This window comes from Dechloromonas sp. CZR5 (assembly GCF_008711155.1).
GTDB lineage: Bacteria > Pseudomonadota > Gammaproteobacteria > Burkholderiales > Rhodocyclaceae > Azonexus.
Genome location: NZ_VUYQ01000002.1, coordinates 1 through 57671 on the forward strand (window position 1 = coordinate 1; position 57671 = coordinate 57671).

At 62.8% G+C, this 57671-nt stretch carries 43 protein-coding genes (1 of these 43 running past the window's edge); 22 read left to right on the forward strand and 21 right to left on the reverse strand.

The genetic code is table 11. From position 1 onward, the window contains the following. The first annotated feature begins 281 nt into the window (after positions 1 to 281). The 3 genes from F1002_RS05020 to F1002_RS05030 are packed head-to-tail and all read left to right on the forward strand — an operon-like array spanning position 282 to position 7695. Positions 282 to 2339, forward strand: coding sequence for a site-specific recombinase (locus F1002_RS05020; RefSeq protein ID WP_150427964.1), 2058 nt, complete (start codon positions 282 to 284; stop codon positions 2337 to 2339). A 9-nt stretch (positions 2340 to 2348) separates the two neighbouring features. Beyond that, positions 2349 to 4037, forward strand: coding sequence for an autotransporter assembly complex family protein (locus F1002_RS05025; protein ID WP_191090315.1), 1689 nt, complete (start codon positions 2349 to 2351; stop codon positions 4035 to 4037). A gap of 1 nt (position 4038) precedes the next feature. Beyond that, a complete protein-coding gene (locus tag F1002_RS05030; protein ID WP_150427965.1) occupies positions 4039 to 7695 on the forward strand; it encodes a translocation/assembly module TamB domain-containing protein in 3657 nt (1218 codons plus the stop codon). Positions 7696 to 7719: 24 nt separating this feature from the next. Here the strand turns inward: F1002_RS05030 and F1002_RS05035 are convergent, their stop codons facing one another. The 7 genes from F1002_RS05035 to F1002_RS05065 all read right to left on the reverse strand — a co-directional run bounded on the left by F1002_RS05035 (position 7720) and on the right by F1002_RS05065 (position 20363). Beyond that, on the reverse strand, positions 7720 to 10230 hold the full coding sequence (locus F1002_RS05035) for an ATP-binding protein (RefSeq protein ID WP_150427966.1): 2511 nt from the start codon (positions 10228 to 10230) through the stop codon (positions 7720 to 7722). Positions 10231 to 10444: 214 nt separating this feature from the next. Next, positions 10445 to 13519 carry an efflux RND transporter permease subunit gene (locus F1002_RS05040; RefSeq protein ID WP_150427967.1) on the reverse strand — a complete coding sequence of 1025 codons (3075 nt, stop codon included), beginning with the start codon at positions 13517 to 13519 and terminating at the stop codon, positions 10445 to 10447. Next, positions 13516 to 14649, reverse strand: coding sequence for an efflux RND transporter periplasmic adaptor subunit (locus F1002_RS05045; RefSeq protein WP_150427968.1), 1134 nt, complete (start codon positions 14647 to 14649; stop codon positions 13516 to 13518). The genes F1002_RS05040 and F1002_RS05045 overlap by 4 nt, the downstream gene beginning before the upstream one ends. Positions 14650 to 14763: 114 nt before the next feature. Continuing rightward, positions 14764 to 16767 (reverse strand): acyl CoA:acetate/3-ketoacid CoA transferase, encoded by a 2004-nt coding sequence (locus tag F1002_RS05050; RefSeq protein ID WP_150427969.1) that lies wholly within the window; start codon positions 16765 to 16767, stop codon positions 14764 to 14766. A 27-nt stretch (positions 16768 to 16794) separates the two neighbouring features. Further along, positions 16795 to 18192 carry a GntP family permease gene (locus tag F1002_RS05055; RefSeq protein WP_150427970.1) on the reverse strand — a complete coding sequence of 466 codons (1398 nt, stop codon included), beginning with the start codon at positions 18190 to 18192 and terminating at the stop codon, positions 16795 to 16797. Positions 18193 to 18353: 161 nt separating this feature from the next. Next, positions 18354 to 19763 (reverse strand): sigma-54-dependent Fis family transcriptional regulator, encoded by a 1410-nt coding sequence (locus F1002_RS05060; RefSeq protein ID WP_150427971.1) that lies wholly within the window; start codon positions 19761 to 19763, stop codon positions 18354 to 18356. A 15-nt stretch (positions 19764 to 19778) separates the two neighbouring features. Continuing rightward, entirely contained in the window at positions 19779 to 20363 is a 585-nt protein-coding gene (locus F1002_RS05065; protein ID WP_150427972.1) for a CBS domain-containing protein, read from the reverse strand. 450 nt (positions 20364 to 20813) lie between these two features. Here F1002_RS05065 and F1002_RS05070 point away from each other — a divergent pair, with 450 nt between their 5' ends. The 9 genes from F1002_RS05070 to F1002_RS05110 all read left to right on the forward strand — a co-directional run bounded on the left by F1002_RS05070 (position 20814) and on the right by F1002_RS05110 (position 28114). Continuing rightward, the gene (locus F1002_RS05070) at positions 20814 to 21176 is read left to right on the forward strand and encodes an AlpA family transcriptional regulator (RefSeq protein WP_150427973.1); all 363 of its coding nucleotides are present in this window, start codon (positions 20814 to 20816) and stop codon (positions 21174 to 21176) included. Beyond that, entirely contained in the window at positions 21160 to 21708 is a 549-nt protein-coding gene (locus F1002_RS20930) for a helix-turn-helix domain-containing protein (RefSeq protein WP_191090316.1), read from the forward strand. The genes F1002_RS05070 and F1002_RS20930 overlap by 17 nt, the downstream gene beginning before the upstream one ends. A gap of 73 nt (positions 21709 to 21781) precedes the next feature. Next, positions 21782 to 22411, forward strand: a complete 630-nt coding sequence (locus F1002_RS05080) for an AbiEi antitoxin N-terminal domain-containing protein (RefSeq protein WP_223879473.1) — start codon at positions 21782 to 21784, stop codon at positions 22409 to 22411. An 89-nt stretch (positions 22412 to 22500) separates the two neighbouring features. Beyond that, the gene (locus F1002_RS05085; protein ID WP_150427974.1) at positions 22501 to 23580 is read left to right on the forward strand and encodes an XRE family transcriptional regulator; all 1080 of its coding nucleotides are present in this window, start codon (positions 22501 to 22503) and stop codon (positions 23578 to 23580) included. Continuing rightward, entirely contained in the window at positions 23561 to 24070 is a 510-nt protein-coding gene (locus tag F1002_RS05090; protein WP_150427975.1) for a PIN domain-containing protein, read from the forward strand. The genes F1002_RS05085 and F1002_RS05090 overlap by 20 nt, the downstream gene beginning before the upstream one ends. Positions 24071 to 24149: 79 nt before the next feature. Next, complete coding sequence (locus tag F1002_RS05095) at positions 24150 to 24617, forward strand: hypothetical protein (RefSeq protein WP_150427976.1); 468 nt, start codon at positions 24150 to 24152, stop codon at positions 24615 to 24617. A 148-nt stretch (positions 24618 to 24765) separates the two neighbouring features. Next, positions 24766 to 26331 (forward strand): recombinase family protein, encoded by a 1566-nt coding sequence (locus tag F1002_RS05100; protein WP_150427977.1) that lies wholly within the window; start codon positions 24766 to 24768, stop codon positions 26329 to 26331. Further along, complete coding sequence (locus F1002_RS05105; RefSeq protein ID WP_150427978.1) at positions 26328 to 27239, forward strand: ParB/RepB/Spo0J family partition protein; 912 nt, start codon at positions 26328 to 26330, stop codon at positions 27237 to 27239. Before F1002_RS05100 ends, F1002_RS05105 begins: the two co-directional genes overlap by 4 nt. Beyond that, positions 27236 to 28114 (forward strand): plasmid partitioning protein RepB C-terminal domain-containing protein, encoded by an 879-nt coding sequence (locus F1002_RS05110; protein ID WP_073656074.1) that lies wholly within the window; start codon positions 27236 to 27238, stop codon positions 28112 to 28114. Before F1002_RS05105 ends, F1002_RS05110 begins: the two co-directional genes overlap by 4 nt. 345 nt (positions 28115 to 28459) lie before the next feature. Here F1002_RS05110 and F1002_RS05115 read toward each other — a convergent pair whose 3' ends face one another. Next, entirely contained in the window at positions 28460 to 30373 is a 1914-nt protein-coding gene (locus tag F1002_RS05115) for an ADP-ribosylglycohydrolase family protein (RefSeq protein ID WP_223879474.1), read from the reverse strand. 123 nt (positions 30374 to 30496) lie between these two features. Here F1002_RS05115 and F1002_RS05120 point away from each other — a divergent pair, with 123 nt between their 5' ends. The 10 genes from F1002_RS05120 (at position 30497) to F1002_RS05165 (ending at position 46539) form a co-directional block, all read left to right on the forward strand. After that, positions 30497 to 31402: a YafY family protein gene (locus tag F1002_RS05120; RefSeq protein WP_150427979.1), complete on the forward strand. Its 906-nt coding sequence runs from the start codon at positions 30497 to 30499 to the stop codon at positions 31400 to 31402. 1 nt (position 31403) lies between these two features. Beyond that, complete coding sequence (locus F1002_RS05125; protein ID WP_150427980.1) at positions 31404 to 33482, forward strand: RecQ family ATP-dependent DNA helicase; 2079 nt, start codon at positions 31404 to 31406, stop codon at positions 33480 to 33482. Then, positions 33479 to 34888, forward strand: coding sequence for a DNA-processing protein DprA (locus F1002_RS05130; protein WP_150427981.1), 1410 nt, complete (start codon positions 33479 to 33481; stop codon positions 34886 to 34888). Before F1002_RS05125 ends, F1002_RS05130 begins: the two co-directional genes overlap by 4 nt. A gap of 65 nt (positions 34889 to 34953) precedes the next feature. Beyond that, entirely contained in the window at positions 34954 to 36450 is a 1497-nt protein-coding gene (locus F1002_RS05135) for a class I SAM-dependent DNA methyltransferase (protein WP_150427982.1), read from the forward strand. After that, positions 36447 to 37973, forward strand: a complete 1527-nt coding sequence (locus F1002_RS05140) for a class I SAM-dependent DNA methyltransferase (protein WP_150427983.1) — start codon at positions 36447 to 36449, stop codon at positions 37971 to 37973. Before F1002_RS05135 ends, F1002_RS05140 begins: the two co-directional genes overlap by 4 nt. Further along, entirely contained in the window at positions 37966 to 39159 is a 1194-nt protein-coding gene (locus F1002_RS05145; RefSeq protein WP_150427984.1) for a restriction endonuclease subunit S, read from the forward strand. The genes F1002_RS05140 and F1002_RS05145 overlap by 8 nt, the downstream gene beginning before the upstream one ends. Then, the gene (locus F1002_RS05150) at positions 39156 to 42149 is read left to right on the forward strand and encodes a type I restriction endonuclease subunit R (protein WP_150427985.1); all 2994 of its coding nucleotides are present in this window, start codon (positions 39156 to 39158) and stop codon (positions 42147 to 42149) included. Before F1002_RS05145 ends, F1002_RS05150 begins: the two co-directional genes overlap by 4 nt. Before the next feature lie 12 nt (positions 42150 to 42161). Further along, entirely contained in the window at positions 42162 to 44384 is a 2223-nt protein-coding gene (locus F1002_RS05155) for an McrB family protein (RefSeq protein ID WP_150427986.1), read from the forward strand. Beyond that, positions 44384 to 45520, forward strand: coding sequence for a 5-methylcytosine-specific restriction endonuclease system specificity protein McrC (gene mcrC / locus F1002_RS05160; protein ID WP_150427987.1), 1137 nt, complete (start codon positions 44384 to 44386; stop codon positions 45518 to 45520). The genes F1002_RS05155 and mcrC overlap by 1 nt, the downstream gene beginning before the upstream one ends. Before the next feature lie 5 nt (positions 45521 to 45525). Continuing rightward, positions 45526 to 46539, forward strand: coding sequence for a DUF4917 family protein (locus F1002_RS05165; protein WP_150427988.1), 1014 nt, complete (start codon positions 45526 to 45528; stop codon positions 46537 to 46539). A 14-nt stretch (positions 46540 to 46553) separates the two neighbouring features. Here F1002_RS05165 and F1002_RS05170 read toward each other — a convergent pair whose 3' ends face one another. From F1002_RS05170 to F1002_RS05230, 13 genes are all read right to left on the reverse strand, one after another. After that, positions 46554 to 47054, reverse strand: a complete 501-nt coding sequence (locus tag F1002_RS05170) for a hypothetical protein (RefSeq protein ID WP_150427989.1) — start codon at positions 47052 to 47054, stop codon at positions 46554 to 46556. Next, positions 47051 to 47527: a lysozyme gene (locus F1002_RS05175; RefSeq protein ID WP_223879475.1), complete on the reverse strand. Its 477-nt coding sequence runs from the start codon at positions 47525 to 47527 to the stop codon at positions 47051 to 47053. Before F1002_RS05175 ends, F1002_RS05170 begins: the two co-directional genes overlap by 4 nt. 23 nt (positions 47528 to 47550) lie before the next feature. Continuing rightward, positions 47551 to 47778 (reverse strand): hypothetical protein, encoded by a 228-nt coding sequence (locus F1002_RS05180; protein ID WP_150427991.1) that lies wholly within the window; start codon positions 47776 to 47778, stop codon positions 47551 to 47553. Then, positions 47775 to 48080 (reverse strand): DUF6127 family protein, encoded by a 306-nt coding sequence (locus tag F1002_RS05185; protein ID WP_150427992.1) that lies wholly within the window; start codon positions 48078 to 48080, stop codon positions 47775 to 47777. Before F1002_RS05185 ends, F1002_RS05180 begins: the two co-directional genes overlap by 4 nt. Before the next feature lie 65 nt (positions 48081 to 48145). Next, positions 48146 to 48496 carry a DUF2793 domain-containing protein gene (locus tag F1002_RS05190; RefSeq protein ID WP_150427993.1) on the reverse strand — a complete coding sequence of 117 codons (351 nt, stop codon included), beginning with the start codon at positions 48494 to 48496 and terminating at the stop codon, positions 48146 to 48148. A gap of 3 nt (positions 48497 to 48499) precedes the next feature. Beyond that, a complete protein-coding gene (locus F1002_RS05195; RefSeq protein ID WP_150427994.1) occupies positions 48500 to 49096 on the reverse strand; it encodes a glycosyltransferase family 2 protein in 597 nt (198 codons plus the stop codon). After that, on the reverse strand, positions 49096 to 51366 hold the full coding sequence (locus F1002_RS05200) for a phage tail protein (RefSeq protein WP_150427995.1): 2271 nt from the start codon (positions 51364 to 51366) through the stop codon (positions 49096 to 49098). The genes F1002_RS05195 and F1002_RS05200 overlap by 1 nt, the downstream gene beginning before the upstream one ends. After that, complete coding sequence (locus F1002_RS05205; protein WP_191090317.1) at positions 51366 to 51581, reverse strand: hypothetical protein; 216 nt, start codon at positions 51579 to 51581, stop codon at positions 51366 to 51368. Before F1002_RS05205 ends, F1002_RS05200 begins: the two co-directional genes overlap by 1 nt. Next, on the reverse strand, positions 51578 to 51805 hold the full coding sequence (locus F1002_RS05210) for a hypothetical protein (RefSeq protein ID WP_009521704.1): 228 nt from the start codon (positions 51803 to 51805) through the stop codon (positions 51578 to 51580). Before F1002_RS05210 ends, F1002_RS05205 begins: the two co-directional genes overlap by 4 nt. Before the next feature lie 18 nt (positions 51806 to 51823). Beyond that, a complete protein-coding gene (locus tag F1002_RS05215) occupies positions 51824 to 52612 on the reverse strand; it encodes a DUF2163 domain-containing protein (RefSeq protein WP_150427996.1) in 789 nt (262 codons plus the stop codon). A gap of 5 nt (positions 52613 to 52617) precedes the next feature. Continuing rightward, the gene (locus tag F1002_RS05220) at positions 52618 to 54189 is read right to left on the reverse strand and encodes a hypothetical protein (RefSeq protein ID WP_150427997.1); all 1572 of its coding nucleotides are present in this window, start codon (positions 54187 to 54189) and stop codon (positions 52618 to 52620) included. Then, the gene (locus F1002_RS05225; protein ID WP_150427998.1) at positions 54186 to 55244 is read right to left on the reverse strand and encodes a hypothetical protein; all 1059 of its coding nucleotides are present in this window, start codon (positions 55242 to 55244) and stop codon (positions 54186 to 54188) included. The genes F1002_RS05220 and F1002_RS05225 overlap by 4 nt, the downstream gene beginning before the upstream one ends. 18 nt (positions 55245 to 55262) lie before the next feature. Continuing rightward, positions 55263 to 57671, reverse strand: the 3' portion of a protein-coding gene (locus F1002_RS05230) for a phage tail protein (RefSeq protein WP_150427999.1). Its footprint extends 297 nt past the window's final position; the window shows 2409 of its 2706 coding nt (coding positions 298-2706); its start codon lies off the right edge, out of view — the gene reads right to left on this strand; its stop codon occupies positions 55263 to 55265.

A 57671-nucleotide genomic window follows, 5' to 3' on the forward strand; every position in this document is an offset into this window, starting at 1 on the left:
TCACGCTGGTCGATCAGGTAAACGCGCTCTTGCGCAACAGCGGAGAAACCGATACCGGCCAGCAGGGCCAGAACCAGCGATTTCTTGACAATGTTCATAGTCGACAGTCCCAGGAAAAGTTTTGCGTAGGTACTTGTAATTTGCAGCTGTCCAATTCTATTACGAATCGTCACCTTTCAACCACTTGTCACACACAATCCGGATGATTTCCGCCGCACCGTATCCGGTAACATAGACCGGTCGGGCCATACGCGCACCATCTTGGGGATTATGAAAAAACGATGACAACCATCCGGGCCCTGTTCCGCTGGCTGCTGGGAAAGCCGGCCTCCATATCCGATCCGCTGGGCAAAGCACTCGAACGCTTCCGTAACCCGGAAGCCGATACGCTGGAGCTGATCCGCCGCCTCGTCGCCGTGCTGCGTCCGGCCAACCGGCGCGACGACGCCTACGTCGAGCGCTACCGCACCATGCTCGACCGTATCGAGGCCGACGCGTCGCTGCGCGAAGCATTTTGCGGCCATGTCGTGCATTTTCTGGCTACCCGCCGCCTGGTCACCTTTTTCACCGACAGCGGCATCCTGCCCGGCACCGGCTTCTTCTCCGAATGGGGACGCATCATCGGCAACCGGCTGCTGCCGGAAGTTCCCGACGAACGTCGCCTGAAGGATTGCCTGCATGTCGTTTTCCCGCATGCCGGCGACTGGCGCTGGCTGCAGGAAATTCCACCGGAGCTATCGCAACGCTTCTGGGAAATGATGACCCCGGACATGGCACTGCGCAACATCGACTGGCGCGGCATCCAGGAGCAGATGCTCGATGCCGTGCTGCTGCTCGCCCACCGGGTCAGCGGCCTCGGCGTGGAAAGCGAGCTGATGCGCGCCTCGACCAACTTCGACGACGACACGCCGCGCTTCGTGGCCTTGTCGGCGGAGGCCCTCGACTTCGTCACCACCTTCCGCCGCGCCCTGAACGACAGCACGCAGCAGGCCGACGACGGCCGGCAACTGCTGGTCATCGCCGACCAATGCACCGAAACGCTGCAAAGAATACGCAAGCGTGCGCTGACGGTCGGCACCAGTCTTCATCTGTCCTATGTGCTGACGCGCAGCGAACAGAGCATCGAACGCCTGCGCGAACTGGTCGCCATCCTCGGTGCCGGCGAGCGGGCCGAGACGCATGCCGGGGCGATTCATGCCTGGGGCGAATTCGCCCACGCCGCCTTCATTGCCGAAAACCGCCGCAACAGCCTGCGTTTCTATCTCAGCCAGCTATCCAGCCTGCTTGCCGTGCGCGTCACCGAAAACGCGGCCCGCTCAGGCGAGCACTACATCTGCGATTCAGCGAGCGACTATCGCAACATGTGGCGCTCGGCCGCCGGGGCCGGCGTCCTGATCGGCATCATGGCCCTGCTCAAGATCAAGGCGGCCGCCCTGCACGCCCCCCTGTTCGGCGAAGCCTTCCTGTACAGCATGATCTATGGCCTGGGCTTCGTGGCGATCTACCTGCTCGGCATGACGGTCGCCACCAAGCAGCCGGCGATGACCGCCCAGACGCTGGCCGGCCTGCTCGGCGACCTGCGCCTGAACCGCAGCGCCGACCTCGAGCACCTGGTCGACGTCATTGCCGCGGTATGCCGCAGCCAGCTGGCGGCCATCGGCGGCAACGTGATGGTGGCCCTGCCCGTGGCCATTGCCGTCGGTGCGGGCCTGGGCTACCTGAACGGCGCCCCGGTCATCAGCCCGGAGAAAAGCGCCCACCTGTTCGACAGCCTCGACCTGCTGTCCTGGGCCCTGCCGCATGCCGCGATCGCCGGCTGCTACCTGTTTCTCTCGGGACTGATCACCGGCTATTTCGACAATCGCGCGGCCTATGCCGGAATCGGCCCGCGCATCGGCCGCCTGGGCTGGCTCAGGGCCATTTTCGGCCCGGCGCGCGCCGGACGCATCGGCGGCTACATCCAGGACCGCCTGGGCGGGATCATGGGCAATTTCCTGTTCGGTTGCATGCTCGGTTCGACCGGCGTCATCGGCACCATCCTCGGCCTGCCGCTGGACATTCGCCATATCGCTTTCTCGTCGGCCAACCTGGGCTACGCCCTGGTCGGTTTCCAGTTCGACCTGCCGCTCAGCGCCGTCGTCTGGGCCGCGCTGGGCGTTGCCGCCATCGGCTTCACCAACCTGGCGGTTAGCTTCCTGCTGGCGCTGCGCACGGCCCTGCGCGCCCGGGGTGTGCAGTTCATCCACCACGGCCCGCTGCTCAAGGCGTTGTGGCGGCGCCTGCGCCAACAACCCGCCACCTTCTTCATGCCCGCCCGCCCGCCCGCCGGCAACGCGTAAAATGACAGCGTGTTCGCCCGCCCAACCGCCACCTTCCTGTCCGCCCTGCTGCTCGCTGCCGCCACACCGTTGGCGGCCGTCGAGCTGAGCCTGCAGGCGCCGGACGACATCGATGAACTGCTGGCGCCCTACCTGCCGGAGGAAGCCGGCAATACGCAGCGCCTGCAGGGCACGCTCAGCGAAATCCTGGCCACCGAAGGCTATTTCGCGCCGACCTTCGAATTCACCAATACCGACGACGGGCTGCGCCTGAACCTCGACCCCGGGCCGCGCACCCTGATCAAGGCCGTCACCCTGAGCCTGGACGGACCGGTCGCCACCACGACACGGGAAGAACTCCAGCGCGACTGGCGCCTGCCGGTCGGCCAGCCTTTCCGGCAGGCGGACTGGAACGAAGCCAAGCAGCAGGTGCTCGCCCGCCTGCTCGCCTTCGAGCACGCTGACGCCCGCCTGGTCGACAGCGAGGCGACAATCGAGGTCGAGACGCACAGCGCCCGCCTGAACGCCCATTACGATGCCGGGCCGCGCTACCGCTTCGGCGCCTTGCGCGTCGAGGGCCTGCAGCGTTACGAACCGGCGCTGGTCGAGCGCTACAACCGGGTGGTGGAAGCCGGACAACCCTACCGCGAGGAAAGCCTGAACGTCTTGCAGAGCACCTTGCAGGCGACGCCCTATTTTGCTTCCGTGCAGGCGGCGCTCGATCGCGAAGCCGCCGAGATCGACGCCGACGGCATGGCAACCGCCCCCGTCGTGGTCCGCGTCCGCGAACGGGCGCCGCACCGGGTATCCTTCGGGGCCGGCGCCAGTTCGAACACGGGCGCCCGTGTCGAATTCAACACCCACTCATCCGATCTGCTGGGCCAAGCCTGGGAGCTGGACAGCGGCCTGCGCCTGGAGCAAAAGCGCCAGACGGTCTACGCCGATGTCTTCCTGCCGCCGGACGGACGCTTCCGCCGCAACAGCGTGGGCGCGATGATGCAGACCACCGACATCGCCGGACTGAAAACCGAACGCTACGCCCTGGGGGCGCAGACCGTGCAGCAACGCGGCAGCGTCGAGCAACGCCTGTCGCTGAACTGGCAGACCGAATTGCGCGAACCCGACGGCGCCCAGTCGGAGACCAGCCGGGCCCTGGTGCCCAACGCAATGTGGACCTGGCGGCGCGTCGATAATCTGCTCGATCCGCGCCGGGGAACGGTTCTCCAGACCCAGATCGGCGGCGGCACCCGGGCCGTGCTGTCCGACCAGAACTTTGTCCGCATGCATGGCCGCATCCAGCACTACATCCCACTCGGGCGCAACAATACGCTGACCCTGCGGGGCGAAATCGGCTATACCCTCGCCGACTCCCGCCGCCACATCCCGCAGGACTACCTGTTCCGGACCGGCGGCGCCAGTTCGGTGCGCGGCTATGCCTACCAGAGCCTGGGCATCAAGGAAGGTGCGGCAACGGTCGGCGGCCGCTACCTGGCCATCGCCAGCGCCGAAGTGACGCATTGGCTGGACGAGGACTGGGGCATCGCCGCCTTCGTCGACGCCGGCGATGCCTTCGATGCGCGACAGGATGCCCGCCTCGCCGTCGGCTACGGGCTGGGCGCCCGCTGGCGCAGCCCGGCCGGTCCGATCGGCGTCGACCTGGCCTACGGCGAACGCACGCGCGGCTTCCAGCTTCATTTCTCGCTGGCCATTCCGTTCTGACATGCTGCGCCGCATCGCCCTCCTCTCCCTCCTCGTCATCGCCTTCCTGCTCGGCGCCGCCGCTTGGCTGACGAACAGCGAAAGCGGCCTGCAAACGATCCTGCGCCTCGCCGCGCAAGCCAGCGCCGGACGCTTGCAAGCCGACGACGCGCGGGGCCGCCTGACCGGCCCGCTCGACATCGCCAGATTGAGCTGGCAGGACGGCGACCGGCAAATCGTCCTCACCGGCATTCATCTCGACTGGTCGGCTCCGGCCCTGCTCAACGGCCAGCTGCGGATCACCGAATTCGAGGCGGCGACACTCGACATCCGGCAGCCCCCCAGCAACGAACCGCTGCTGGCACCGGACCAGCTGACACTCCCGCTGGCCGTCGATATCGAGCGCCTGGCGCTCGGCAAGCTGAACTTCAACGGCGATACGCTCGGCGAAGGCATCGGCGCGCACCTGGCGAGCGATGGACGCGAACACCGCATCGAGCAGCTGTCCCTGCGCCTGGGCGATGTGGCCATCGAAGCGCAGGCCCGCCTCGATGGCCAGGCCCCCTTCCCGCTGTCAGGAGCACTCAAGCTCAGCGGCCAGCTCGAACAGCGCCCGCTCGCCATGGAAGCAACCGCCAGTGGCGAGTTGGCGTGGATCGAACTGGCCATGGTCGCCACCCAAGGGATCGACGGCCATGCCGACGTGTCGCTGACCCCCTTTGCCGCGGCACCGTTTGCCCGCGCCCGCCTGCAACTCGAACACATCGACCCGGCCAGCTGGGTAGCCGATGCCCCCAAGGCCGACCTCAGCGTAGTCGCCGACATAACGCCGCAAGACCGGGGTTTTCTCGGCAGCTTCGGCTTGACCAACCGGCTCCCGGGCCCCGTCGACCGCCAGCGCCTGCCGCTGGTGACCCTGGCCGGCACCCTGAACTGGCAGGAAACCCGCTTGCGCCTCGGCGACCTGCACGCAGCCCTGCCCGGCGGCGGCGTGCTCGACGGCCGGGGCGAATGGCGCGACAACGCCCTGTCGCTCGACCTGCAAGCCCGCCGCCTCGACGTCCGGGAACTCGTGTCGTCCCTGCGCCCGACCCGCCTGGCCGGTCCGCTGTCGGCAACGCTGGCCGCCGAACGACAGCAGCTGCGCATCGATCTGCGCGACAGCGCCTTCAGCCTGTTCGCCGAAGCCACCCTGGCGAAGCAGCACCTGCAATTGCCCCGGATCCTGCTGACTGCCGGCGAGGCGCGGCTGGAGGCACAAGGCGAACTGGACCTGGCCTCGCCGCGCACCTTCTCGATCAAGGGCGAACTACGGCACTTCGACCCCAGCCGCTTTGCCAGCCTGCCGGCGGCGAATATCAATGCCCACCTGCAGGCCAGCGGGCGCCTTGCCCCCCAACCCGTCGTCGACGCCGGCTTCAACCTGCAGGATAGCCGGATAGCCGGCCAGGCCATCGGCGGCCACGGGCAACTGAGCGTTGCCTGGCCGCGCATTCCGCAAGCCGACATCGAGCTGACGGCCGGCAGCAACCGACTGACAGCCCGCGGCGCATACGGGCAGGCCGGCGACCTGCTCAAGCTCGACATCGACGCCCGGCAACTCGCACCCTTCGGTCTGGAAGGCGGCATCCAGGGCCACTGGGAACTGGCCGGAACGCCGCAGGCGCCCGTCCTCAACGGATCCCTCCAGGCCGACAGGCTCGGCTGGCCCGGCCACGGCAGGGTCAGCGGACTCAAGCTGAGCGCCACGCTGGGCAGCGAGGCCTCCTCCCCCCTGGCGCTCGACCTGAGCGTCGCGACGCTGGACAGCACCGACCAGCCCACCCTGTTGCGCGGCCTGCGTCTGCAGGGTGAGGGCAGCAACCAGACGCATCGCCTGACGGCGCAAGCCGACATCGCCGGCCAGCATCGGTTCAGCATCACCGCCGCGGGTGGCTGGAACAGCGCCCGCTCGACCTGGAGCGGCCAGCTCGACACTACCCGCCTCGACAGCAGCGACAGCGCGCGCAACGTCAGGCTGCTCGCCCCGGCGCCCTTGCTGCTATCGGCGTCGACGTGGCAGATCGGGCCGCTGCGCCTGGGCGGCGCCCCGCTCGACTGGCAGGCGACACTGCAGGCCAGGGCAGACGACAAGACACTGGCTGCCTCGCTCAGCGCGCGGGGGAGCCGGATCGGGCAGATTGACGGCCGTCTCGATGCCGCCATGCAAGGCGCCTGGTCGCTGGCCCGCGACAGTCGCTGGCAGGGATCGCTGCAAGCCGACGTGGCCAGCCTCGGCTGGCTGGGCGAACTGATCGGCGAAGGCTGGCAAAGCGAAGGGCGGCTCAACGGCGAACTGCGGCTGTCCGGCACCCCCGGCCGACCGCTGGTCAGCGGCCGGCTGCGCGGCGAGCAATTGGCACTGCGCCTGGCGACCCAGGGGCTGAACCTCGCCCGGGGCGAACTCGACATCGACCTGCGCGACAATCTGCTGCACATCCGGCGTCTGGGTTTCGACAGCCTGCTGCAGCCCCTGCCGCGCGCCCTCCGGCTCGAAGCCGGCAACGCACTGGCCGGGCTCGACAAGAGCCCCGGGCGGCTCGAGGTGAGCGGCGAGATGCGCCTCGACCGGCACCTCGGCAGCAGCAACGACGGCGGCGAAAGCGCCTTTCTGGATGTGCGCCTGGACCGGCTCGGCGCCTTTCAGCTGCCCGATCAATGGGTAACCGTCTCGGGCAACGGCCGACTGAGCTGGCAGCACGGCACCCTGGGTGCGCAGGGCCGGCTGGCGGTCGACGCCGGCTACTGGCAGTTGGCCAAGGGCGGCACGCCGCGCCTGTCGGATGACGTGGTGGTCAAGCGCCCGGGCAGCGAAAAACCCGCTGCCGCACTACGCCCGAAACTTGACCTCGACATCGTCGCCGACCTGGGCAACACCTTCCTGTTCAACGGCGCCGGCCTCTCCAGCCGTCTCGTCGGCGAGGTGCGCATTACCGCCAGGGGCCGCGACCTGCCGCGGGCCAGCGGCACCATCCGGACCCGCAAGGGCCGCTTCGAGGCCTACGGGCAGAAGCTCGATATCGAACGGGGCGTGCTCAGCTTCAACGGCTTACTCGACAATCCCGGGCTCGATGTCCGCGCCATCCGCAAGGGCCTGGCAGTCGAGGCGGGGGTTCAGATCAGCGGAACGGCCCAGAAGCCGGTCGTCAAGCTGGTGTCCGATCCGGAGCGACCGGAGGCAGAAAAACTGGCCTGGCTGGTTCTCGGCCACGGCCCGGAGCAGACGGGGGCAAGCGATGCGACCACTTTGCTGACGGCGGCCAGCGGCCTGCTCGGCAACGACGCTGGCAATGTCGTCCAGCAGATCAAGAAAACCTTCGGGTTCGACGAACTCGGCGTCCGCCAGGGCAACCTCGGCGACAGCGGCGGACGGCAGCAAAGCAGCCGGGTCGCCGGCGGTAGCGTTGACACGACCGGGAGCACCGGCCAGCAGATTTTTTCGGTCGGCAAGCGCCTGTCGTCGAACGCCATGCTCTCCTACGAGCAGACGTTGGGCAGGGCAGAAGGCATCGTCAAGCTCACCGTCAACCTCAGCCGCCGGATCGCCGTCATCGGCCGGGCCGGCAGCGACAACGCTCTGGACGTGTTCTACACGCTGGCTTTCGGACGCGACGAGGTGAAGGAAGCTACCAAACCTTAGGCGATGCCGGCAGGGTGAAACAGCCTAAAGCGGCGGAAAATCCGGCGGCTGCGCCGCTTCCTTCCCGGCCAGACGTCTGATGACGATGGCCATCAAGGCTTCCTGCCTGACCGGCTTGGACAGGAAGTCATCCATACCGGCGGCACGGGTCTGCTCGGCATCTTCGGCGAACGCCCCGGCGCTCAGGGCGACAACCGGCAAATGCCCAGCCTCCTGTGCTGCTTCCCATTCGCGAATGCGGCGGGTCGCCTCAAGGCCATCCATGACCGGCATCTGCACATCCATCAGAACCAGATCCGGACGCGGAACGGTCGTCGCGGCGGCCACGGCCTCGCTGCCGTCGGCTGCCAGATCGATGCTCAGGCCCTGCCGGGAAAGCATGCGCTGGGTGACCTGGCGATTGATCGGATTGTCATCGACGATCAGCACGCGACCGGACATCGTTGCGAGATCACCCGCCGCCTGGCGCACGGCCTGCCGGCTATCCGCATGCATCGCGAGGGCCTCGACGCGGACCCGGAACCAGAAGCGCGACCCGCTGCCGGATTCGCTTTCGACCCCCGCCTCGCCGCCCATCAATTCAGCCAGACGACGGACGATGGACAGGCCGAGGCCGGTCCCGCCATATTCACGGGTCGTCGAGCTGTCGACTTGCGAAAACGGCTGGAAGAGCTGTGCCAGCTTGTCCGGCGCAATCCCGATGCCGCTGTCGGTGACCGAGAATTCCATCAGGAGTGCCCCTTGTGCGTCGGCGACCTCGCCGGCTTCGATACGCACAAAGCCGCGCTCGGTGAACTTGACCGCGTTGCTGACCAGATTGGTCAGCATCTGGCGAATGCGGATCGGATCGGCCATGTAACGCGTGCCCGGCTGCCCCAGCCAGGCCAACTGCATGTCGATTCCCTTTTCCTGCACGCTGCCGGCAAACAACGTGGCGGCTTCATGAAGAATCTGCGCGGGATCGAAGGGAGCGCTGTTGATATCCAGCTTGCCGGCCTCGATTTTCGACAGGTCGAGCACATCGTTCAGCAATGTCAGCAGGGTTTGACCGGAGTTCAGGATGGTCCGCGCGAAATCCTGCCGCTCCTCCTCGCTCAGGTTGGGCATCAGCAGCAGCTGGGCCATGCCCAGGACGGCGTTCATCGGGGTGCGGATTTCGTGCGACATCACGGCGAGGAAGTCGCTCTTGGCACGATTTGCCGCTTCGGCCGCCTCCTTCGCTTCGTACAGCTCGGTAATATCGATGCGAAAGCCGACAGTGAAGCCTTCCGGCGTCTTGCGTTCGCGGATTCTCAGCCACCGGCCATCGTCAAGCCGCTGGATGAGGTCGCTCTGGCCGCTGCGATGCGCCGCCATCCGTTCGGCCACCCAGGCCTCGACTCGCCCCTTGGCCTGCGCGTACTGCCCACGCTCCGCCCCGGTCCGGATGATGTCCTCGAAGCGACGGCCCGGCACCAGCAAATCGGCCGATGCCCGGTAATACTCACGGTAGCGCTCGTTGCAATAGGCCAGCCGGTCCTTCTGGTCATAGATGACGAAGGCCTCTCCAATCGTTTCGATCGATGACTGCAGCATGGCCTGGCTTTCCTGCAGGCGGCTCTCCATGGCCAGATGATGAGCAAAAGTCCGGTACAGCGTGAAGAGAAGCGTCATGATCAGCGCCGAGAGCACTATCGCCACGAGCAGCACCCGGTTCCGGTAATCCCGATAGCCGGCCAGGACTTCGTCCTTTGGATGCCCGACGACAAAGCTCAAGCCATATTCCGGCAAACGTTCGAAACCGTAAACGCGATCGACGCCATCGACCGGATCGACCTGCGCAAAGCTGCCTGACCGGAGCGCCCCCGTCGCCAGATAGGGCGCACCCTGCACCTTCATCCCCATGACCCGCTCCCCATCCGGGTAACGGGCCATAATGTCACCACCATCGGAAACGGCGAACACCACCGTACTCGCCTCCAGCTTGCCCCGAAAGGCGGTCAAGGTATCCGGGCTGACCGAAATCACCATCACCCCCTTGAAGCCTTCTTCGGACAACAAGGGGCGTGTGATCTGGACGGACCATTTGCCGGATCGCTTGCCTTTGACCGGATTGCTGATGAACAAGCGGTCGCCGCCGTCCACATGGACCCGAAAATGCTCGCGCTCACCAAGGTACATGCGCTCCGCCGGCAAGCCCAGGCTGGAATAGACCAGCCATCCTTGCGCGTCGATCACCGCGATCTGGAAGGTCACGTCTTCCATGTGTTTCCGGCGACGACTGACCTGCATGTCGAAATGCGCCGGCCCTTCCGCCCAATGTATCCGCAGATCGATCAGTGCCGCATTCAGGCGCTTGATGAGCGAAGCGGCACTTTCAGCCGAGGCTTGCGCCTGAAACTCGGTCACCCGCGCGATTTCGTGCAGGTCGCTACTTTGACTGCGCTCGAGTTCATGGAACGCTCCCCCCCAGATCATCGCCAGACAAACCACAACAGCCAGCCAGAGAGCCAGACGGCGAGACTGCTTGCCGCCCTGAGAGAAAGAGGAACCCATGATCGCGATATTGTCCGTGAATGCTTGCGGACTGCCTGCCGCCCCCCGATCGAAAATTATCTGGCGCCGGAAACAGTGTGTCGCGCCGATTATGACCAAAGGACGCCCGCCTGCCCAGCCTCGTCAGCAGTTCAGGCAGACGCCGCCAGCGTATTCACCCCGAGGCCGGAAATGGCGATTCGGGTCGGCCACGCCGAAAAGGCAGGCAACGCGCTCAGCCGGCCCGGGTATCGCCCTTCCCAGCCCACAGGCTGCGGACGCGCAGGATCAGGTCATCGACATAGGTAAACACCACCGGAATGACCAGCAGGCTGAGGAAGGTCGAGGTGATCAGGCCGCCGATCACGACAATGGCCATCGGCGCCCGGAAGCTCGGGTCGACGCCGATCCCGAGCGCGATCGGCATCATGCCGGCGCCCATGGCGACCGTCGTCATCACGATCGGCCGCGCCCGCTTGCGGCAGGCGTCGAGCAAGGCATTCCAGCGGTCCAGTCCGTGCTCGCGGCGGGCCAGAACCACGTAGTCGATGAGCAGGATGGAGTTTTTGGTGGCGATGCCCATCAGCATGATCAGGCCGATCATCGACGGCATGGACAGCGCTTTCTGCGCCACGAACAAGGCCAGGAAGGCACCGGGAACGGAGAGCACCAAGGCCGCGAGGATGGTCACCGGCTGCACGAAATCCTTGAACAGCAGGACCAGCACGATATAGATGCACAGCACGCCAGTGGCCATGGCCAGGCCGAAACTTTCGAACAGTTCGCCCATCGCCTCGGCATCGCCGACGGTGGTCTGGATGATCCCCGGCGGCAGGTTGGCGATGCTGGGCAGGGCCAGCGCCTTGGCCTCGACCTCGCCGAGCGGCACACCGTTCAGCTCGATCTCGAAATTGATGTTGCGCAGCCGGTCGTAGCGGTCGATCTCGGCCGGACCGCCGGCAATGCCGATCGATGCCACGTTGGCCAGCGTCACCGGCCCGCGCGCACCGGGCACGGTCAGGCGTTCGAGCAATGCCAGGTCGGTGCGCGCCTCGGGCGGCAGCTTGACGACGATGGGCACCTGGCGCTGCGACAGGTTGAGCTTGGCCAACCCCTGGTCGTAGTCGCCGGCAGTGGCGATGCGCAGCGTGTCGGCGATGGCCTGCGAAGTGACACCGAGGTCGGCCATGCGCGCAAAATCGGGACGGATCACCAGCTCGGGACGAACCAGACTGGCGGTTGTCGTCACGTTGCCGATACCCGGAATGCTGCGCAGCTCCCGCTCGACAAGGCGGGCGTGCTCGGACAACAAGGGTCCGTTTTCGCTGGCCAGAACGAGGATGTATTTCTCGTTGGCGGAACCCAGGCCGACCTTGATCTGGGCGCCAGGAATCGCAGCCAAGGCATCGCGCAACTGCCCTTCGATATCCTGCTTGGTCGTTCCCGGCCGCTCATTACGTGGCGTCAGGTTCAGCGTCAGCGTCGCCTTGCGCACCTCGGCTGCTCCCTGCGGGGCAAACGGATCGCTGCCCGCCTTGCCGCCACCGACAGCGGTATAGACCAGCCGGACGTGCGGATTGGCCTGGGCGATCATTCTTGCCTGCTCGGCGGCGGCAAAGCTGTCCTTGAATGTGACACCGGGCGGCAGGGTCAGGTAGATCTGCGTCTGCGACAGGTCGTCCGGCGGCAGGAAGCCTTTGGGGAGCAGCGGCACCAGCATGAAGGAGCCGAAGAAGAAAACTGCGGCCGCCAGCATCGTCAGCAGGCGATGCTTCAGGCACCAGACCGCCCAGCCTTCGTAATAGGTCAGCCAGCGCGGCGGCGCGTGCTCGTCGGCGACCGGCTTGAGCAGGTAGGCGGCCATCATCGGCGTCAGCATGCGGGCGACCACCAGCGAAAAGAAAACGGCGATGGCCGCCGTCCACCCGAATTGCACGAAAAATTTGCCGGCGACACCGCTCATGAAGGCGGTGGGCAGGAAAACGGCAATCAGCGTGAAGGTGGTGGCGATGACCGCCAGGCCGATTTCGTCGGCCGCTTCCATGGCCGCCTGGTAGGGTGTCTTGCCCATGCGCAGGTGGCGCATGATGTTCTCGATCTCGACGATGGCATCATCCACCAGGATGCCCACCACCAGCGACATCGAGAGCAGGGTCACGACATTGAGCGTAAAGCCCATCTGCCACATGACGAAGAAGGTGGGAATGGCGGACAGCGGCAGCGCTGCAGCCGATACGAAGGTTGCCCGGCCGTCGCGCAGGAAGAGCCAGACGACCAGCACGGCAAGCAGCGCGCCCTCGATGAGCAGTTTCATCGAGCCTTCGTAATTCTCGATCACCGGATCGACGAAGTTGAATGCTTCGGTGATCTCGATGTCGGGATAGTCGGTCTTCAATTTGTCCAGCGCCGCCAGCACGTTGGTGGCGACATCGACTTCGCCCGCGCCCTTGCTGCGCGTGACCTCGAAGCCGACCACCGGCTTGCCGTTGAGCAGCGCCGCCGTGCGCCGCTCGCCCACCGTGTCGCTGATCCTGGCGACCTGGTCGAGGCGGATGTGCCGCCCGTCGGACAGTACGATGTCCATGCCGCCCAATTCGTCGGCGCTCCGCACAGTAGCCAGGGTACGCACCGACTGCTCGATACCGCCGATATCCGACTTGCCGCCTGAAGCCTCCTGCTGGATGCGCTTCAACTGGCGCGAAATATCGGCCGCCGTGGCGTTCAGCGCCAGCATACGGGCCGGATCGAGTTCGATGCGTACTTCGCGGGTCACGCCGCCAACCCGCGAGACCGCGCCGACGCCGCGCGCCGACAGCAGCGCCTTGCTCACCGTGTTGTCGACGAACCAGGACAGGGCCTCGTCGTCCATGCGCGGCGACGCGACGGTATAGGTCAGGATCGGCGCCCCGGACAGGTTGACCTTGCTGACCACCGGATCCTTCAGATCGCCCGGCAGATCGGCGCGGATACGGGACACCGCGTCGCGCACGTCGTCCACCGCCTCCTGCGTCGGCTTTTCAAGCCGGAACTCGACGGTCACGATGGCCGTGCCGTCCTGCACCTTGGTATAGATATGCTTGATGCCCTGCAGCGTTGCCACCGAATTCTCGATCTTGCGCGCCACTTCGGTTTCCATCTGGGCCGGCGCCGCGCCGGGCAGGCTGGCAGTGACCGTCACGGTCGGCAGTTCGATATCCATGAACTGCTGGATCTTCATCGCCTTGAAGCCCATGACCCCGGCCAGGGTAAGAAGCAGGAAGAACAGGATGGCCGGCGTCGGATTCCGGATCGACCACGACGAAACGTTCATGGCTTGGCGTCCGGCGCGATCTTGACGGCATCGCCGTCGGCCAGGAAGCCTGCTCCCGACTCGACGACGCGCATGCCGGCCTGCAGGCCGGAAACGACCTCGACCCGGTCGCCCTTGCGGCGGCCCAGCGTCACCTTGGCTTGCGCCACACGGTCCTCGCCCTCCAGGCGGAACAGGGTGGCGAAGCCTTCGCGCAGGACGATGGCGGTCTGCGGGAGCGTCAAGGCCGGTGCGCGGCCCAGTTCGAACTCGCCCCGGGCGAACATGCCGGCGCGTATCGCCGGCGACGCCGGCAGATCGACATAGACCAGCCCGTTACGCGTCTGCGGGTCGATGCTGGGCGCCACGGCGCGCACCACACCCGTCACGGTCTCGCCGCCCGGTGCGGTCAGCACGGCCGCGGCGCCGGGCTTGACCCGTGCCAGATCGGCCGACGGAACTTCGGCCCGCCATTCCAGGCGGCCACCGCGGATCAGGCGGAACAACTCCTGGCCCGACTGGGTCAGCGAACCGACAGCCGCCGTACGTGCCGAGATCACGCCGTCATCCGGCGCCAGCACCCCCGTCTTGTCCAGTTTCAGCTGCGCCGACTGCAAGCGCGCCTGCCCGGCGGCCAGGCGTGCCTGTGCCGTATGCAAGGCGGTCTGGTACTGGGTATTCAGTTGCGAGCTGTAGAAACCTTTCTCGCGCAGTTCCCGGGCACGCTCAGCGTTGGCCTTCGCCTCGCCGGCGCTGGCCTCCAGTTCGGCAACCGCCGCCCGGACCTCGGCCAGTTCGCTGGCCACCGTGTCATTGGCAATCCGGGCCAGCACCTGGCCCTTCTTCACGACATCGCCGACCTGCACGCGGATCTCGGTGATCCGGTAGTTGGCGATTTCCGGGCCGATCACCGCCTCCTGCCAGGCGACGATATTGCCGTTGGCGGCCAGAACTTGCGGCCAGTCCAGCGTTTGTGGCGAGGTCAGGCCGACGGTCAGCGCCGGGCGGGCGGCGGCCGGCTTGGCCGACTCCTCGGGCTTCGTCGTCTCCGGGCGCAACGCAACGAACATCACACCCGCCACCACCAGTGCAGCCAGCGCCCAAAGGCGGGACTTGCGCCCGCCGAGCAGACCCGATGTCTTGTCACTCATGCCTTAACCTGTATCGACCGCTTGCAAAATGAAGCTCCCCCACGCGGGGGGAGCGAAACAGGCAATGATACCTTGTCCGGCGCTTATGTCAGCGCCGTAATGACCACGCGGTCATCAAGGTTTTGTCAGCTGTGCCTTGGCCTCCGCCTCCGTCCCGCTGATGTTCGGCGCGATCTGGCGCTTGGCCAGCGCCTCGCCGAGCTTCATGCGCAGGAAGGTGCTGGCGGTGTAGCGGGTGACGTCGTGATAGTGGCGCTCGACGACGCCTTTCACCATCCCGATATAGTCATCGACCAGTTCCGGCAGGATGCTGAAGCGATCGTAATTGACGATGGCGTTGACCTTGTGGCCAACCGGGTCGAGTGCCGCGTCGACCGCCGCTTCGATACGCCGGATGTCGTCGGCGCTGCGCACGTTCAGCCCGGAAAAATCGAGGAAGAACAGGTTTTGCGCCGCATCGTAGGACAAGCGTTCGGGCAGCGGCACATCGAGCATTTCCGGGCGGATGCCCATCGGCCCTTCGGCGAAGATGCGCGCATCCATGAGCGCCGGCTCGCCGTCGATGATCGGCGGGAAGGCCATCTTGTCGAGGATGTCCTTCTGCAGGTCGACGCCGGGCGCGATTTCGGTCAATTGCAGGCCCCGCGCCGTCAGCCGGAAAACACAGCGCTCGGTGACATAGACCACCTCCTTGCCGCGCCGCGCCGCTTCCGGGCCACTGAAGGTGCGGTGCTCGACCTCGTCAACGAACTTGACCGACTTGCCGTCTTCCCGAATGTGCAGCTTGCCGGCCTCGATCGCCACTTCCAGGTTGCCGGCCGTAAACGTGCCGACGAAGACGACCTTCTTGGCATTCTGCGAAATGTCGATGAACCCGCCCGAACCGGCCAGGCGCGGGCCGAACTTCGAGACGTTCAGGTTGCCCTGCTTGTCGGCCTGCGCCAGCCCGAGAAAGGCGATGTCCAGCCCGCCGCCTTGATAGAAATCGAACTGGCTGGGCTGGTCGATGATCGCCTGGGTATTGGTTGCCGCGCCGAAATTCAGGCCGCCGGCCGGCACGCCGCCGATGACGCCAGGTTCGGCCGTCAGGGTCAGCAGGTCGATGATGTGCTCCTCGGCCGCCACATTGGCGACGCCTTCCGGCATGCCGATGCCGAGGTTCACCACGGCGTTGGCCTTCAGTTCCATGGCTGCCCGGCGGGCGATGATCTTGCGTTCGCTCATTTCCATCGCCGCGATGGCCGACATCGGCACCTTGATCTCGCCGGCGAAGGCCGGGCTGTACTGCTCGATGAAGGTCTGCATGTGGTACTCGGGCTTCTCGGCAACCACCACGCAATCGACCAGGATGCCCGGAATCTTGACCTGGCGCGGATTCAGCGTGCCGCGCTCGGCCACCCGCTCGACCTGGGCAATGACGATGCCACCCGAGTTCTTGGTGGCCATCGCGATGGCCTGCGCTTCCAGCGTCAGCGCCTCCTTCTCCATCGTGATATTGCCGTCCGGATCGGCCGTCGTGCCGCGGATGATGCCGACGTGGATCGGGAAGGCCTTGTAGAACAGGTATTCCTCGCCGTCGATTTCCATCAGGCGGACGATGTCCCGGGTCGTCATGGCGTTCAGCTTGCCGCCGCCGAAACGCGGATCGACGAAGGTGCCGAGGCCGACCCGGGTAATCGTCCCCGGCTTGGCGGCGGCGATATCGCGGAACAGGTGGGTGATCACCCCTTGCGGCAGGTTGTAGGCCTCGATGCGATTGGCGACGGCCAGGGCCTGCACCTTGGGCACCAGCCCCCAGTGCCCGCCGATGACACGGGCGATGAGGCCGTCGTGGCCGAAGTGGTTGAGGCCGCGCTCCTTGCCGTCGCCCTGGCCGGCCGCATAGACCAGCGTCAGGTTGCGCGGGCTGCCCTGGCCGTGTGCATCGGCCGCCTGACTCTCGAGAAAGCGCTGCTCGATGGCCACGGCGATGTTTTCGGCAAAACCGATGCCGACGAAGCCGCCGGTGGCGACCGTGTCGCCATCGCGAATCAGGCGTACCGCATCGCGGGCCGACACCACCTTGCCGGTGTCGGAAGCGCGCAGCGAATTCGCCATGGGGTGACGGGTAACTGGCATGGTCATCTCCTCGCTATTGTTGTTGGGCTAGACAATACCCGTGGCATAGAAAACTGCAATGACCACGAACACCGCCAGCGTCTTGATGCAGGTGATGGCGAAGATGTCCTTGTACGACTGGCGATGGGTCAGGCCGGTCACCGCCAGCAGCGTGATCACCGCGCCGTTGTGCGGCAGGGTATCCATGCCGCCGGAGGCCATCGAGGCGACGCGGTGGAACACTTCAAGCGGAATGCCCGCAGCCTGGGCGTTGGCGATGAAGGTATCGGCCATCGCGGCCAGCGCGATGCCCATGCCGCCCGACGCCGAACCGGTGATGCCTGCCAGCGCGGTGACGGTGATCGCTTCGTTGATCAGCGGATTGGGAATCGCCGACAGCGCATTGGCCACGACCAGGAAACCCGGCAAGGCAGCGATGACGGCGCCGAAACCGTATTCGGAAGCCGTGTTCATGGTCGCCAGCAGGGCGCCGCCGATGGCCCCCTTGCTGCCTTCCGCGAACTTGCTGAAAACCATTTTCCAGGCGAACAGGAAAACCGTCGCGATACCGATCAGCAGCGCGCCCTCGACTGCCCAGATGGCCGCTACCGCCTTGGTCTGCTGGACCACCGGCACCGCCTTGCCGATCACCGCCGGGATGAACGACACCTTCTCGCCGTAGAGGGCCGGAATGGCCGAGGTGAACACCTTGTTCATCACGCCGACCATGACCAGCGGCAGGATGGCGATCAGCGGATGAGCCAGGTTGGTGCTGTCGATCGCTTCCGGTTCGTTGCTGTGGCCTTCGCCATAGCCTTCACCCGCGGCGGCGGCACGACGGCGGCACCATTCGAGGTAGCTCAGGCCGCAGACGAGGATGAACAGGCCGCCGATGATGCCCAACCAGGGCGCGGCGTAGATATCCGTCTTGAAGAAGGTGGTCGGGATGATGTTCTGAATCTGCGGCGTACCCGGCAGCGAATCCATCGTGAAGGTGAAAGCGCCGAGTGCGATGGTGCCTGGGATCAGGCGCTTCGGGATGCCGCCCTGACGGAACATTTCCGCCGCGAACGGATAGACCGCGAAGACGACGACGAACAGCGACACGCCGCCATAGGTCAGCAGAGCGCAGACGACGACGATGGCAAGCATGGCACGCTCGCGGCCGATCAGTTTGATGACGGCCGCCACAATCGACTTCGAGAAGCCCGACAGTTCGATGACCTTGCCGAACACCGCACCAAGCAGGAAGACCGGGAAAAAGTTCTTAACGAAGCCGACCATCTTGTCCATGAACAGGCCGGTGAACATCGGTGCCACCAGGGTCGGATCGATGAACAGCACGGCGCCCATGGCCGCGATGGGGGCAAACAGGATGACGCTGTAGCCGCGATAGGCCACAAACATCAGGAACACCAGCGATGCCAGTACGATCAGAAAATCCACGACTGTCTCCTTGATCCATTGTTGTAAAGGGGCTCTTTACGCACACCCTGTGCCATGAGATGCAAGCAATTGATCGATATGGAATTTCAAAAATCCAGGCGCCCCCGGCGCAGGCCACCCTGTTCGCGATTCAGGACAGGGTGTCCGGATCGGCAGACAGCTCAGGCCGACTGGGCGTCCACGTCGAGTGCGGCCATTTTTTCGTATAAGGCAGCCCGGGAAATGCCGAGCTGGCGCGCCGCCTCGGCCTTGTTTCCCCGCGAGCTGATCAGGGCCAGGCGAATCGCCTCGCGCTCGGCCTGCGCCACGGCTTCGGCCATGCCCAGCGGACGCAGGCCGACCACCTTGGGCGCTGCCGCCACAGGCGCCGTCGGCATCACACTCTCCATGTCGTCGGCTTCCAGGGTGTCGCTGTCCGACATCAACAGGGCACGCTCCAGCACGTTGGCCAGCTCCCTGACATTGCCGGGCCAATCGTGTCGGCACAAGCGGTTGATGGCCCCGGTGCCGATCCCGCGCGGCGGCATGCCCTGATTGCGGCAAATGGCATCGACCAGATAATCGGCCAGCAGGGCGATATCCTCGAGCCGCTCGCGCAAGGGCGGCGTACGCAAGGTGATGACATTGAGACGGTAATAGAGGTCGGCCCGGAAGGCGCCTTCGGCGACCATCCTTTCCAGATCGCGGCTGGTTGCCGCAATGACCCGGACATCGACCGACATCAGGCGATTCGAACCCACCGGCTCGAATTCGCCCTCCTGCAGGGTGCGCAGCAGCTTGGCCTGGAGCGCCGGCGACATGTCGCCGATTTCGTCGAGGAACAGGGTGCCGCCGTCGGCCAGTTTGAATTTGCCGTCCCGGCCGTTGCGCTCCGCGCCGGTATAGGCACCCGGCGCCACACCGAAAAACTCCGCTTCGAGCAGTGTCTCCGGCACCGCCGCGATGTTGACGGCGACGAAAGGGGCCTCGGCGCGCACGCTGGCCGCATGAATCGATTGGGCCAGCAGTTCCTTGCCGGTACCCGTTTCGCCAAGGATGAGCACGGGCGCCGCCGTTCGCGCCGCCCGCCGGGCCGCTTGCTTGACGACGCTACTGGCCGTTCCGGCGCCGACGAAACTGGCGAACGTATATTTCGTCTTGCGCGCCTCGGCCAGCTTTTTGCGGGTTTCCGCCAGGTCGCGGCGCAAACGCTGGTAGCGCACCGTCAGCGACACCACATGCCCCGGATCGTCGTACAGCATGAACCCGACCGCGCCGACCACCTTCCCTGCCTTGTCGTGCAGGGGCAGCCGGGTCACCACGAAGGCGGCTTCGCCGTACTCCATGATGTCGAGCATGATCGGCCGCCCGGTTTCCACCACCTGGCGCATCAGGCTGTTGGGGATGACCTGCTCGATTTCCTGACCGACCACGCACGCCGGAACCGCAATCCCGAGGCGCTCCGGATAGCGCTCGTTCATCCAGACAACGCGCGCCTGGGCGTCGACGATCACCGCGCCTTCGCAGTATTCGGCGTAGTGCGCGAGCAAGGACTCGGAAGCAAGCTGCCGAAGGTCTTCGGCTGAAGTCATTCCAGCGACAGCATCTCAGTCAGCCAGTGCCGCCTCGATCTCGGCGAAGGTGCTGGCCAGTTCGAAGCCGAGTACCGGCACGCCCAACAGGCGACCGATGTGGGTCGCCGAGAACATGCCGCGCACCCGGGGCTGGCCGGAGGTCGGATCGACATCCTCGACTAGGATGTGCTGGCGTCCCAAATGTTTCAGGGCATCGAGAATATCGACCACCTTGGCGTGCAGAACCTCATTCAGGTACAGCGTGTCGACGCTGCCGATCGGCGTCATCAGGTCGGCCACCAGCAGTTCGTCACGCTTGCAGCCGCGGGCCTGGGCAACCTGGATCGGCTTTTCGCCGAGAATGTCGCGCGCCGTGATCAACCCGAGCACCGAATCGGCGCCCCCATTCACGATCAGCATGCGAACCCCGCGCGAAATCATCCTGGCATTGGCCTCGATCACCGAATCATCGGCACCGATCATGACCACATTGACCCGCAGGAAATCGGTCATCGCCTCGATGGCCGGCGATTCGGCACCGACCAGGTTATATCCGGAAGCGCTCAGGGTAACGTTCTTGGAAATCTTGTGCGTACGCACTTTGGTAGCCAAAGTCATGTCTCGATCCTCCAACGGGTGGTTCTTGTTTTTCCGATCAAACATCTCTGTGGAACCGGGGCAAGTCGACTCGTTCAGGGCAGGCCCGGCGCACGCACAGTATTCGGCGAATCCGGAGACATTTCAAGCCCCCAAGGGAAAACCCTAACCTCTTTCAAAAAAACAAAAAAGCCTGAAAAATCAGGCTTCTTTGAATATATCTGGTGGTGGAGTTTAACAGAAAACCAAACCCACATATCAGGAGTCTCTCAGCCCCGGTCGGAAGCCTTGAGACCCTCGCGCGATTCCGGGGAAGGATTTCGCGCAACCGCACATGCCCATGATTGTAAGTTCAGAGAGGCCGATTGGCACTCGCAGTTGCCGCAACTGCCAGGGAATCTGGGGGCTGCAACTTGGCTTTCCTCTCGTTTGTCGCCGTAATGCCCGGCACGAACGACGAAAGGAAATGCCATGCAAACCGAACCCGCCTTCACCGAAACGGAGCTCGCACGTCGGTGGAACGTCAGCATCAAGACCCTGCAACGCTGGCGCAGCGAAGAACGCGGCCCGCCGTACATCAAGCTCTCAAAGGCCATCCGCTATCCAGTCGATGAGATCGTCACCTATGAGCAGGCGATCCGCCAGGGCATGTCTCACGAAGTGCCGCTGCCATCCTTGAACGAAGCGCAGCCCGTTGCCGAATCTCCCGCGCCCGCCGCCCCCGAACCAAAGCGGTACTACTTGAGCGAGGCCTTTGCACTCATCGCGCAGTACGGCAGTCTTGAAGCGGCCGAGGCCGCGCTGACGGAGGCGCGCGATGAAGCCCAAGGTTGATGCCAACAAGCAGGGCGTTGCGCCCAGCCCGGATGAGCCAGCCATCACGTATCCGGTCCTCGATGAAAACCAGTTGTCCTCGAGGTGGAATCTCTCACCCAAGACGCTGCAAAAGTGGCGCTCGGAAGGAATCGGCCCGCCCGCCTGGCACCTCAACAGATCTATCCGCTACCTTCTGATGGAGGTCGAGGCCTTCGAGCGCAAGGCTCGGGTCACTTGGAAATCCCCTGCCGGACGCCCGTTGTCCGAATCATCTCCCTCAGCACGTGAAGACGCCATCGAGCAGATGATGCAGAAGCGGCCTGAACGCCGTGATCGGGTTTTCTACTCAGCCAAAGAGGTGGTCGACATCACTGGATTGCCCGGTTACTGGATACACCAGAATCAGGAACGCCTGCGGCTCGGCATTCCGTTCTACCGGATCGCAAACGGTGACGTCATCCGCTTCAGCATCGAGGAGCTCTTCCTCTGGGAGATGCATCACCTGCGCCCATGCCGGTACCCGGCGAACGGGAATGCTGATGCCTCGTAGTTGGGGCGAGCCGTGGCGAAGTGTGTTGCCCTACGTTCCGATATTTCGTTGATTAATTAAAATTGGAGAATAAATGGAACACACTCCATCAATGCTCTCCGAGACCCACACCCAGCGCATCCTTGATCTGGCCAGCCAGAGAGGGCTGCTGCGTGCCAGCGATTTGGACGCCATCGGCTCGCCCCGGGTCATCCTGACGCGCATGACTGCAGCTGGACTGCTGGAACGGATCGGGCGTGGTCTTTACCGTCTGCCAGGCGCACAGGTGACGGAATTTGAGAGTCTTGCCCTTGTCGCCACCAGGGTGCCACAAGCCGTGTTCTGCCTGCTCACAGCACTCCAGTTTCACGGGCTGACCACCCAACTACCGCGTCAAGTCTGGATCGCCATGCCACGCGGCAGCCACTCACCCCGGATCGACTATCCGCCGATCCGGATGGTTCAGATGGCCGGTAGCGCTCATCTGGCAGGCGTCGAGGAGCACTTGTGCAACGGGGTGAAGGCGCGGATCTACAGCCCGGCCAAGACCGTGGTCGATTGCTTCAAGCATCGCAACAAGATCGGTCTGGATGTGGCGCTGGAGGCCTTGAAAGACGCATGGAGGACGCGCAAGGCGTCCGCTGACGACCTGTGGCGCTACGCTCATGATTGTCGCGTCGCCACCGTGATGCGCCCCTACATGGAAGCAGTCGCCCACGACTGACGCCACGGCCGCCGAGACGGGCTGGCTTCTCTTTGGTTTAAAAATTTGGTAGGATGACGGTTGTTTTAAACCCAACCCGAGGAGGCGTCATGATTGCAGATCGCATTCGTCAAGCACGATTGGCGGCAGGTCTGACCCTGGGTGCGTTGGGCGAACAGGTGGGTGTTTCTCACACCGCCATCCAGAAGTACGAGAAGGGTCTGCTGACGCCGTCGTCGACTCAGCTACTCAAGCTGGCCCGCGCCTGCGGCATCCGGACCGAATACTTCTTTCGCACGCATACGGTTGAACTGCTGCAGCCCGAGTTCCGCAAGCTCTCGACCTTTGGCAAGACGGCGCAGGATGCGCTGAAGATCAAGGTCGTCGAGTTGGTGGAGAAGCGCGTGGAGTTGCTCGGCGCATTTCCCGAACTGCCGTTCCCGGCGTTTGCACCGCCCGCGAATCTGCCTGAGCACATCACCTCGCTGGATGAGATCGATGCGTTCTCGGATTCGGTCCGCAACGCTTGGCTGTTGGGCCTGAATCCGATTGCTGACCTCACCGACACCCTCGAAGGCCTCGGCTTGCTGGTCATCGTGGTCGACGAAGAAAACCCAGGCTTCTCTGGCTTGACGGCCAAGGCACGGACCGAAGATGGCCGGGAGTATCCGGTCGTGGCTGTTTCCAAGCGCTGGCCCGGTGATCGGCAGCGGTTCACGCTGGCGCATGAGCTGGGGCACCTGCTGCTCGAAGGGCGACTGGCTGACGGGATCAACGAAGAGAAAGCCTGCGACCGGTTCGCCGGTGCCTTCCTGGCTCCGCGTGTCGCGGTGTTGCAGTTGCTTGGGGCACAACGCCATGCGCTGGAATGGCAAGAGCTGTATGTGCTCAAGCACGAGTTCGGTCTGTCGATGACCGGATGGCTGCAGCGCGCCAAACAGTGTGGCGTGATCACCGAGGCAGCTCATCTCTCCATGTTCAAGCGGTTTTCGGCCAAGGGCTGGCGCAAGACCGAGCCTGGCGAACCACTGCCGAAAGAGCATCCCCGACTGTTTGATCAGTTGGTGTACCGCGCCTTGGCCGAGCAATACATTTCCGAAGGCAAGGCGGCGGAACTGCTGGGCATCCCGATGATGCGCTTCCACAAAGAACGCCAGCTGGAGTCACCGGATGCGGTTGCTCATCAGTGATGCGAACATCTTGATCGATATGGAAGCGGGAGCGTTGATGGAGACGCTCTTCCAGCTTCCGATGCAGTTCGGCATCCCTGATCTGCTGTACTACGAAGAAATTGAACCGGGCAGTCCGGGCCTTGAAGACCTGGGCTTGCAGGTCATGGAGGTCAACGGCGATTTCGTGGCGTATGCCGAGCAGTTGCCAGGCCAGCACAACCATCTGCTTCCCGCGAAAAACGGTCCCAAGCCCAGTCACAACGACTACTTGGCACTGGCGCTTGCGAAGCAGGAGACCTGTACCTTGCTGACAGGCGACACCAATTTGCGGATTGTTGCCAACAAGGAGCAGGTCAACGTCATGGGCACCATCGGGCTGCTGTGCGCCATGATCGAGAACCAACTGCTGACAGTCGACGACGCCTTCAAGGCGCTCGACCGAATGAAGTCGGGCAAGCGTCGGTTGCCCTGGCCGGAAGCAGAAAAAGTACTGAACGCCTTACGTTGATACGTAAATAAGCTAGCCCAGTCGCACCCTTCGCCACGGTCAGTGGCGGTCTCCATACGGACTTTGCATGGAGACCACGATGACTACTCGACTTTGCGCACACTGCGGCCACCCCTTCGAACCCCGCCCACAGGTTCCCGACCAAGCGTTCTGCTCCGCCCCTGAATGCCAGCGGGCTCGCAAGCGCGAATGGCAGCGGGCAAAACTCCAATCCGATCCTGACTACCGCATCAACCAGCAGGCGGCCCAGCGTGCGTGGTCACAGCGCAATCACGACTATTGGCGCAATCACCGAGACGAACAACAGGCCAACGGCGATCAAGGGGAACAACCTACCGCCGCCCATCGGCAGGCAGTCATCGATCCTGTAAAGATGGACGTGTCAGCGCTGCCTTCCGGCATCTACCGGATCACAAGACGTCCAGATTTTCCGAATGGAACAGCGGGCTCATGGGTGGTTGAAATCACGCTGCTGTATGAAACCCGTGAATGCAAGATGGATGCGTCAAGAGATGACTTGATCGACACCCAGGGAATCCAGCCTTAACTTCAAGCCCAAATGGGCTCTCGATCATCCTGGATGGCAACAATTTCAACCATGTGCATTCCGGCCGCGCAGTGCAGGTCACGGTTATGCCAATGAGGTGAAAGGCAGGCCCGAGAGCAAGTTCACACAACATAAAGTGATCGGGTCTATGCAGGCAGAAGAGTTCTCCATTCCGGGGGCGGATCAGCCACCGACATTTCGGGCCGCCGAGTACGTGCGGATGTCGACCGAGCACCAGCAGTATTCGACGGAAAACCAAGCCGACAAAATCCGCGAGTACGCGGCTCGGCGCAACATCGAAATCGTTCGCACCTATGCCGACGAGGGCAAGAGCGGCTTGCGCATCGATGGGCGGCGGGCGCTGCAGCAACTGATCAAGGACGTCGAGACAGGCAGCGCGGACTTCCAGATCATTCTGGTCTATGACGTCAGCCGCTGGGGCCGGTTCCAGGACGCCGATGAGAGCGCCTATTACGAATACATCTGCCGCCGTGCGGGCATCCAGGTGGCCTACTGTGCCGAGCAGTTCGAAAACGACGGCTCGCCTGTGTCGACCATCGTCAAGGGCGTCAAGCGTGCGATGGCTGGCGAATACAGCCGGGAGTTGTCGGCCAAGGTGTTTGCAGGGCAGTGCCGCCTGATTGAGTTGGGTTTTCGGCAAGGCGGACCCGCTGGCTACGGCCTGCGGCGCGTGCTGATCGATCAGTCCGGCACGCTCAAAGGTGAATTGGCTCGCGGCGAGCACAAGAGCCTGCAAACCGACCGCGTCATTCTTCAGCCGGGGCCGGATGATGAGGTTGCCGTGGTCAACCAGATCTACCGCTGGTTTGTCACCGACAACCTGACGGAGCTGGACATCGCCGAACGGCTGAACGCACAAGGAACGCGTACTGACCTTGGACGAGATTGGACACGAGCGACCGTCCGCGAGGTGCTGTCCAACGAGAAATACATCGGCAACAACATCTACAACCGTCGGTCTTTCAAACTCAAGAAGCTCCGGGTGGTTAACAGCCCCGACATGTGGATCAAAAAAGAAGGTGCGTTCGAGGGCATCGTGCCACCGGAGATTTTCTACACGGCGCAGGGGATCATGCGCGCAAGGGCACATCGGTACAGCGACGAGGAGTTGATCGAGAAGCTGCGCAGTCTGTACCAGCGCCACGGTTACCTCTCCGGCCTGATCATCGATGAGGCTGATGGCATGCCGTCTGCTGCGGCCTATGCACATCGATTCGGCAGTTTGGTTCGCGCCTACCAGACGGTAGGCTTCACCCCGGACCGCGACTACCAGTATCTGGAGGTGAATCAGTTTCTACGCAGACTGCATCCAGAGATCGTCAGCCAGACTGAACGCATGATTGCCGAGGTCGGCGGCAACGTCGAACGCGACCCGGCCACCGACCTTCTCACCGTGAATCGCGAGTTCACCGTTTCACTGGTGCTGGCGCGGTGCCAATTGCTCGACAACGGACGACGGCGCTGGAAGGTGCGCTTCGACACCAGTCTCGCGCCCGACATCACGGTGGCCGTGCGGCTGGACGACAGCAACCAGGCTGCCTTGGACTACTACCTGCTGCCGCGACTGGACTTCGGCCAGGCACGCATCCATTTGGCCGACCACAACGGCATCGAGTTTGAGTGCTATCGCTTCGACAGCCTGGACTACCTCTACGGCATGGCGCGGCGTATCCGCATACGGAGGGCCGCATGAGTCAAGACAAAGAACATCGGCATTCGGAGTTGCGGATGATTCCGCTCAACCGGATTGAGGTTCTCAACCCCCGCGAGCGCAACAGCCGGGTCTTCGAGCAGATCGTCGGAAACATCCAGAACATTGGCCTGAAAAAGCCCATCATCGTGACGCCGCGTCCGGGGAGCAATGGCGAGCACTATCTCCTCATCTGCGGCGAGGGGCGGTTCAAAGCCTTCAAGACGCTCGGGCATCAAGAGATCCCGGCAATGGTGATTAACGTCGATGACGAATCGGCCTTCATCATGAGCCTCACCGAGAACATCGCCCGACGAAAGTTCAGCCCGTTGGAATTGCTGTCCGGCATCGAGCAGCTGCGGGATCAGGGCTATGACAAGAAATCCATTGCCCAAAAGACTGGCCTGAGTCCGGAGTACGTGCAGGGCATCCTGCAGTTGCTGCAGAACGGTGAACAGCGACTGCTGATGGCCGTCGGCAGCGGGCGCATCCCTCTCAACGCGGCGATCACCATCGCTGGCGCGGGCAGCGACGAGAAAGCCATTCAAGCCGCATTGCAAGATGCCTACGAAACCGGAAAGCTGCGTGGCAGCCAGTTGATCCAAGCCCGTCGTGTGATCGAACGTCGCCGCACCCAAGGCAAATCCATCGGCGGCAGGATGACCTCCCGCAAGACCAATGAGGATGTCACCACGTCCAGCCTGGTGCGGAACTACCAGCGGGAAGTCGAGCGACAGAAGCTGCTGGTCAGGAAAGCAGAGACCGCTCAACGCAACTTGCTGTTCATTGTCGGGGCCCTGCGCCAACTGCTGGCCGACGAGAATTTCACCACCCTGCTGCGCGCGGAGGGGCTGGACACACTGCCCCAGTATCTGGCGGAGCGGGTTTGGGCTCGAGGGAGCGGCGCATGAGCAAACCGCCCTTGGGCTTCGTTCCGGAGCCACTGGTTCTGCCCCTCTCGTCCGTCCTGCCCTCGCGTAAGACGCCAGAAGGCTTGCTTGCCTCACGGAAATTCAAGCAGATCACCGCATCTATCGAGGCGGTCGGGCTGATTGAACCCCTGTCGGTGGGAAAGCCCAACCGCGAGGGGCAGCACATCTTGCTGGACGGACACACACGACTGGTCGCGCTGAAACAGCTGGGCTTCGACAAGGCTCCCTGCCTGGTGGCCACCGATGACGAAAGCTACACCTACAACAACCGGATCAATCGCCTCTCCAGCATTCAGGAGCACCTCATGATCCGTCGCGCTGTCGAACGGGGCGTCACCCCAGAAAAGCTGGCGAAGGCCTTGGACGTGGACATCAGCCACATCATCAAGAAGCTAAACCTGCTGGAAGGAATCTGCCCGGAGGCCGCCGAGTTACTGCGCGACCAGACGTTTTCGGCAAACCTTGGTGCGGTCCTGCGCAAGCTCAAGCCAACGCGTCAGGTTGAGTGCGTCGAACTGATGGTCAGTGCCAACAACATCACGGTCGCCTATGCCCAAGCCTTGGTTGCGGCGACACCCAGCAACTTGCTCGTCGGCGAGACCAAGCCCAAGAAGATGACCGGCGTCAGCGCCGACCAAATGGCCAAGATGGAGAGGGAAATGGGCAATCTCCACGAGCAGTTCAAGCTCGCCGAGCAAACCTATGGTCAGGACATCCTCAACCTGGTGCTGGCCAAGGGCTATCTCGCCAAGTTGATGGCGAACGAAGCCATCTTGCGTCACCTGACCAGGAACCACCCCGACGTGCTGAACGAGTTCGACAGCATCGTCCGTATGGTGGCGCTGGACAAATAAGCGGCGCGCAATCGGCGTAGTGAGCGAAATCCTTCCACAGGAAGGTCGTGACGGCGTCCACGCAGGCGGCCCACGGTTCTTTAACAATCCGGAAGCATCAGGGTCATCGCCCCTAAAACGGAGTTTCTGCTTCACTCCGTGATCAAGGGCGGTGACCGACAGGCTTGCCGCTGGCCTGCCCACGCGCATCGGGGCCTGCGCCTGGGCGAACAGCGGCACCTTTTTCAGTTTGTGGCGACCCAGTCTTCGTGGCGGAGCAATAGACCTAAACAGTGCTCGCTTGCTGAAGCAAATGAACCGTCTTGTCCCAGAAACAAGGCTTCGACGATTTTTGCTTACTATCGATCAAAACCCTGGGTACTTCTGCCAGATCCGCTGGTTCAGCTCTTCGTTGTCGCTGTACTCGCCGATCGCCCAATCCTTGAAGGCGTATAGGTCTTCCGCCAATTCGGTGATGACGTCGCGCAGTTCCAGCGGCTCCAGCCACTCGGCAGGGATCGCCCTCACGCCGTGCATCGCGCCCAGCAGGTTGCCAACGATCGCTCCGGTCGAGTCGGAATCGCCATCGTGGTTCACGGCCAGGATCACGCCATGTTTGAAATTGCGGGCGACCAGTGCGCAATAGATCGAGATCGCCATGGCCTCCTCGGCGATCCAGCCCTGGCCCAGGCGGGCAATGGCTTCTTCATGTGGCAAACCGGAATCGGCTAACTCCTCAGCCATCTCGATCGCACGCAGCGTCTCCTCAAAGCCGGGCTCAGCTCGCAGCAGGAGTTTGGCGGCGGCCAATGCCTCGCGCAGCGACGCGCCATCAGTCAGTGCCAGGACCAGCACCGCCAGCACGCCACCGGTCAGAGCTCCGGTCGGGTGACCATGGGTCAGCGCAGCCAACTCGGTACCCAGCCGGAAGGCGTCTTGGGGAGATTCGTACTGACGCAAGCGCCAGCCGAACAGACCGGCCGGCGCAACCCGCATAACGCCGCCGCAGCCCTTGCTGTCGTTGCGGGCCGGTTCCCCGAGCGAGTTCATCGCCCGCAGGGCCGATAGGCAGGTGTTGCCCGGTGCGCGACGGCTGTGCAGTTGACGCTGCTGAAACAGCCAGCCCGGCTCATCGGTGCCGAAGTCGATGTCGCATGTCGGGCGTTCGCCTTGGGTTTGCAGCCAGCGCAAATAGGCGTGCGCCGTTACCCCGGAATAGGTCGTGATGCCTTTGAAGCAGCCGCGCACCCAGCCTCGGATCAACCCCTCGGCGGTGAATAAGGTCATCTGCGTGTCGTCGGTGATCTTCCCCAGGCCACCATAAGCCGGTGCGTACTGGGTTATTCCCTTCGGGCCGAAGCGACGGAGAATCTCGGCCCGCTTCATGAACTCCACCGGTGCGCCCAGCGCATCTCCGACTGCACCGCCGAGTATGCAGCCCAGAAACCGCCCCTGGACTGTGCGTTTTTGCTGGCGCTTGCTGCGCCAGGCCGGAGGCGCCGGTGTCTCGAATTCTTCCGCCGCGCCCGCATCGGCAACAGGCTCCTCGTCCTCAGGGCCGGACAATGTGTAGTAGACGCCCAACTCTGCAACTACGCGGGCTGCGGGTCGGGCGACGAGGTCCAGCTGCTTGCGCCACTCGGGCACATCGGAGCCGTCCCAACTGATGCCCAGGCCTTTCTCCCAGTAGGACAGGTAGGCCTCGCCCCGGTCGGCGGCGTAGTAGTTACCGTTGCCGGCGGAGCAGTCGAGCGCGTACTCCCAGTTGTTCTCGCGCATGCAGACTCCGTGCTCAGGGTGAGGCACTTGCCCCAGCCCGATCAGGTATTCCGCGCTCTTGGCGTCCAACGGGCGAAACACAGCCACCCGCAATCGTCCGTCGTCCCGGGCGGTGATGGCAGCGATCAGAGCATCGTCACGTTGGATGGTGACCAGCTTGCCGCCGAGGTCCACGGGCCCGACCTCGAGCCACCAGTGGTCACCAGCGGCTGAAACGACATCGCGGGTATCGTCGGGCGCCAATAGCTCGGCAAGCCGATCCATTGCGGGTTCGACTTGCTGCCATTCGGCCTCCCCATCCCGGCTACGCTGCTGCAGACCGTGCAGCATCACGGCCAGCGGCAGGTCCCCGTTATCGAGCAGGGCCGACTTCAGATCGGCTGCTGGAACGGGGTACGCGATGTCCGGCAACCCGTACTGCGCCAGCGTCTCTGGCTTGAGGTGAAGCTCTGCGAAATCTTGCATGGCGCCCGTACCGATCCTTTTATCGCTGCGCCGCATGTGGTTATCACAATACGACGTACATACAAATCATAATAGAGTCATAGACAGATTCTAGGGCAGACCATATACTTTCCGCAATAACCCGTACAAGCATTCGCTAACCCGAACGAGCCAGCCAGGATGTCGAACGAACAGCTTGCAGATCTAACCCAGCCACAACGCGACCGGCTCGCGTTCGTGGAGTTGCGCGTGCGCTTCATCGGGGAGATACGCCGTCAGGACTTGGTCACGCGGTTTGGCATCCAGTCCGCCGCCGCATCCAGGGATCTGGCGCTGTACAAGGAGTTGGCCCCGGGCAACATCGACTACGACCCCAAGGGCAAGGCCTACGTCCTGGGGCCGGACTTCCGGCCCGTCTTCGACTTCCCCCCGGAGCGGGTGCTGTCGTGGCTGACCCAGGGCTTTGGCGATGGTGAGCCGATGCGGCTCAAGGCGTGGGTGGCCAGCGAGAGCCCGTCACGGCTCACGCATCCGGATCTGGATGTGCTGGCGAGCGTGACCCGTGCGATTCACCAGGAGTGTCCGCTCGGTATTGAGTACCACTCCATCTCCAGTGGCCGCACCGAGCGGGAGATCGTCCCGTTCGCGCTGATCGACAACGGCCTGCGCTGGCACGTCCGCGCCTTCGACCGGAAATCCCAAGAGTTCCGGGATTTCGTCATCACGCGGATCAAGCGCTCGTTCCTTATGAGGGATGCAGATGTGCAGCCCCATGAGCGCAGTGATCAGGACATCCAATGGACCCGGATCGTGGAGCTGGAGATGGTGCCGCACCCAGACCAGCCCCGCCCTGAAATTACGGAGATGGACTACGGCATGGTTCGCGGGTCACTACGGATGAAGCTGCGTGCTGCCACCGCCGGATACATCTTGCGGCAGTGGAGTGTGGACTGCTCTCCGGACCACAGTCTGCGCGGTTATGAATTCAGGCTCTGGCTGAAAGATCACCTGGCGCTGTACGGCGTCAAGAACGCTGTGTTGGCGCCGGGGTACCGCTCGCCCGACCAAAACAAGGGAGAGCAATAACGTGGCCTACGACCCAAAACGCGCGCTGGAACTTCTCCGCATCGGCTCCGGACGCGCCGATGCCACTTTCCGCGACGGCCAAGAAGATGCCATTCGTCACATCGTCGAAGGCAAAGGGCGCTTGCTGGTCGTGCAGAAAACCGGGTGGGGTAAGAGCTTTGTCTACTTCATCGCGACCAAGTTGCTGCGGGAAGCTGGAGCCGGCCCGGCGTTATTGATCTCGCCGCTGCTGGCGCTGATGCGAAACCAGATCGCAGCGGCAGAACGGATGGGGGTTCGCGCCGCCACCATCAACTCCGATAACCAGGATGAATGGAAATCGGTTGAAGCCAAGCTGCGTCGAAACGAAGTGGACATTCTGCTGATAGCGCCAGAAAAGCTGGGTAACGACTGGTTTAACACAGAGGTTCTAGCTGGTATCGCAGGGCAGATTTCGCTGATGGTTATCGATGAGGCCCATTGCATTTCCGATTGGGGTCACGACTTCCGTCCTCACTATCGACTGCTGGAACGTATCGCCAGAACGCTTCCAGCCAATCTGCGGCTGCTGGCCACAACGGCAACAGCAAACGATCGCGTTATGGAAGACCTTGTGGCTGTGCTCGGCCCCAACATGAAGGTGCTGCGCGGTGACCTGAATCGAAGTTCTCTGACGCTGCAAACGATGCGTTTACCCAGTCAGGCTGTCCGTCTGGCATGGATCGCGCAGCAACTCAGTTCACTTCCAGGGCACGGCATCATTTACACACTCACTATCCGAGATGCCAATCAACTAGCGGATTGGCTCAAGGCCCAGGGCTTTGCTGTAGAGGCCTATACAGGTAAGACAGGTGATCGGCGTGAGGAGCTAGAGCAGGCTCTGCAGGAGAACAAGGTTAAGGCACTTGTAGCGACCACCGCATTGGGTATGGGCTACGACAAGCCGGATCTGGCATTCGTTATCCATTTTCAGATGCCAGGCTCAGTTGTCGCCTATTACCAGCAAGTAGGGCGCGCAGGAAGAGCGCTGGAATCTGCATATGGCGTGCTCTTGAGCGGAGATGAAGAAGAAGGAATTACCGACTGGTTTATCCGTAGCGCGTTCCCAACTCGCCAAGAGGTAGACGATGTCCTGGGGGCTCTTAATGAGGCACCGGAAGGACTTTCAATACCTGACCTCATGACCTGCGTGAACATGAGCAAAGGTCGCATCGAGAAGACTATCACGGCACTGTCTCTCGAATCTCCAGCGCCGATCGCCAAGCAAGGTACGAAGTGGCAGCTTACTGCAGCCGAGCTAGGAGACGAATTCTGGGCGCGAGCAGACCGGCTCACCAAATTGAGGCGTGCCGAGCTCCAGCAAATGCAGGAATACGTCTCTCGGCCTTTCGGGCAGCACATGGGCTTTCTGATTGATGCGCTTGATGGCGATTCAAGCACCGTCAGCCCACCGTCGTTGCCGCCGCTGTCAGAAGACGTAGATCAGTTGCTGGTTCGGGAAGCCGAGGAATTTCTTTGTCGCACAAGTCTGCCCATCGAGCCTCGCAAAAAATGGCCCGTGGGGGGAATGCCGCAGTACGGAATTCACACCGCATCCACCATTCCCTATCAAGCGCAGCCAGGCAAAGCCCTCTGCGTCTGGGGTGATGCCGGTTGGGGCGGCTTGGTTCGACAGGGGAAGTACCACGACGGCCACTTTTCCGATGACCTCGTTGCTGCGTGCGTGAAGATGATTCAAGAGTGGAATCCGCAGCCGAGCCCAACCTGGGTGACCTGCGTTCCTTCGCTTCGGCATCCCGAATTGGTGCCGAATTTTGCGCAACGCTTGGCTGCTGCGCTGGGTCTGCCGTTTCATATGGTCATCGCAAAAACAGACGCACGGCCCGAACAGAAAACGATGGCAAACAGTACACAACAGGCGCGCAACATTGATGGCTCGCTCGCACTCAACGGCCAGCCCATACCTCCCGGACCAGTCCTCCTGGTTGATGACATGGTCGACTCACGCTGGACGCTGACGGTGTCTGCATGGCTGCTGCGCCAAAGCGGCAGCGGCGTGGTTTGGCCTATGGCCCTTTCACAGACGGGGCACGACGAATGACGCCAGTCCTCTCACCCAACACCCAGGCGATCCTGCTGCTGACTGCGCCGCTCATTGCTGGACGAGGCACTGCGTCATCGGATCTGCTCTCGCCTGGTGAATACAAACGTCTCGCGCGTCATTTGCGCGAGATCCAGCGTCAGCCTTCGGATCTCCTCTCACCGGACTCAGCTGAGATCTTGCGCGCGTGCCAGCCGGTGATTGACGAGGGCCGCCTGCAGAAATTGCTGGGGCGCGGATTCCTGCTGAGCCAAGTGATCGAGCGCTGGCAAGCGCGCGCCATTTGGGTGGTCAGTCGCGCCGACGCCGAGTATCCGCGTCGCCTGAAGACCCGCCTTCGTGAAGATGCGCCGGCAGTGCTATACGGCTGTGGCGACATGGCTTTGCTCGAAACCGGTGGGCTTGCCGTCGTCGGATCGCGGCATGTGGACGACGCCCTCATCGACTACACCATGGCAGTTGGCCGGCTCGCTGCTCGGGCAGGCAGAACGCTTGTCTCCGGTGGTGCCAAGGGCATCGATCAGGCCGCCATGCGAGGTGCGCTTGAGGGAGGTGGAAAAGTTTGTGGCGTTCTGGCGGACAGTCTGGAAAAGACCACCATGAACCGCGAGCACCGCAACCTGCTGCTCGATGGGCAACTGGTCCTGATTTCGCCCTACGACCCGAGTGCCGGGTTCAATGTCGGCAACGCCATGCAGCGGAACAAGCTGATCTATGCCCTGGCAGACACCTCACTGGTGGTCAGTTCCGACCTCAACAAAGGTGGCACTTGGGCGGGCGCTGTCGAGCAGCTCGACAAACTCAAGTTCGCCCCGGTCTTCATTCGATCGACGGGCGAGTCTTCAGCCGGATTAGATGGTTTGCGAAAGAAAGGCGCACTTCCCTGGCCGAACCCGCAAGACGTGGATTCGTTCGAGGACGTGTTCAACGTGGCGATGCCCACGCCGACGGCATCCCCACAGGTTGGTTTTGCGCTGTTTTCAAACGAAGAACCAACGTCGGCTGACGCCAAGCCAACGGCGCCCGTGCCACCCGACACCGCGCCAGCGCCCCAGGCCGCGAGTGAGCCATCGGCACCGGTCGACGTTGTTTCCGATGCGCAGCCACCCGCTGAGGCATTGGAAGAACCGCCGCCAGTCACGCCAGAGGCCGTGGCGCCTATAGACGAGGCCAAGGAATCTCCGCAGCCGGAATCGACCCCTGCCGAAGCGCTCTTCGCTGCCGTGCGCGCTGCGATTCAGCAACTCTTGAGTGCGCCGATGAAGGACGCCGAAGTAGCAGCGGCGCTGGACGTTTCCAATGCGCAGGCCAAGGCGTGGTTGCAGCGCCTGGTTGACGAAGGCGTACTAGAAAAACAGAAGAAACCTGCGGGCTACATCGTCAAGCAAAAGCGGCTGTTCGAGTAACCGATGAAGACCAAACAAGAACACAAGCCGCAGTGCGACGGCATTGATATAGAAGGGCCATTCGTTTGAGCGACCAACAAATCACCCTCAGCCAACTCGAAGGCCACCTCTGGGAATCCGCCAACATCCTGCGCGGCCCGGTGGATGCGGCCGACTTTAAGACCTACATCTTCCCGCTGCTGTTCTTCAAGCGCATCTGCGATGTCTGGGACGAGGAGTACCAGGAGATCGTTGATGAGACTGGTGACGAGCAACTGGCCTGGTTTCCGGAGTCGCACCGCTTCCAGATCCCGGAAGACTGTCACTGGAACGACGTTCGCACCAAGGCCAGCAATGTCGGGACGGCCCTTCAGCGCGCGATGCGTGAGATTGAGAAGGCCAACCCCGACACCCTGTACGGCGTGTTCGGCGATGCCCAGTGGTCGAACAAGGATCGGCTGTCTGATGCCTTGCTCAAGGACCTGATCGAGCACTTCTCCAAGCTGCCGTTTGGCAACAAGAACGTCAATTCGGACCTGCTTGGCGACGCCTACGAATACCTGATCAAGAAGTTCGCCGACGCCACCAACAAGAAGGCCGGGGAGTTCTACACCCCACGCAGCGTCGTGCGGTTGATGATCGACATGCTCGATCCCAAAGAAGCCGAGACCATCTACGACCCGGCCTGCGGTACCGGCGGCATGTTGCTGGCCGCCGTGCAGCACGTGAAGGAACAGCATGGCGACGTGAAGCGGCTGTGGGGCAAGCTGTACGGACAAGAGAAAAACCTCACCACCTCATCCATCGCGCGGATGAACCTGTTCCTTCACGGCATTGAAGACTTCCAGGTGGTGCGCGGCGACACGCTGCGCAACCCGGCCTTCTTCGAGGTCGACCGACTGGCCACCTTCGACTGCGTGATCGCCAACCCCCCTTTCTCGCTGGAAAAGTGGGGCGAGGACCTGTGGCTGAACGATCCCTTCGGCCGCAACTTTGCTGGCCTGCCGCCCTCGTCCAGCGGTGACTTCGCGTGGGTGCAGCACATGGTCAAGTCGATGGCCGACGTCAGCGGCCGGATGGCCGTGGTGCTGCCCCAGGGCGCCCTGTTCCGCAAAGGTGTGGAAGGCAGCATCCGCCAGAAGCTGCTGGAGATGGATCTGGTTGAGGCCGTGATCGGGTTGGCGCCCAACCTGTTCTACGGCACCGGCCTGGCCGCGTGCATCCTGGTCTTGCGCAAGCGCAAGCCAGCCAAACACAAGAAGAAGGTGCTGATCGCCGATGCGTCACGCCTGTTCCGCCGGGGGCGCGCGCAAAACTATCTGGAACCCGAGCACGCCGCCGAGATCCTCGGCTGGTATCGCGGCTTTGCCGATGTGCAGGACGCGGTCCGCGTGGTCAGCCTCGACGAGATCAAAGCCGAGGACTGGACGCTGAACATCTCGCGCTATGTCCTGCCGCCATTGCAAGAAGACATTCCCCCGCTGCCGGTTGCCATCACGTCATTCAAGGACGCGCTCATCCGCTGCCGTGAAGCCGAAGAGCGGCTCGCGCAGGTCATGACTGAAGGGGGATGGCTGAAATGAGTCACCCAAGTAAACGCATCAGCCAACAAGAACTCGAAAGCTACCTGTGGGGTGCCGCCGTGCTGCTGCGCGGCCTCATCGACGCCGGCGACTACAAGCAGTTCATCTTCCCGCTGCTGTTCTACAAGCGCGTGTCGGATGTGTGGGAGGAGGAATACCAGGCGGCCCTGGCCAACTCGAAGGGCGACCTCTCCTACGCACAGTTCGCGGAGAACCACCGCTTCCAGATTCCCCAAGGCGCTCACTGGAACGATGTTCGCCAGGCACCCAAGAACGTAGGCGCCGCCATCCAGAAAGCCATGCGTGCTATCGAGACCGCCAACCCGGATCTGCTTGATGGCATCTTCGGCGATGCACCCTGGACCAACCGCGAGCGCCTGCCCGATGAAACGCTGAAAAACCTGATCGAGCACTTCTCGACGCAGACACTCTCGGTGGCCAACGTCCCCGAGGACGAGTTGGGCAACGCCTACGAGTACCTGATCAAGAAGTTCGCGGACGACTCAGGCCACACGGCGGCCGAGTTCTACACCAACCGCACCGTCGTCCACTTGATGACGCAACTTCTTGCACCTCAGGCGGGCGAGTCGATTTACGACCCCACGTGCGGTACCGGCGGCATGTTGATTTCAGCGCTGGACGAAGTGAAGCGCTCGGGCGGAGAGTACCGCACGCTCAAGCTCTACGGGCAGGAGCGCAACCTCATTACCTCATCCATCGCCCGCATGAATCTGTTCCTGCATGGCGTGGAGGACTTCGAGATCATCCGGGGTGACACCCTGGCTGAACCCAAGCACATCGAAGGCGACCGCCTGCGCCAGTTCGATGTGATCCTGGCCAACCCGCCGTACTCCATCAAGCAGTGGAATCGCGAGGCCTGGAGTAGTGACAAGTGGGGACGCAACTCGCTGGGTACGCCACCGCAGGGCCGCGCCGACTACGCCTTCCAGCAGCACATCCTGACCAGCCTCACCACCAAGGGGCGTAGTGCCGTGCTCTGGCCCCACGGTGTGCTGTTCCGTAACGAAGAACAGGCCATGCGCGCCAAGATGGTCGAGCAGGACTGGGTCGAGGCTGTCATCGGCTTGGGCCCCAACCTGTTCTACAACTCTCCGATGGAGTCGTGCATCGTCATCTGCAACCGCAAGAAGGTCGCCGCTCGCAAGGGCAAGGTGATCTTCATCGACGCGGTGAGTGAGGTAACCCGCGAACGGGCGCAGAGCTTTCTTAAGCCCGAGCACCAGCAGCGCATCCTGACCGCTTATAAAACGTTTGCCGATGTTCCCGGTTTCGCCAAGGTCGCCACCCTGGCCGAAATCGGCATCAATGCGGGCAACCTCTCGATCCCGCTGTACGTGAAGCGCATTGCCGCCGCCATCGCCACCGACAGCAATGGTGACGCGGTATCGCTGCGCTCAGCCTGGGATCAATGGCAAACCGATGGCCGTGCCTTCTGGCAACAGATGGACGCGCTGGTGGAAACGCTGGATGGAGTGATTACGGAGGACATCGAGCGTGTCTGACAAGAACAATAAAACCCTGAAGCCCGGCTGGCGTCGGGTGAAATTCGGCGACGTGGTGCGCCTCTCGAAAGCCCGCAGCCAAGATCCGTTGGCCGATGGCATTGAACGCTACGTCGGTCTGGAACATCTCGAGCCAGGTGATTTGCGTATCCGCAGCTGGGGCAGCGTCGCTGACGGCGTTACCTTCACCAGCGTGTTTCAACCTGGCCAGGTGCTGTTCGGCAAGCGACGCGCTTACCAGCGCAAGGTGGCTGTGGCGGATTTCTCTGGGGTGTGTTCCGGGGACATCTACGTGCTGGAGACCAAGGATGCGCAGGTCTTGTTGCCGGAGCTGCTGCCATTCATTTGCCAGACCGATGCCTTCTTCGATCACGCTGTTGGCACATCGGCTGGCTCCTTGAGCCCCCGCACGAACTGGACGAGTTTGGCTGATTTTGAGTTTGCGTTGCCTCCGATGCAGGAGCAATGCGAGATCGTTCAAGTTCTCGCCGCTACTCGCGAATGCGCTGATGCCTATAAAGCATCAGAATCCGCGCTAAAAACGCTTCTGCTTTCTAGAACTGATGAACTGTTTTCTGGGCAGATGGAGGATGAAGCTAAGGCACAAGTCATTGGCGATATCGCTGAAGTGCAATATGGGCTGACGATCAACGCCAAACGCAGAGAAATTGAGAAGCAATCGCCCTATCTTCGAGTGGCAAACGTTCAGCGATTTCACATCGATCTGTCCGAAGTCAAAGACGTTGGCGTGGATAGCAAGGACGACGGATGCATCCTTCAAAGGAATGACATCCTCGTTGTCGAGGGACATGCGGATATCGCTGAATTGGGTAGAGCCTCGATTTGGGAAGCGCAGCTTCCGATCTGCCTTCATCAAAATCACCTGATTCGGATTCGTTGCCGACCAGAGGTTGATCCTTATTACGTCCTTGAGTACGTGAACTCTCCAGCGGGACGGGCCTACTTTCGAGGACGGGGTAAAAGCACGAGCGGGCTCAACACGCTCAATTCGACCGTTGTTCGGGAAATGCCAATTCCTATTCCTCCACTTGCCACTCAGAAGTCAATTGCGGATGAGCTGAAAGCGGCCAGGCGGCGGCTGACAGATATTGCCGACAGAAAGGAACAGCACGCTGCCGTCTCGAAGCGTCTGAGTATGGAGATATTTGGAGGGAAGCAGGGATGAGTACATTTACCGAATCGAACACCGTCGAAGCGTATGTCCGCGATCTGCTCGCCGGCCCGATCAAGGCTATCCCGGCCAACACCGCCCAAGAACCGCAAGCCAGCTACGGCCCCAGTCCCAAAGGCATCGGCTGGCGCTACGCTGCTCCGTCTGAGGTGCCGCGCCAGATTCAGGAAGTGCTGGTCGAGCCGTGGCTGCGCGATGCGCTTATTCGCCTTAACCCAGAGATTGCCGCTCAACCCGACCGTGCCGATGAAGTGCTCTACAAGCTGCGCGCCATCGTGCTGTCGGTGCGCTCGGATGGGCTGATCCGCGCCAACGAGGAAATGACCGCATGGATGCGCGGTGAGCGCTCGATGCCCTTCGGCCCCAACAACGAGCATGTGCCGGTGCGGCTGATCGACCTGGATGATCTGGCGCGGAACCAGTACATCGTCACCCAGCAGTTCATCTACCGCGCAGGCCCCACCGAGCGCCGCGCCGATCTAGTTTTGTTGGTCAACGGGCTGCCGTTGGTGCTGATCGAGGCCAAGACGCCGGTCAAGAAGTGCATCAGCTGGGTCGATGGCGCGGTTCAGGTGCACGACGACTATGAGAAGTTCGTGCCCGAGCTCTTTGTCTGCAACGTGTTCTCGGTGGCCACCGAGGGCAAGGCCTACCACTACGGGTCCATCGGCCTGCCGGTCAAGGACTGGGGACCGTGGCATCTGGATGGCAATGGGGAGGATGGTCAACACCACCCGCTGAAGTCGCTCAAGCTGTCCGCCGAGAGCATGCTGCGCCCGCATGTGGTGCTGGATATTCTGGGCAGCTTCACGCTGTTTGCCACCAACAAGAAAAAGCAGCGCATCAAGATCATCTGCCGCTACCAGCAGTTTGAAGCGGCCAACAAAATCGTCGAGCGCGTGCTGGCCGGTTACCCCAGGAAAGGGCTGATCTGGCACTTCCAGGGTTCGGGCAAGTCACTGCTGATGGTGTTTGCCGCGCAGAAGCTGCGCATGCATGCGGGCTTGAAGAACCCCACGGTGCTGATCGTGGTGGACCGGATCGATCTCGACAGCCAGATCACTGGCACATTCACCGGAGCGGACATTCCCAACCTTGAAAAGGCGGATACCCGCGAGAAGCTGCAGCAGCTGCTGGCGCAGGACGTGCGCAAGATCATCATCACCACGATCTTCAAGTTCGGCGAGGCCACAGGGAGTCTGAACGACCGCAGCAACATCATCGCCCTAGTCGACGAGGCCCACCGCACGCAGGAAGGTGATCTGGGCCGCAAGATGCGTGAGGCCCTGCCCAATGCGTTTCTGTTCGGCCTGACCGGCACGCCGATCAACCGTGCCGACCGCAACACCTTCTACGCCTTCGGCGCCGACGAGGACGAGAAGGGCTACATGAGCCGGTACGGCTTTGAGGAGTCGATCCGCGACGGCGCCACGCTGAAGCTGCACTTCGAACCGCGATTGATCGATCTGCACATCGACAAGGCAGCGCTGGATGCCGCGTACAAAGACCTGACCGGCGGCCTGTCGGATCTGGACAAGGACAACCTCGCCAAGACCGCCGCCAAGATGGCCGTGCTGGTCAAGACGCCCGAGCGCATCCGCAAGGTGTGCGAGGACATCGTCGAGCATTTCCAGACCAAGGTGGAGCCCAACGGCTTCAAGGGCCAGATCGTCACCTTCGACCGCGAGTCCTGCCTGCTGTTCAAGACCGAGTTGGACAAGCTGCTGCCGCCCGAGGCCACGGACATCGTGATGTCGGTGCAGGCGTCCGACAAGAAGGAGCATCCAGAGTACGCGGCCTATGACCGTTCACGCGATGAGGAAGAACGGCTGCTTGATCGCTTCCGCGACCCGGCCGATCCGCTGAAGCTGATCATCGTCACGGCCAAGCTGCTGACCGGCTTTGATGCGCCGATCTTGCAGGCCATGTACCTGGACAAGCCGCTGCGCGACCACACGCTGTTGCAGGCCATCTGCCGCGTGAACCGCACCTACTCCGAGCAGAAGACCCACGGCTTGATCGTGGATTACCTCGGCATCTTCGACGACGTGGCGGCAGCGCTGGAGTTCGACGACCAGAGCGTCAAGCAGGTGGTCAGCAATATCCAGGAGCTGAAGGACAAGCTGCCTGAGTCGATGCAGAAGTGCCTGGCCTTCTTCTCTGGCTGCGATCGCAGTTTGCAAGGCTACGAGGGCCTGATCGCCGCACAGCAGTGTCTGCCCAATAACGAGGTGCGAGACAACTTTGCTGCCGAGTACAGCGTGCTCAACAAGATCTGGGAGGCGCTGTCACCGGACACCGTTCTGGGCCCCTTCGAGAAGGACTACAAGTGGTTGTCGCAGGTGTACCAGTCGGTACAGCCCTCTAGTGGCCACGGCAAGCTGATCTGGCATTCGCTGGGCGCCAAGACCATCGAGCTGATCCACCAGAACGTGCATGTCGACGCGGTGCGGGATGACCTCGACACCTTGGTGCTAGACGCCGATCTGCTGGAAGCGGTGCTGTCGAACCCCGACCCGAAGAAGGCCAAGGAGATCGAGATCAAGCTCAAGCGCCGGCTGCGCGGGCATGGCGGCAACCCCAAGTTCAAGAAGCTGTCGGAGCGGCTTGATGCGCTGAAAGACCGGTTCGAGTCTGGCCAGATCAACAGCGTCGAATTTCTGAAGCAGTTACTGGAGATCGCCAAGGAGACGCTGCAAGCCGAGAAGGAGGTCCCGCCCGAAGAGGATGAGGATCGCGGCAAGGCGGCGCTCACCGAACTATTCAACGAGGTCAAGACGGCCGAGACGCCCATCATGGTCGAACGCGTGGTCGCGGACATCGACGAGATTGTGCGACTGGTCCGTTTCCCGGGCTGGCAAGGCACGCAGGCCGGTGAGCGTGAAGTCAAGAAGGCCCTGCGCAAAGCCCTCTTCAAATACAAGCTGCATGCGGATGAGGAGCTGTTCGAGAAGGCCTACAGCTACATCCGGCAGTATTACTAAAGGGGGCGGGGGATGACCACTCAGACGATAGATAGTGCACCGCATGCAACCTGGTTTGTCGGCGCCAGCTACGGCGGTACCGATGATCAGATGCCGCGATTTCTTGCAGAAGGAATTTGGGAGAACGGCTACGACGACAAGCTCCTCGATGTGGTGCGTTCCATGCGCCCGGGAGAGCGGATCGCCATCAAGTCGTCTTACACGCGAAAGCACGGTCTGCCTTTCGATAGCCGAGGCCGAGCGGTTTCGGTTATGGGCATCAAGGCGGTCGGCACGATCACCGAAAACCTGAACGACGGGAAGCGAGTGAAGGTGGACTGGGTCAAGGTCGAGCCGGTACGGGAGTGGTACTTCTACACTCACCGAGCAACGATCTGGCGTGTGCTGCCCGGCGAATGGATGAACGATGCGCTGATTGCATTTGCGTTTGACGGCAAGCCGCAGGATGTAGATCGCTTTCGCAACGAGCCCTTTTGGCGGGAGCGTTACGGCACGACTTCGCCAGAAAAGCAGCGCTTCGAGTGGACTGACTTTTACGAGGCAGTGGCCGAAAAGCTGCTGGCCCACGCAGACGATCGAACTCCGCTCATCGAGGGCATCCACGAGATCGCGTCTCGGGTGCCGGGGCTGACCTATCTCCAGGATAAGTTTCCCGATGGAACCAGTGGTCCGCTGCGGGACATTTGCCCATTCACCACGATGGGCACCTTTAACCGATCCATGACCGATGCCAACCGCAAGACCATCGCGGGTGAACTTGCCAAGTTGCTGGGTGTGACGGTGCCGGTCCCGCCTTCATTCGAAGGCATTCCCGTTCTCAACAACCAACGTTCCTGGTTTTTCGCCTATGCCGACAAGCGTGGTGCGGGCGACATCGACGCGCTATGGAAGGCATTCGTTGCCGCGAGCAAGATGGTCGATGGCGACCAGTTGGACACTCGCGATGCCTTCATCCGGGCTTATGACGAGGCAACCCAAGTGTGGGGTGTCGCATGGAACCTTTCGACAGGTCTCTACTGGGCGCATCCATGGGAATTCCTGACCTTGGATAGCCAGTCGCGCCACTACATCAACAAGCGGCTCGGCCTGAATGTCGCCATCAGTGGTCAGCAAGGCCCATGTGATGGTCGGGCCTATTTGAAGCTGCTGGACGATTTGCGTTCGCGCTTCGGCGAAGACGGCTATCCCGTCCACAGTTTCCCAGACTTGTCGCTTGCGTCCTGGATGTACAAAGACCCGGTTGACGAGCCTGTGCCGGCTGGCGATATCGGTACCAATGCCGGAGCAGAACAGGAAACTGAAGGTGAAGTTCGCGAAGCCTTTCAGGTGGCAGCGCCAATCGTTCCCTACTCGGTGGAGGACATCCTCAAGGACGGCTGTTTCCTGGAGCGGGCCGAGATTGTCCGCTTGCTCGATCGTCTGCGCACAAAAAAGAACCTCATCCTTCAGGGGCCTCCGGGCACGGGCAAGACCTGGCTAGCCAAACGGCTCGCGTTCGCGCTCATGGGCCAGAAGGACGACAGCAAGGTCCGTGCAGTGCAGTTCCACCCCAACCTGTCCTACGAGGACTTTGTTCGAGGGTGGCGCCCCACTGGCGAAGGTAAGTTGTCGCTGGCGGACGGCGTCTTCATGGAAGCTATCAAGGCCGCATCGAAGGAGCCTTCGTCGAAGTTTGCCGTGGTGATCGAGGAGATCAACCGTGGAAACCCAGCGCAGATCTTCGGCGAGTTGCTGACGCTGCTTGAGGCGGGCAAACGGACGCCCAACGAAGCGCTGGAACTCTGTTATCCGGATGCGGACGGCAAACGACGTCCCGTCCATATTCCCGAGAATCTCTATGTGATCGGCACCATGAATATCGCCGACCGATCGCTTGCACTGGTCGATCTGGCATTGCGTCGCCGCTTTGCTTTCGTTGGACTGGAGCCGAGACTCGGCCAGGTTTGGCGGGATTGGGTGGTCAAGGATTGCGCTGTCGATCCGGGCTTGGTCGCGGATATCGAGCGCCGTATCGCCGAGCTGAACGACCAGATCGCGGCGGATGCGCGCCTTGGCAAGCAATTCCGAATTGGTCACAGCTATGTGACACCCGCACATCGACTGGAGGCGGGAGACACGAAGAAGTGGTTCCAGCAGGTCGTGGAGACGGAGATCGGCCCGTTGCTGGATGAATACTGGTTCGACGCGCCCGACGAAGCACAAAAGGCGATTGCACGGCTGACGCAGGGCTGGTGATGACCGCCGTCGCAGAACAGGTGGAAAGTGCATCCATGAGCCCTGAGGGGTTCATCGGACGCATTCCGGTGCGCAACCTCTGGCTGCTGATGCTCTACGCCTCTGACCTGTTCCGCACTCGCGGCATCGGCAAGATCGGCTTGGAAGACAGCCCGGACGATCTACCGGATTTAGTCGCGGAGATCCTTGCCCACGCGGTTGAGGTGCGACAGCGTCGCCGCTTGAGTCTTGGATATCGATCTCGTGATGCAGTCATCAATCGCGTGCGTGGCCGGATCGACGTCTTGACCACCGAACGCCATCAGTTGATGGATAGAGGCCTGGTGGCGTGCCGGTTCGACGAACTCACCTTCGACACACCACGCAATCGTTTCGTACGAGCAGCCTTGGAGTCCATCTCCAGGATCGTTCAGAGGAAGGACGTTGCCCATCGGTGCCGCGCACTTGCGGGTGGCATGAAGGCAATGGGTGTATCAGGGGACGCACCGACCCGCGCCCAAATGAGCACCGATCGTTTCGGCCGTAACGATGCGGACGACCGGTTCATGGTGGCAGCCGCAAAGCTGGCGTTCGACCTAGTGCTACCTACGGAGGCGTCGGGTGCGAATGTGCTCTCTCTGCCGGACCGAGAAGCGACGTGGGTACGTCGTTTGTTTGAGCGAGCGGTGGGCGGCTTCTACGAAGTCGTATTGAGTCCGCAGGGCTGGCGGGTTCTATGCGGCGGGACGATGGGCTGGCAGATCGAGCAGAAGACGGCGGGGATCGACAAGATCCTGCCGACGATGCGAACTGATGTCGTGCTCGACCACCCGTCAACCGGGCAGAGGATCGTCATCGATACCAAGTTCACCTCGATTGTGACGAGCGGTTGGTACCGTGAGGAAACCCTGCGCAGCGGATACGTGTACCAGATCTACGCCTATCTGCGCTCCCAGGTTGGGTGCGGCGATGCGCTTGCAGATCACGCGAGTGGATTGTTGTTGCATCCCGCGATCGGCCAGATGGTCGACGAGACAGTGCTGATCCAGGGGCATCGCATTCGTTTTGCCACCGTGGATCTGACTGCGTCGACGGCGGATATTCGATCGCAACTGCTGCGATTCTTTGGCCCGATCCAGTCAGTGACAGGCCAGTGAAGAGCATGGATCGAATCTACATCGACACCTGGGCAAACATCAGCGCTGACGGTTGGAGCTCCCTCCTTCTGGGCAACGGCGCCAGTATCGCCATCCACAAGGAGTTCGCATACCCAACACTTCACGGCATTGCTGACGCAAAAGGACTGCTCGCCACCACTGCCCCAATATTCGCCAAGCTCGGGACAACCGACTTCGAGCATGTTCTGCTCGCGTGCTGGTATGCCGAGCACGTCAACGGGGCATTGGGGACGCCTTCGGCCGCCATCTCCGCAGCCTATGAGGAGGTCCGTACAGCACTGATCGAAGCTGTGCACAGTGTGCATCCGGTGCATGCCGATGTTGCCACCGACTTACAGCGGGTCGGTGCGTTTGCGAGCGCGTTTCCCACGGTCGTCAGCCTGAACTACGACCTCACCTTGTACTGGGCCATGCTGCTGTTCAATGCGGCGAATGGGAGTTGGTTCAAGGACGCATTCCACGGCGGCGAGTTCCAGACGGATTGGGAATATCTACGGCGACCCTATGGGAACGCTGCAGGAGCAACATTGGTTTTCTACCCTCACGGCAGTCTTGCGGTTGCGCGTGACTACCTTGGTGATGAGACAAAGCTCGCTGCAGGCGCGGGAGCCGCAGGTGACTTGCTCGACACGATCACGCTCAGGTGGTCATCCGGGAACTACGTGCCCGTGTTTGTAAGCGAGGGAACCAGCAAGCAGAAAGTCGCCGCAATTCGTCGGAGCCACTATCTGACGAACGTGTACGAAGAGGTTTTGCCCAGCCTCGGAGAGAGTTTGGTCGTGTATGGCTGGAGCTTTGACGAAAGGGATCAGCACGTGCTCGATGCCATATCGGCAAATCCGCCGAAGCGAATGGCTGTCTCGGTGTTCACGGGTCAACCAGACGGAGATCAGCAGGCGTTCTGCCATCAGGTACTCAAGGCCATTGGCCGGTCCTTGCCTGGCACAGAGGTCACGTTCTTCGATTCGCGGAGCCCGGGTTGCTGGATCAATCCATGATGCGGTGCTGAACCCTACTGCTCGCTGGCAACCTTCATCTCCCTGACCCACGTTTGCAATGCCCTTAGCTGCTCGGCGTTCTCGTGACAGGTCTGGTAGTTGGCAGCAACGGTTCCGGCGACGGCAGAGAGCGCAATGCCTGTGGCGGCCGCATCAGCATTTCGGGCGGGCTCGGGCAGTTCACCGGCGGCGGCAGCGTCGTGCAGGCGCACAAAGCCACGGTTGATAGTGCAAGCAGCATCGGCTTGAACGGGCACATAGACGGGAACCTCCTTGATGATGATTTCGCCCTTCTCGCGGACGACGCGGACGCGGTCGACGTACTGCGTGACAACCTTGACGGTGGCTTGGGCCTGCCGCTCGCGGACGGCGGTGGCTTGCAGGGTTTGTTGCTGGACGGCGGCGTCCCACCGGGCTTGAACGTGGCCCGCGCCCTTGACCCAGCCGAAGCCGATCAGCGCGACGGCCAGCGCAGCCAAGGCCAGCAGGCGGTACGGCCAAGGGATCAGACTCATGGGGTAGCCTCACCGACGCACTGGCGGTATTCGGCCTCGCGGCGCGTGGCGAGGCCACCGCACAGCCGGGTGTTGGCAGGCAGCGCACAGTCTTTGCCTTGGAAGAATCGCCAGCGCAGCAGTTCGGAGCACGCCCCGGCGTAGTCCCCGGCGTTGAGCTTCCTGACCAGCGTAGACTGGCAGAACGCGCGGCTGCCGACGTTGTAGGAGAAGCTCACCAGCGCGTCATACTCGTGCTGCGCCAGCGGCACGGTGACGCAGGTTTTGAGCGCCCCTTCGAACTGCTGCACATCGGTGAGCGCCCGGGCCAGAGCCTTTGGCGGCGTGGTGGTGTCGCCGAGTTTTACGCCCGTGGTGGTGCCGAAGCCGATGGTCGGCACATCACCCTTGACCGGGATCACCGCGCGGTCGGTGTAGCCCTCGTGCAGCACGATGCCGACCAGGGCGGCAGCGGACAGGGTCAGCGCGGCCACTGTTTTTCGTTGTGGTGGCCGAATCATTGGTGCATCTCCGGCTGCGCCACGATGCGCGCAACCGTCGCGCCGATGCTGGCGGCGAAGGCCAGCAGCACGAACGCGCCGCGCGGCAGTACATCCCCGAACAGCGGCACCACCACCTCCGCCGCCGTGAAAGCAGCGGCCAGCAGGGAGAAGCGAATGCTCCAGGCACGTCGCAACACACGCCGCCAGTCGTCCAGCAGGCCGATCTTGCGGTTGGCTGTCATTGCGGGCCTCCCATCAGTTTCAACTTGATGGCTGCGCCAACGAGCAGTGCGGCTAGGATGCCGGTGGTGATGACCTTGACGGTGGTTTGCCACGCGGTACGCCGGGCATCACGCCAGGCTTCCAGCAGGCCGCGTAGTTCGCGGATGTCGCGTGCGGCGTGGCCGTTTTCCAGGCCAAGGTGGGTCAGGACACGCTCGGCTCCGCGTTCAGCGGCGCGGTCCAGGAGTTCGTCGAAGTCCTCGCGGCGCAAGAGGAGCATGTTCTCGACGAGCGCAGGCTGTTGTTGTTCGGGTTCGGTCATTGCGGTCTCCAGAAATGCGAAACCCGCCTCGTGGGCGGGTTTCTGGTGGGTACGAAGATGGGAAATCAGATGGCGAGGCCTGCGCTCCAGCCGGTGGACTTGTAGGCCGAGAGCTTGGCCTCGTCCTCGATGTAGCAAAGCCAGCCGATCTTGGGCGTGTGGTACTCCCAGACATCGGCGATGCGTGCGGCGATCTGGTTGGTTTTACCGGCCCACACGCCGGTGGCGGCGGCAGGAATGAGGTAGCGGTCGCCGTTGGCGGGGTTGGCCGGTGGCGTAGTCAGGTCACGGTCTTTCACGGACAGACCGACCACAGCGCCGAGACGCTTGAGATTGGCATCCATGCCGGTATCCCAACCGCTCTCGCCAAGCGTCCAGCCATAGTTGAGTCCAAGGTTCGGATCGGTTGATGACATGATTTATCTCCAGAGATTCGATGCGTGGCGAATACGCCGGACTGCTTCCGGGTCGCCGGTGCGATGGCTTTGCTGCGGGTGTTGTCGCCAATGACGCCCGACGATGGGCAGGTACAGCACGCCGCCACGTTTGGCCACGAGCAGGGTCAGCAGCCAATCGGCAAAGTTATTGAGGTCGGTGGTTTCCTTGAGCACGGCTTCCACGGCGGATCGACGCATCACGATCAGGCCGTGAACGTGGCTGGCGCTGTTGGCGTGTTGCCAACGGCTGTAGGCCAGACGCCGCACGGCGATGTCCTGGCCGTTTTCGTCGGTCAGTGCTTCGTCGGTGTAAGCCATCACGGCCTGCGGGCAGGCATCCAGCGCATCGGCCAGTTGTGTGAAGGCACTGGCTTCGTACAAATCGTCGGGATCGACAAAGGACACCAGCGGCAGCGTGCCTTGTGCATAGCCTGCCGCGCGTGCCTCGCCGATACGCCCCGGAATGCCGGGCAAAACGTGCAACTGGATCGGTGCGTCCTCGAGGCTGGCGATGCAGGCCTCACGCCATTCGGCAGGCTCGTTCAGGGTGAGCAGATGAACATCGATGCGCGGCTCCATCACACACCTCCCCAATACTGTCCCCAGCGCAGGCCGTAGCCCGCGCGATCCATGACCCGCACCTGCGGCTGCCAGCTACTCAAACCATCGCGCTCGGCACTGATCTCCACCGTGATGCGGTCGCCCAGCGCACCGGCATCCAGCGCGGCAACTGCTGCCGTCAAGATGTAGGCGGTGCCGAGCAGCCCCGTCTCGTTACGAACCAGCACGTTGTTGCGATTGCGGATGTGCACCGTGTAGGTCACGCCCAGTTCTGGCCCGATATCGCCCTCGTCTTGCTGCACGAGATAGGCTGTCTGCTGTGTGCGGTCGCGATGGGCCCACGTGACGGTGAGGTCACCGGCCACAACGGCAGGCTCACTCTGGCCATTGAGGCGGATACGACCGGGTGGATACGGCAAAGCCTGCCGACCGGCCAGCACCATCGGCTGCGCATTGGCGGCCAGCACAGGATCGCCCTGATCGGTCGATGTGCGAGGAATTGCGCCCACGAACACCGACTCGCCTGGGGCACGCTCCGCACCTTCGGATGCCAGCCATTCGCCGACACCGATCAACCGAGTCCCCGAGGCATGTGCTTGGGGTGTGGTGTCGAGCACGCCGCGTGCGAGATCGATGGTCGCGTTGGCGGCATCGAAGGCTAGGATGGCAACGGCCTCTGCAATCGCCCCACTGGCATCCACCAGATAGGCGTGGTCGCCCTCGGCCAGTCTCTCCGGCTGGCTGATGGCCGTCACCGGCACGCCGATGGCATCGACCTCGCTGGCAGGCAAGGCTGCATCGAGCGTCAGCAGTGGTGCGTAGTCTTCGCCCACCACGGCAGTGAGGTCGCCACCGGACGCGCCGGTAGCCAGTTGCCAATTTAACTGCCCGGTGCCACCGGCAGCAGCCAGCGCACCGAGATAGGTGTCCGTATCGGTCAGGTAGGCCAGATCTGCGCGCGACAAGCGCCGGGCCAGTTCCCAATACGGCACCTCGACGGCCAGCGCCAAAGCTGGCGGCAAAGGTTCGATGGTCGGCTCCTCGACGTGCGGTGGCGGGGGCGACAGCACGGTGTTGCTCATCCCGAACACATCTTCCATGGCTTCGATGCGCCACTCGGCCGCTCCCAAGGTGCCGGTGTCGATGCCGGTGACGCGCACCACCATCTGATCCACACCCAAGCGCGGCCAGTTCAGCAGAAATACATCACCCGGCAGCGGCGCACGTTCCAGCGTGTCGCGTGCCACGGTCAGACTCATCCGTGCCAGTGGTGAACCCAAGGCACGCAGGTCACGCAAGGCCAGCCGCGCGGCCAGTGGCCCGTAGTTAACGCCCGGGTAGTCGCGGCGTTGATTGATCACGCCGCCCTGCAACTGGATGGCGGCCAGGTTCTCGACCGTGACGGCAGCATCACCGCCGGTCTGCCAGTCGGTGTAGACCACGGTCAGTTCATTGGGCAGCTCGCCCCACTGGGCACGTTCGAAGCGTTCCAACCGCACGATTTCGTCAGGCCCCAACTGCGGCAGGCTGTCGATCCAGTAGTCGTCGCGCAGCAGCTTGAGCTCAAACGTGCCTTGCTCCGGGTCGGTGTAGAGGATGCCGCCAATGTGGTCGATGACCTGGCCGATGAAGCTCTCGATGGGCTGCTGGCGCGTCCAGATGAGATTGAGGCCGAAGCCCTCACTCGACAAAGCCCATGCCGCGTTCCAGAAACTCCAGCCGATGGCGCTCTGCGGATAGCCCATGCCCCAGTGCGGATCGGTGAGGCACTGCACCAGGATGTGCGCCGGGTTCATACCGATGCTGATTTCCTGGCCTTCGTCCTCATCCCAGGTGCGGACTTCGGAATCCCCCATCCACGCGTGATCATGCCAACCGGAATTGAAGCGACGCACCCGTACCGCCCACGGCTTGATGTACGGGTTGTTGGCTGCGAACAGGATCTTGCGCGCCACCAAGGACAACACGCCCCGAAATGCCGGAATGGAACTGCCGAGGCGACTCATCAGATAGTCGTTGCGTCCTTGCCCGGCATGACCAGAAAGCACATCGATGGTGCCGACCACGCCGCCTTCGCGCTCGTCGCCGCCAAACAGGGTTGGCTTGTTGATGCTCAGGCTGGTCAGCCCGTGGCCGGTGGATAGCGGCGCGCGGTCGGCATCACCCCACGCGGTACGGTCGCCCATCTGGATTTCCTGCACGGCATCGACGGGCCCCTGGCACAAGGCCAGATGCAGCCCCATTCGGTAGCGGTAGCCAACGGTTTGCGATTTGCTGCTGCCACCCATCAGCCTTGCTCCCGCTGGCTGGGTCGATTGCGGGCGTGCTCGACCACACGTTGGGCCATTGCATCGCCGGTGGCCAGCAAGGTGTCGGCGTCACAGCCTTCTCGCAGGAAGGCGCGGAAATCCAGATCGTGACGCGCAAACCACGTACGCGTGCCGTTCACGCACAGGCCCACGGCGCGCACGTGATCGATGGTGATGACGGTCTGCGTGGTCATTTCTTGCCACCTTTCTTCTTGATCGGATCGGCTTCGAGATCGCCATACCAGACGACGTTGGAGCCGCGCAGCAGCACGGTGCCGAACACGACCGGGATCGGTCGGCCTTCTTCTGCGGTGGGGGCATCGACGTCAGACAGGGATGCCGGTTTGGGTTCGGGCGGTTTCGGCGCGAGCGCGACCGAAACCAGCGCCGCCACCACGATGACGACGAGGTACCACATGGCGATTTCTCCAAGAATTCAGAACACGCCCGTCGAGAACGGGTTTTTGCTCGGGATGGCGGGAAAGCCGCCGTAGTTGTCGAGGTTGCCGAAGCGCGACTCGCACGTGGCCGTGCTGTGATCGCAGCCGACCGTCAGCAGAACCTCGGTGCCGACTTCAATGGCCACCGGATAGAGCAACTCCACACCACCACCGTAGTCATTGACAATCATGTGGCGGGCACCTTCCGGGGTTTGCAACCAGCCACCGGCCAAGCCGCCACTGACACTGCCGGGCGTGCCACCGTCGAGATCGACGTTGCGGCCATTGCTGTTGCTCACCAAGGCGCTGGCAGAAATCGGTGAGGCACCACAGGCAGCCGAATACAGCACATGGGAACACTTGCGGCTGTAGAGCCGCCGCAACCCGATGCGCTTGAGACTGACTTGCGCCGACTCGCAGCGAACGCGAGCCACATCGTCGGCGACTTCGACACCCAGCACCCGGCCCATCCAGCGCGTTCCAGAGATCCACCAGTAGTCGCCCCAGGTGTCGCGCCGTCCGATACGCAGAGTGATCGAGGTGGTGTCACCGGTCAGAGAGTTGGCGAGCAGATGGCGCACCAAATCACAGTTCGGCGGCAGTTTCAGATCCAAGCCAGCCTTCGCAGCTTCAGCACCCAGCGCCAGTTCGTTGCGCTCCAAGGCCAGGCTCTTGTAGAGGTTGCCATCCAGATCAACATCGAATTCGTGCGGCGTCAGATAGAACTGCGCGCTGTTGCTGGCGAAGGCGTATAGCTCGACTTCCAGCAATGGGTTCTGGCTCATCGCGCTTACGCTCCCTCGTAGGTTTGACGGTCATTGCCGCGCGGTTCGGGCAACTGGCGCGCGGTCAAGGTGATCTCCAGCAGCGTCGGGCTGTGCCAGTACAGATCGACGGCGTCGTGGTCGAGGCGGCAGCGCACGAGGCGAATGACGCGGCTGCCTGCGGGCACCCAGTCGTCGAAACCCGAGCGCAGCACCAGCACACCACCTTGATCCAGATGGCAGGTCGCAGTCAGGGCGTACTGCCGATAGCCGTCTGGGTGCACGATCAAGCAAGCGGCAGGGCGATGCCAGAACGCCGAGATGTCTTTGCCATCCATGCGCAGGAAGCCATCCTCGGGATCGGCTTCGACGGTTACCCACAGGATCGGAGCCAAGCCATCGGGCAGCCAGAAGGCTTCCAGACGGCCTTGGGTGCGCCACAAGCGCGCCCGCCAGATCTCGACTTCATCGAGTGAGCTGGCCAGATAGCGCCGCTGCAAAGTTGTCGTCGCCCACGGATCGTCCCGGCGCATCCACGGATCTGCAGGCGAGAAGTCTTGGCGGGTGATCGTGGCTTGCGCGGCGGCCGTTGGATCGTCACGCCAGTTGCCATCTGGCCAGACCGGGATCTCGTCGAGCCATGGGTCATCGAGGACATCATGGTCGGGCAATGGCGCAGGCTGGATCTGTGTGGGGACGTTGCCGCCGACCATACCGGGTACCCACTGCGTGAGATCCGCCGGGTCAATGGCTTTGCCCCACACCAAGGGCATGATGGTGCCGCCCACGGCTGCGGCGCGTGCCAAGGGCTCCGTCAGCCACAGCAGATCGCTTTCCACTTCGCTGAGTTGGGCGATCTGCCAGCCATCGGCGGTGATGATCAAAATCCAGCGGCCATTGTTCTCAGTTTCCTGCCAGCCCTGCACCCCGTCGTAGGTCAGATGCACATTGGCCGAGAGTGGCCCGAACTGTCGCCCATCTGCCTCCGTCACATTGAGTGCCAGTGCGCCACGTTCGCAGGACTCGGTCAGGTGCACCGCGTACTGCGGCAGCGGCCACAGCGCCATTTGACCGAGATGATCGGCCAGCCAGTCGGCCACCAGGGCATCGGTCTGCCGGGCGTTGCCCACCTTGTAGGTGAGCCAGCGCCGAGGAACGCGTCGGCGTGCCTGCCGGGATTCGTTGCCACTGGCCAGCCGCGTGACGCTGGTCTGCCACTCCAGTCGTTCCACGAGGGGCTCTATCCAATCATGGCGGAAGGCAAACACGCCGCGCTGCGCATCCGGCCAAGGCTGGTCGCCAAAGGCATCCATACCGGTGGCGACGATGGCGCTTGAGGCCGTATCACGGCGCAACACTTCGACCAGAAAGGTTGGTGCATCGATGGGTGGCCAGGGCCCCGCCAAGGATTCCGCCAACAGGCTGGCCGCCAGATTGGGCGGCAGCGGAGCGACAGCTGTTTCCGGCGTGAAGCTGGCTGCGCTCGCCCCGAAGGTGGCGCGCGAGAGCACTTCACCCTGGAAGGCGGGCAGTTCGCTTCCAGGCGTCGGCTTGCTGGAAACCTCCGCGAGGTCTTGAACGACGACGCGATCCGTCATGCCGACTCCACGCCGAACTCAGCGGCATTGAAGGCTGCCTCCGTCCACTGCACGTTGCCGTTCGGATTACGCTCGAACAGCGTGCTCTGCCACGCCAGTTGCTCCTGCAGAACGATGTCAGTGCTGACGGCGGTCTGCGCGCCACTGACTACGAGGCCTTTGACCTTGCCCAGACCGGCGTCGGTCTTGCGGGCCAGCATCGTGAGCTGGACGCCATAGATGGCGGGCGTGGCCATCACCGGCAACGGCTCGACATCGAAGGACTGGCGCAACCCCACGTTCGGTGCATTGATCGCCGTAGCTTCGTCCTCGTCGCTCACGGCTTCCCATGCGGCGGTACCGACCGGGCTGGCCGTCCACTGGTTCAGGCTGCCATCGGCCTGTGCCTGCAAGGCATCGACGCGCACATCACCGAGGAAGGTGTTGTTGATCGTGCCGCTGGTGTCGGCGATGTAGAAGTCGTCGACGTCGATGGTGAGCGGACAGCTCTGGCCGGGCACGGCACCCACAAATGCCGTGAGCAGTTGGCCACCGCCCTGGATGGTGTTCTGCGCAGTCATCTGGATGGCCAGGATGCCGTTGATGCGCACTGACAGAATCCCGTTGCTCGTGCCCTGCGTGACCTGCAACTCGATGTAGTGCCAGCCGCGCGCCGGAGCGCTGGCAACTGAGACAGAGATCAACTGGTCATAGCCGTATTGCCAGCGGTAGAGCTTGAGCCGACCGTCCTCGCCGATTTTCACGAGATGCGCAACCTGCGAGTTGGCATCGCGCACGCCCAGGAGCAGTGGCTCGGTGTAGGTGTTTTGGTACGGCACCACACGAATGGCTGCCCCGACGATCAGGCTGGCCTTGGTGGCGTCGAGGTTCTTGACGTAGCCACCACCCGAACCTTCTGGCAATCGCAGGGCATAGGAGGACGGACGACGGCCATTGATCCGGGTGGCCTGAGGCGAGAGATACGCTGCCTTGCCACGTGCCAGCCACGGATCGCCAAAGCTGTCCACGGCCTGTGGGTCGTAGTGATCGAAACCGTCGATGAACAGAAGTGCCATTGGACTTTCCCCTGAAATTCAGCCTTGCAGCGCCGCACGGATGGCCCGTGCATTGCGCCCGATGATGTTGACGATGACTTTCTCTCCGGCAGGCGACTGCAGGTGGTCGTGGGTGACACCCGGATCGACCGCGTTGACGATGCGCACGGCCTGATTCATCTGCGGCTGCGCGGGCGGCACTTTCACCTCCGGTACCAGTCCGCCCGCTGCGAAGGCCAATTCGCCACCCTTGAAACGCGGGCCTGCCGACAAGCCGTTGAGCGAATCGAGGAAGGCCACACCGACCTGGCGCACGGCGGCAGCACGCACTACGTACTCGCCTGCTGAGAGACGCGCCGGGATCGAATCCGATGTAGCGCTGCCCGGCCCGGAGACCAGACCGCCGCCCGCGAACTTCTTGATGCCGCCCAAGAGCGCCATGACCGCGGCGACCATCGCCACCATTGCGGCAATGGCCAGTCCCGGGCCAACGATGGGAATCGAGGCTTGCGAGGCTGCCGCCCCGGCTCCTGCCTTGGCTGCATCCATCGACACCACGGCGGTGGTTTCGGTGGTCTTTTGCGCGACCTTGGCGGCGCTGGCCGCCGCATCGACGGTCTGCTCCTGCTGGATGAAGCCGAGCTTGAGCGCCAGCATCCGCGCCTGCATGGCGATCCACTGCTGGAAGGGCTGGATCACGATTTGCTGCAGGAAGGCATCGGCCACCTGCTGAAAGATGCTCGCCAAGGCACTGCGCCAGGTCTGCGCGCCGGTGATCATCCCGTTGAGCGCACCGCCGAAGCTCTCGCCGATGCGATTCCACAGCGGGGCCATTTCATCGACGGTGAGCTTGGTGCGATCCAGCTCGTTGCGCCACGCCTGCACGCGAATCACCGCATCCGGCCCGATGGCCTGCGCGGCTTGCTGCATGGTCGGCAACAGGCGCTCCATCTCGGTGGCCGATTGCTGTTGCAGGGCCACGATCTGCTGACGCGCCTGTGCTTCGGTTAGCAGCCCAGCTTGCTGCTGGGTCTGGATGGCCTCCTGCGCATTGCGCAGACGCTCGGTGACCTGCCGCCATTGGGCTTCGAGCGCCGCCAGATTGGCCTGCGCCGCCTTCACGTTGATCAGTCGATCGACTAGCGACACACCGTCGGCGTCGCTTTCTGCCGCCAGTCGTGCCCGAAGATCACGGTAGCTGCGCTCGATGGCGGCTTGTCGGTCAGCATCGGTAGCCGTGCCGGTGATCTGAGCCAGTTCCTCACGCGCCTGCGCCAAGGCATCGGCCAGCTCACGCTCGGCTTGCGCGGCCTTACGCGCATTTGCCTGCTCGATGTCCGTGCGCCGATTGTTGAGCGTGATGAGGTCGGCTTCCGCCTTGGCCACTTCGGCCTTGGCACGCAGGCGGTCGTTTTCCGATTTGCCCGTAGTGGCGACTTGCTGACTGCGGGCCAGCTCCTGCTGCTTGCGGGCAATCTCGGCATCGACCTCGCGTTGCTCGATGGCTGTTTTCTGCGTGTAGTAGTCGCGCACCGAAACCAGACGGTCTTCGAGTGCAGCGTCCAGCGCAGTTTGTTGCCGGGTCAGACCGTCCCTGAGCAGGGCGAACTCGGCGTCCAGCTGCGCTTTTATCAGCGTGGTTTGCGCGCCGGTCGTGTCCTGCGCAGGCTTGGCGGCCTTGGGCTTGGTCAGGCGTTGAAGCAGTTCCGGATCGGCCTGGATCTTGGGTGCCTTGACCTCGATGGGCTTGGGGTCGAACAGGCTGTCACGGAAGGACGCCAGTTCATCCAGCCGTTTGACCAGATTGCCTTTGAGGTCGGCAATGATGGCCTTGGCCCCATCGGTGTTGCCCTTGAGCGCCTCGACCGCCGCCGCCACACCGGCACCAATGGCCTCGCCCAAGGCGACGAAGGCCTTGCCGACGGTGGCGGCACCGAGCGCCAGGGTCTTGAGCACCAGCACCACGCCATCCAGGATCGCGCGCAGTGTGCCGCCTTGCTTGGCCGACTCGACCATGCCACCGGCCATATCGTTCAGGGCGGGCAGCAAGGACGCGATGATCTGGTTACCGATGCTGGTGGTGGCCAGTTTCAGCTTGTCGAGCGCATCGTTAAAGTTGCCCGCCTGCGCCGCAGTCTCACTACTCATCTGCACGCCGAGCGCCTGCATCTCGGCGGCGAGCTCATTGATGCCGTCGCGCCCCTGATTCAGAAACGGGATCAGCTCGGCTCCCGACTTGCCGAACAGTTGCACGGCCAGGGCGGTTTTCTCCGCGCCATCGGGCATGGCCTTGAAGCGCTCGGCCAGATCGAGCAGCACCTGATCGGTGGCTCGCAGGGTGCCGTCCTGGTTCTTGAACTCGACACCCACGGCGGAGAATCCGCGCGCGGCATCTTCCGACCCAGTCGCGGCTTCCAGCATCGTGGTGGACAGCTTGCGCAGCCCCTT

Coding starts and splice junctions, on each gene's coding strand:
- F1002_RS05080 (WP_223879473.1), top strand. CDS start 21,782: ATGGAACACACTCCATCAATGCTCTCCGAGACCCACACCCAGCGCATC.
- F1002_RS05165 (WP_150427988.1), top strand. CDS start 45,526: ATGGATCGAATCTACATCGACACCTGGGCAAACATCAGCGCTGACGGT.
- F1002_RS05100 (WP_150427977.1), top strand. CDS start 24,766: ATGCAGGCAGAAGAGTTCTCCATTCCGGGGGCGGATCAGCCACCGACA.
- F1002_RS05150 (WP_150427985.1), top strand. CDS start 39,156: ATGAGTACATTTACCGAATCGAACACCGTCGAAGCGTATGTCCGCGAT.
- F1002_RS05215 (WP_150427996.1), bottom strand. CDS start 52,612: ATGAGCCAGAACCCATTGCTGGAAGTCGAGCTATACGCCTTCGCCAGC.
- F1002_RS05050 (WP_150427969.1), bottom strand. CDS start 16,767: ATGCCAGTTACCCGTCACCCCATGGCGAATTCGCTGCGCGCTTCCGAC.
- F1002_RS20930 (WP_191090316.1), top strand. CDS start 21,160: ATGAAGCCCAAGGTTGATGCCAACAAGCAGGGCGTTGCGCCCAGCCCG.
- mcrC (WP_150427987.1), top strand. CDS start 44,384: ATGACCGCCGTCGCAGAACAGGTGGAAAGTGCATCCATGAGCCCTGAG.
- F1002_RS05085 (WP_150427974.1), top strand. CDS start 22,501: ATGATTGCAGATCGCATTCGTCAAGCACGATTGGCGGCAGGTCTGACC.
- F1002_RS05155 (WP_150427986.1), top strand. CDS start 42,162: ATGACCACTCAGACGATAGATAGTGCACCGCATGCAACCTGGTTTGTC.
- F1002_RS05180 (WP_150427991.1), bottom strand. CDS start 47,778: ATGACAGCCAACCGCAAGATCGGCCTGCTGGACGACTGGCGGCGTGTG.
- F1002_RS05065 (WP_150427972.1), bottom strand. CDS start 20,363: ATGACTTTGGCTACCAAAGTGCGTACGCACAAGATTTCCAAGAACGTT.
- F1002_RS05105 (WP_150427978.1), top strand. CDS start 26,328: ATGAGTCAAGACAAAGAACATCGGCATTCGGAGTTGCGGATGATTCCG.
- F1002_RS05210 (WP_009521704.1), bottom strand. CDS start 51,805: ATGTGGTACCTCGTCGTCATCGTGGTGGCGGCGCTGGTTTCGGTCGCG.
- F1002_RS05045 (WP_150427968.1), bottom strand. CDS start 14,649: ATGAGTGACAAGACATCGGGTCTGCTCGGCGGGCGCAAGTCCCGCCTT.
- F1002_RS05120 (WP_150427979.1), top strand. CDS start 30,497: ATGTCGAACGAACAGCTTGCAGATCTAACCCAGCCACAACGCGACCGG.
- F1002_RS05200 (WP_150427995.1), bottom strand. CDS start 51,366: ATGGGTGGCAGCAGCAAATCGCAAACCGTTGGCTACCGCTACCGAATG.
- F1002_RS05130 (WP_150427981.1), top strand. CDS start 33,479: ATGACGCCAGTCCTCTCACCCAACACCCAGGCGATCCTGCTGCTGACT.
- F1002_RS05225 (WP_150427998.1), bottom strand. CDS start 55,244: ATGGCACTTCTGTTCATCGACGGTTTCGATCACTACGACCCACAGGCC.
- F1002_RS05070 (WP_150427973.1), top strand. CDS start 20,814: ATGCAAACCGAACCCGCCTTCACCGAAACGGAGCTCGCACGTCGGTGG.
- F1002_RS05170 (WP_150427989.1), bottom strand. CDS start 47,054: ATGAGTCTGATCCCTTGGCCGTACCGCCTGCTGGCCTTGGCTGCGCTG.
- F1002_RS05035 (WP_150427966.1), bottom strand. CDS start 10,230: ATGGGTTCCTCTTTCTCTCAGGGCGGCAAGCAGTCTCGCCGTCTGGCT.
- F1002_RS05095 (WP_150427976.1), top strand. CDS start 24,150: ATGACTACTCGACTTTGCGCACACTGCGGCCACCCCTTCGAACCCCGC.
- F1002_RS05190 (WP_150427993.1), bottom strand. CDS start 48,496: ATGTCATCAACCGATCCGAACCTTGGACTCAACTATGGCTGGACGCTT.
- F1002_RS05110 (WP_073656074.1), top strand. CDS start 27,236: ATGAGCAAACCGCCCTTGGGCTTCGTTCCGGAGCCACTGGTTCTGCCC.
- F1002_RS05030 (WP_150427965.1), top strand. CDS start 4,039: ATGCTGCGCCGCATCGCCCTCCTCTCCCTCCTCGTCATCGCCTTCCTG.
- F1002_RS05185 (WP_150427992.1), bottom strand. CDS start 48,080: ATGACCGAACCCGAACAACAACAGCCTGCGCTCGTCGAGAACATGCTC.
- F1002_RS05090 (WP_150427975.1), top strand. CDS start 23,561: ATGCGGTTGCTCATCAGTGATGCGAACATCTTGATCGATATGGAAGCG.
- F1002_RS05020 (WP_150427964.1), top strand. CDS start 282: ATGACAACCATCCGGGCCCTGTTCCGCTGGCTGCTGGGAAAGCCGGCC.
- F1002_RS05140 (WP_150427983.1), top strand. CDS start 36,447: ATGAGTCACCCAAGTAAACGCATCAGCCAACAAGAACTCGAAAGCTAC.
- F1002_RS05205 (WP_191090317.1), bottom strand. CDS start 51,581: ATGACCACGCAGACCGTCATCACCATCGATCACGTGCGCGCCGTGGGC.
- F1002_RS05195 (WP_150427994.1), bottom strand. CDS start 49,096: ATGGAGCCGCGCATCGATGTTCATCTGCTCACCCTGAACGAGCCTGCC.
- F1002_RS05115 (WP_223879474.1), bottom strand. CDS start 30,373: ATGCGGCGCAGCGATAAAAGGATCGGTACGGGCGCCATGCAAGATTTC.
- F1002_RS05060 (WP_150427971.1), bottom strand. CDS start 19,763: ATGACTTCAGCCGAAGACCTTCGGCAGCTTGCTTCCGAGTCCTTGCTC.
- F1002_RS05040 (WP_150427967.1), bottom strand. CDS start 13,519: ATGAACGTTTCGTCGTGGTCGATCCGGAATCCGACGCCGGCCATCCTG.
- F1002_RS05220 (WP_150427997.1), bottom strand. CDS start 54,189: ATGACGGATCGCGTCGTCGTTCAAGACCTCGCGGAGGTTTCCAGCAAG.